Source organism: Streptomyces sp. CA-288835, from assembly GCF_050936385.1.
Taxonomy (GTDB): Bacteria; Actinomycetota; Actinomycetes; order Streptomycetales; family Streptomycetaceae; genus Streptomyces.
The window spans coordinates 1-57,400 of the sequence record NZ_JBNJMW010000001.1 but is presented as its reverse complement, the minus strand read 5'-3'; the positions used below and the strand labels follow the sequence as shown (position 1 = coordinate 57,400).

Genomic DNA, 57,400 nt, shown 5'->3' with positions numbered 1-57,400 from the left:
TCCTCGATGACGCAGCCAAACGGCGGTCAGTGGTGGAACGGGCGGCCGCCGAGCCCAAGCCGGGCATCGTCTACGCCGCGACGCGCAAGGACGCCGAGACGTACGCCGCGGAGCTGAGCCAACTCGGCCTGGCCGCGGCCGCCTACCACGCAGGCACCCGGTCAGCCGAACGCGCCGCGGTGCACGACCGTTTCCTGGCCGGAGAGCTGGACGTGGTGGTGGCCACCTCGGCGTTCGGCATGGGGATCGACAAACCCGACGTGCGGTTCGTATTGCACGCTTCGGTGCCCGGATCGCTCGATGCCTACTATCAGGAGATAGGCCGGGCGGGACGGGACGGTGCGGCGGCCCGGGCGATCCTGCATTACCGCAAAGAGGATCTCGGACTGCAGAAGTTCTTCTCCACCGGCCGTCCGGATCCTGACACGATCAAGAGGGCCGCCCGCAGTGTGTGGGAGCACACGACAGCGGTGACACCCACAGAGCTCCAGCAGAAGACCGGTCTGTCCGCCGGCAGACTGACCGCGGTGCTCAATCTGCTGGAGCAGGCCGAGGCCGTCACCGTGGAGCGCGGAAAGGTGTCCCGGGTGCCCGGTACCGATCTGGGAGACGCAGTCGACCAGGCCGTGAGGCGTGGCGCCGCGCACGAGAGACTGGAACGCTCGCGGGTCGAGATGATGCGCGGCCTGGCCGAGACCACCGGCTGCCGACGGCGTTTCCTGCTCGGTTACTTCGGCGAGCAGTTGCACACCCGGTGCGACAACTGCGACAGGTGCCTGCAGCAAGCGGGTGCCCGGGCCGACGCCCTTCCAGACCTGCCGCGCCCACGCACCGCCTCGCCCGAAGGCCGCGACCACGCGTTCGCGCCCGGTGTCCGGGTCCGCCACCCCCAGTGGGGGGACGGCGAGGTCCTCAGCGAGGAGGACCACCGAATCACCGTACTGTTCGCCTCGGTCGGCTACCGCACCCTGTCGCTTCCGGTGATCCTGGAGAAGTCCCTGCTCACACCCATCCAGGAGTGACCGACGGCTGTGGGGCTCGAATTCCGTCGGTGCACATCCCGTCGCCTGCACATCAAGCCCGACATCTGGAGCAGAAGCTTTCTGCTTGACTGTGGCGGGCGGAGAGTCCCGTGAAGACCGGCAGCCTTTCAACGCGAGCCTGCGGAGGCGGGACGTCGGGGACCGGGCTCGGCGGTGCGTTCGACAACAAGGTGGTAGGCTGCATCGCGTTGACGTTGAATGCGTGTGTGCTGCCCCACAGGAAGAGCCGGAACGCCCGGTAGGGGGTTCGGTATCTTCGAGCTGCGGGCTCATCTCGTCGTTCGGCCACTGTCGGCCACGTTCGCCGACAGTCGCACGGTACAGGGCATGCACAACCGGCATGAGTGACGACGACAGGTGGGCGGCCTACTGTCGTGACAATCTCGTCCCGGCTGCCGATGTGGCGCTATCCCTGTGGCGGGCCGCACTCGATACCGAGCTGACCCCCACGACGACGGCACGACCACGCTGCTCCTCACCGTCGTCAACACCAGCCCGCCGCCCGAACACCAGTACACCGACCCGACGGACGCCGTCGCCTACGGCCGTGACTACGTCGATACGGCGTTGTACGAGGTGCGTTCGACTGCTCGGCCACCGTGTGGTCACGCGTGGGCACCAGGGTGCCATCCACGATAAGCACGGTGCCCTTGCGGAACCGTTGGCGTGGCCGCAGGGCGAGCAGCGGCCCGAGGCGGTTGATGATGCGGTCCGCCGCGGACTTCGAGATTCCGAACAGCGGCGCGAGCTGTCGCAGCGTCAAGTTGGTTCTCCAGTACGCCGCTACCAGCAGGACGCGGTCCTCCAAAGGCAGGCTCCACGGCCGGCCTCGGCGGGCCACGTCTGCTCCCTCACGGCGCAGGGCGGTCACGAGCTTGCCGAAGCAGCGTGGGCTCAGCCCGGTGAACGGGCCTATCCAGGACGGCTGCGACGCCGTGATCACACCAGACACGCATTGATCATTTCACCGCAGTTTGGGTTCCTCATCCAGCTTCCGGGCTGCCGGCCAAACGGCGTCTCCACCAGAGGTCAGAACGCCACTGCCGTGTGGCGAAGGGATCCGGCAGCGTGCGCTCGACGTATCTGGCATCCAGGACACGTACTTGGCGTTCAAGTTCGGCGCGGGGTCTGGGAGGCAACTGCCGCACGATCTCGGCAAGCACGTCGCGTGCGTGCCGCACGTCGTAGAAAGAGCAGCCGCGGCAGGAACACGTCTCCTCCTGCGGATACAGGGGCCGACGTCCTGGTGGTTGGAGAAATGCTCGGTACTGCCGCAGCGCACGGTCGGTGACGCCGGGGTAGATGTAGTAGTCGCCCGAGAGCCGCTCTACTCGATCTATCGCGACGCTGGTTCGGGCAGAGAGGCCGTGGATCCGGTCTGGAGGCAAGCTCCACGCGAAACGTGGAGTCTGTTGAGCGCGCAGCACGCCGGGGCGCTTACGCGGCATCGGCCTTTCGGTACGTGGACATGAGGACCATCATGCCAGCCTCTACGGTCCGATGACGGTCAGGAAGGCGCATCCGGGATCGGCTCATTCCACCAGGACTCAACCCCACATGCCGTCCGGGGGCAGAGTAGCGGGACAACCCTTATCGAATCTCTAAAAGGGGATGGGTATCCGCCTGTTACCTCGGCAACCCCTGACGCTCTTCAGGGAATTGCCGTAGGGAGTCCGCACTGTGTCCCGTCGACCGCCGGCACCTGGACGGCGGCGAACGCTGGCTGAAGGACCCGGCGGCCAAGGCGGCGGCCGCCGACCGTATCGCCCAGGCCGTCGGCGACGACTCCGCCCTGACGGTCCGCCTGCTGGCCGAGACCCGAAGCGTGGGATTCCGGCGATGACGAGCGACATCTGCGACCGGTCGGCAAGGACTGCCTGGTCGCCTTCGCAGGCAACCTCTACTCGGTGCCCGCCCGCAAGGTCCGCCCACGCCAGCTGGTTGAGGTCAGAGCAACGAAGTCCCAGGTCGCACTACATTCCACCGTTCCCGATGCCGACGGCGAGACTCTGCTGGCCGCCCATTCGCGGGCAGTCGGGCGGGGCGTCCGTGTCGTCGAGGAGACGCACTGGGACGGCCTGCCGACGGGCAAGGGACGCCGCACCACCACCGGCGACGTGACGCCGCCGCCGCGTGGTGAACCATCCGCCAGCAGCCACGTCGGCCCACTGCAGGCCCTGTTGGACCGCGCCGCGGTCACCCAGATCGAGGTCGGCCGGCGTCCGTTGTCGGTCTACGACGAGCTGACCGGAACCCGGCCCTTCACCACCAACTCCCCGACGAAGGAGTCCTCTTGAGCGAGCTGACCGGCAACCGCATCCGCACCACGGCCGGCAAGCTCGGCCTGCCCCACCTCGCGGAGACCATCAACGAGTACATCCGCCGCGCCGACGAGGCCAAGATGGGCTACCTCGACTTCCTCGACCTGGTCCTGTCCGAGGAACTGGCCGTCCGCGACGACCGCCGCTTCCGCCAGGGCCTGCGGCTGTCCAAACTGACGCACCACATGACGCTGGACGAGTACGACTTCTCCTTCCAGCCCGAGCTCGACCCGCGCAAGGTCAAAGACCTCGCCAGCCTCTCCTTCGTCGACGGCAAGGCGAACGCCGCCCTGCTGGGACCGCCCGGAGTGGGAAAGACACACATCGCCGTCGCCCTCGCGGTCGCAGCCTGCCGGGCCGGTTACTCGATCTACTTCGCCAGCCTCGACGACATGGTCCGCAACCTGAAGGCCGCCGAGGCGGCCGGACGGCTGGTCAACAAACTCGGCACCTACCTGCGGCCGAGCGTCCTCGTGGTCGACGAAGTGGGCTACCAGCCCCTCGAACGCGCCGAGGCGAACCTGGTCTTCCAGGTCATCTCCAAGCGACAGTCGCACGCAGCTGCGGCATGCCGTCGATTCCCACGCGAGGGTGGACCAGGCCATCGGTGTCCTTGTCGCGATCCACCGGCTCGCGCCGGCGGCCGGATTCGAGGTGCTGCGGGAGGTGTCCCAGCACACCAACACCAAGCTGCACACGGTGGCGGAGACGGTGATCGGCTGGGCGCTTGGGCAGGAGCTGCCGCCATCGGTGGGGCAGCAGCTGGAGGCGGCCGTGCAGCGGCGGTCACCTGAGCGGGATACTCAGGGCGCAGGGGCCGGGCAAAAGGGCGGAAGCGCTGGAGCCGCGGACACCCGTGGCCGCGAAGGGGGTTAGGCGGTCAGGGCCTGCTCGACGGTGGGATGTCAGCCGATGACCTGATCCAGGCCGACGAGCTGAAGGACCCGCAGCACCGAGGCCTGGGCGCCGGCCATACGCAGCCATCCCTGAGCGCCACTCATGGCCTGGTGGGCGGCGATGAGGACGTTGATGCCGCTGGAGTCCATGAAGGTCACGCCGCTGAGGTCCACCACGGTCCGCGGCCGCGTCACGCTGCCGTAGGACAGCAGGGCCTCGGTGAGCTCGTTCGTGACGGTGTGGTCGATCTCGCCGCGCAGGGTGACCACCCGGATGTCGTCGACGGTGGTGTGGTCGATCGACAGGCCGGGCCGGGCTGTTCCGTGGGTGACTGTCACCGTTTCCTCGACTGCGCTCGCTGATGGGCTCGGGCCCCGACACTTGTGTGCTGATGGCCGATGTGCTCCGATCGCTGGCTGTGAGGCATCCGGCTTGTGAGACAGCCGCTCGCGTTTCGAGAAGAACGCCCGGACATTCCATACCTTGGCTGCCCGGCTACGAATCCCTAGTGAGGCGGAACACGCGACAGTCGGCAGCCGAGGGGGTCCTCTCATGGCGGGACAGCAGCTCCAGGAGGTGGAAAGGGGCCTCGTGGAGGAGGCCCGGCTCCGTGAAGCGCCGCCGGATCCAGCCGTGGTGTCCGTTGTCTCCGAGCGGCTCGCCGGGTTGCTGGCGGAGGTCGCGCACCTGGACGAGGTGCGTGTCGACAGCGACTTCTTCGATGATCTCGGCGCCGACTCCCTGGTGATGGCGCACTTCTGCGCGCGGGTGAGGAACCGGCCGGACCTGCCGCAGGTGTCGATGCGCGACGTCTACCAGCATCCGACCGCCGGCGGACTGGCAGCCGCGCTTGTCGACAGCGCGCCTCTACCACCGGGCGAAACCGAGGCCCCCAGCCCATCGGAACTGCCCAGGGCCATGGCCCGGGAGTCCGCTCCGCCGACCGGCCGCCCGCACCGTGTGCTCTGCGGGGCACTCCAGCTTCTGGCCTTCCTCGGCTACGCCCTTCTCCTCGCCGCTGTCTCCGCCCAGGGCTACGAATGGATCTCCGCGCAGGCGCACCTGCTCGACGCCTACCTGCGGAGCGTCGTGTTCGGCGCCGCGCTGCTCATCGTGTTGTGCGCCCTGCCCATGATCGCCAAGTGGCTGCTGATCGGCCGGTTCACGCCACGGAGGTTCCGTGTCTGGAGTCTTGCCTACTTCCGGTTCTGGCTGGTCAAGACGCTGATCCGGTCGAGCCCGCTGGTCCTGTTCGCCGGATCGCCGCTCTACCCGCTCTTCCTGCGGGCCCTGGGTGCGCGGATCGGCAGAGGAGTGACGATCCTTTCGCGCTCCGCCCCCGTCTGCACCGACTTGCTGACCGTCGGTGACGGCGCACTCGTCCGCAAGGACGTGCTGCTCAGCTGCTACCACGCGGCCGACGGCGTGATCGAGACAGGGCAGGTCACCCTGGGCCGGGACGCGGTCGTCAGCGAGGCGACGGTGCTGGACATCGGGAGCCGGATCGGCGACGGATCCCGACTCGGGCACGCCTCCTCCCTGCACACCGGCCAGGCGGTCCCCGACGGCGAGCACTGGCACGGCTCTCCGGCCCAGCCCGCGGACAGCGACTTCCCGGAGGTGGAGCCCGCCCGGTGCGGCACCGTACGTCGAGCGGTCCACGGTGCCCTGCTCATGCTCATGGCGCTGCTGGGGTATGTGCCGCTGGCGGTGGGCTGCCTGGACGTGCTGCTCTCCCGGATGCTGGAGGGATCCGCGGTGATGAAGGCAGGCGGGGCGACGGTCCTCTACGTCGACCTGCTGGTGGTCACGATCGTGGTCTTCTTCGGCGGCGTGATCGCCGCTCTCGCGGTCCTGGCCACCGTCCCACGGCTGCTCGGCAGGTTTGTCCGGCCCGGCCGGACGTACCCGCTCTTCGGCTTCCACCACACCGTGCACCGGACGATCGTCCTGATGACGAACAGGAAATCCCTGACCCGTCTGTTCGGCGACAGCAGCTGCATCGTGCACTACCTGCGCTGGATCGGCTACCGCCTCTCCCCCGTGGAGCAGACCGGCTCGAACTTCGGCACAGCGGTCAAGCACGAGAGCCCCTCTCTGAGCAGGGTCGGCACCGGGACCATGGTCGCGGACGGACTGTCCCTGATGAACGCCGAGTACTCCAGCACCTCCTTCCGCCTGTCGCCGACCGCGATCGGGGCGCACAACTTCCTCGGGAACCGGATCGCCTACCCCTCCGGCGGCCGGACCGGCGACAACTGCCTCCTCGCCACCAAGGTGGCGGTCCCCGTCAGTGGACCGATCCGGCACGATGTGGGACTTCTCGGCTCTCCCTGCTTCGAGATCCCGCGCTCGGTGGCGCGGGACAGTACCTTCGACAAACTCAAGAACGGCAGCGGTCTGCGCCGCGGCCTCGCGGCCAAGAACCGGCACAACGCCGTCACCATGGCATGTCACCTGCTCACGGGATGGCTGTTCTTCTTCTGCGTCGTCCTGCTCTTCGCGCTCGCCGCGAGCCTGTACCCGGCGTGGGGCACAGCGGTCCTCGCGCTCGCCAACGCCGTCCTGCTGCCGTTCACCCTCCTCTACTACGTCCTCCTCGAGCGGGCCGTCACGGCGGCGCACCCTCCGGAGCCGCTGTTCTGCTCGATCTACGACCGCCGTTTCTGGCGTCGTGAGCGGTACTGGAAGGTGCCGTCCGAGACGTATCTGCACATCCTCGACGGCACGCCGTTCAAGAGCGTCGTGTGGCGCATGCTAGGCGTCCGGATCGGGGCGCGGGTCTTCGACGACGGTTGCCATCTGACGGAGCGCCCCATGGTCCGCATCGGGGACGGCTGCACCCTCAACGCGGGCAGTGTCATGCAGTGCCACTCCCAGGAGGACGGCACGTTCAAGTCGGACCGCAGTGCCCTCGGTGCCGGCTGCACGCTCGGCGTCGGAGCGTTCGTGCAGTACGGCGTGACGGTCGGCGACGGCGCTGTGCTGGGGGCTGACTGCTTCCTCATGAAGGGCGAGTCGGTCCCCGAGCACACCCGCTGGGCGGGGAATCCGGCACACCCCCTCGACGAAAGCGGAGGTGCGCGGTGATGGCAGCGACAGCGACCGACGCCCGCGTGCCCGGATACGACAGCCGGGTCGAGGGCGGCTTCACGGCCGCGCCCCGATGGGCGAAGGAGCCGATGCCCGGTACGGGGGAGCACGTCAGGCGCGTCCCCGGCGAAGTGACGGCGGCCCTGCGTCGGCGGGCCTGTGAACTCGGCGTGCCGCTCACCGCGATCCTCCTCGCGGCACATACGCAGGTGCTCGCCCTGCTCTCGGGTGATCTCGATGTGCGCAGCGGCTATCTGGCCCCGGGCCGGCCCCGGCCACTGCCCTTCGAGCTGACGGCCGGGCCAGGCACCTGGCGCCGACTGGTGCTGGATGCCCGGCGGGCCGAGGCGGCGGCGCTGTCGCCCGGGACCAGCACACCGTCCCGGGACGGCCCTGAAGTGGTGTTCGCGGCCGGGCACGAGGTCACCGTCCCGGTGGACGGTGGCGTGCTGCTCGGCGTTTCGGCGGGTGAGGAGCGCGGCCGGCTCGTGCTGCGCCTGCGGCACCGGACGGACCTGCTGGACGCGGACTGCGCCGCCCGGGTCGGCGGATACCATCTCGCCGCGCTGGAAGCGATCGCCGCCGACCCCGAGGCCCCTCGTCACCGGCGCAGCCTGCTGTCCTCGGACGAACTCCGGTTCCAGCTCGACGGGCTGGCGGGGCCGCGCCGTGCGCTGCCGGATTGCCGGTTCCACGAACTGTTCGAGGAGCGAGTGCGCAGGCATCCGGACGCCGTCGCCGTGGTCTACCAGGGCCGCGGGTGGAGGTACGCGGACCTCAACACGCGTGCCAACCGGCTGGCCCGCGCCCTGCTGGCCGAGGGGCTCGGCCCCGAGGACACGGTCGCCGTGGTGACCGAGCGCGACCTCCACTGGGCGGCCGGCGTGCTCGGCGTCCTCAAGGCCGGCGCCGTGTACCTGCCCGTCGACCCGCGTCACCCGGCCGGTCGCATCAGCGCGATGCTCAGCCGCGCCGACTGCTCGTACGTCCTCACCGAACCGGACAGCACCACGCAGCTGGACCGGGCGCTGGCATCGCTCCCCGGAACCCGGCGGCTGCTCGTCCCGGACATCACCGACCGGGCCACCGACGGAACCGACCTCGGCCTGGACATAGCGGCGGGCCGGCTCGCGTACGTCTTCTTCACCTCCGGGTCCACCGGTGAGCCGAAGGGTGCGATGTGTGAGCACGCAGGCCTGCTCAACCACCTGTACGCCAAGATCGACGACCTGGGTATCGGCGAGGGCACCGTGGTGGCCCAGACGGCCTCGCAGTGCTTCGACATCTCGCTGTGGCAGTTGCTGGCGGGGCTGCTGACGGGCGGGCGGACCCTGCTGGTCGAGCAGGACGCCATCCTTGACGCGGACCGGTTCCTGGACCGGATCGCCGAGGGCCGCGTTAACGTCCTGCAGGTAGTGCCGTCCTATCTCTACGTCATCCTGTCCGCCCTGGAACGCCGCACCCGGGACCTGCCGGACCTGCGGTGCGTGTCCGTCACCGGCGAGGCGCTGCGTGGGGAGCTGGTCCAGCGGTGGTTCGCCACCGGTCCCGCCGTGCGACTGGTCAACGCCTACGGACTGACTGAGACGTCCGACGACACCAACCACGAGGTGATGGACCGGCCGCCCGCCACCGATCGGATCCCGCTCGGCCGGCCCATCGCCAACGTGTACCAGTACGTCGTCGACGAGAACCTGCGTCCCGTTCCGCTCGGAGCGCCCGGCGCCATCGTCTTCTCCGGGGTGTGCGTCGGCCGCGGCTACGTCAACGACGTCGAACGCACCCGGCTCGCCTACCTGGCCGACCCCTATCGCCCCGGTCAACGGCTCTACCGCGGGGGAGACTTCGGCCGCTGGCGGCCCGACGGGAAACTGGAGTTCCTCGGCCGCCGGGACGCGCAGGTGAAGATCCGGGGGTTCCGGGTCGAGATCGGCGAGGTCGAGAACGCGCTGCTGCGCGTGCCCGGCGTCACGGACTGCGCGGTCGTGGTGACCGGCGCGGAGGACTACGGCCGCCAGCTGGCCGCCTTCTACACGAGCGGGTGCGCGGTGACCGCCGAGGACCTGCGGGGACGGCTCGCGGACCTGCTTCCCGCGTACATGATCCCGGCGTCCTTTCACCGACTGGACCGCCTGCCGCTCACGGCCAACGGGAAGACCGACCGCAAGGCGCTCGCGGCACTCGCCGAGGACCTCGGTCCGGCCCGGGACTCCCGCGGAGCCCCGCGGACGCCGGCCGAACGGCGGCTCGCGGCGCAATGGGAGTCGGAACTCGGCCTACCGCCCGGCCGGATCCGCCGGGACGACAATTTCTTCGATCTCGGCGGCACCTCCCTGTCGGCGGTACGGCTCGCGGTCGCGCTGGACCGGGTGATCTCCCCGCGCGACCTCTCCGGCCGTCCCGTACTGGCGGAACTGGCCCACCTGATCGACACCCGGACCGGCGGAGAACCGTGACAGACACGAGGAGCATGAGAGGAGATCGACATGCTGTCGGCACTCTTCCGCAAGAACAGGGCCACCACGACACCGGCTCCCGCGCGTCTTCCGGTACTCGACGCCGAAGACAACCCGGACGCGATGGACGCGGCGGCCTGGGTGGCCGGCCGACGGGACGCGCTGCGTGAACTCGTCGCCGAGCGGGGGGCGCTCGTCGTCCGGGGCCTCGGCCTGCGCACCCCGGCCGACGTCGACTCGGTCCTCCGCCAGGTGGCCGAGCGCCCCGTGGCAGAACGCGAGGCGTTCGCCGCCCGCGACCGCCACGCGGACGGCGTCTACTCGGCGTCGGCATGGCCACCCAACCAGCCCATGTGCATGCACCACGAACTCAGCTACGCCTTCGAGTGTCCCGGCCTGCTGATGTTCGCGTGTCTGGAGCCGCCCGGCGAAGGCGGTGTCACTGCGGTGGCCGACGCGACCGAAATGCTGCACGCGCTGCCCGCCGAACTCGTCGACCGTTTCGCCCGGGAGGGCTGGCTGCTCGACAGGGCCTACAACGAGGGGATCGGTGCGACGCTCGGTCAGTCCTTCGGCACCGGCGACCGCGGCGCGGTCGAGGCCTACTGCCGTGCCCACGCGATCGACTGGTCCTGGCAGCCGGACGGTTCGCTGCGCACGCGGCAGCACCGGCACGCCGTCGTGCGGCACCCGGTCTCCGGCCGGCGCTGCTGGTTCAACCAGATCGCCTTCCTGAACGAGTGGACGATGGCACCCGAGGTCAGGGAGTTCCTGATCGACGAGTACGGACCGGATGGGCTGCCCTTCAACACCCGTTATGGCAACGGCGATCCGGTGCCCCCGGACGTCGTCGAGCAGATCAACAAGACGTACGAAGCCCATACCGTACGCCGGTCCTGGCAGCGCGGGGACCTGATGCTCGTGGACAACATCCGCACCGCGCACAGCCGGGAGGCGTACCGGGGGCCGCGGAACATCGTGGTGGCGATGGCCGACCACGTGCGTCTCGGCCTTCCCGGACCGCAGACAGGGAGTGAAGCGGCATGACCACTGTGCACACCGTCCCGCAGACCGCCCGGCCGGACGCCCCGGTGGTGCCGTCCTTCGCCGTCATCCCCGGAAGCCAGGTCAAGGAGGTGCTCCGGGGTCGTGAGAAGACCGTGGTGGAGGTCGTCGAGGCGACGTACCGCCTGCACGGCGCCGGCCGTACGGTCAACCCGCCGTCCTCCTTCCTGCGCTTCCCCGACCGGCCGAGGTCGCGGATCATCGCCCTGCCCGCCTCGCTCGGCGGCGAGGGCGGGGTGGACGGCCTGAAATGGATCTCCAGCTGCCCAGCCAACGTCGCCTCGGGCATCCCCCGGGCGTCGGCCGTACTCATCCTCAACGACCCCGTCACGGGCTACCCCTTCGCCTGTGTGGAGAGCTCGATCATCAGCGCCGCCAGAACCGCGGCGTCCGCCGCTTCGGCGGCAGACCGGCTCAGCAGGGGACGACCGCGCCCCGCCCGCGTGGGGTTCGTCGGGGCGGGTCTGATCGCCCGCTACATCCACACGTACCTGGAGGGCACCGGCTGGTCCTTCGACACCATCGGTGTGCATGATCTGTCCCCCGACAGCGCCACCGGCTTCCGCACCTACCTGGAGCAGTCCGGAGCCGTCGGACGCGTCACCGTACACCGCAGCGCCGAGGAGCTGATCCGGCTCAGTGACCTGATCGTCTTCGCCACGGTCGCCGACCGGCCGCACATCACCGAGCCGTCCTGGTTCCGGCACAACCCGGTGGTGCTGCACGTGTCGCTGCGCGACCTCGCGCCGCAGGTGCTGCTCAGCGCCACCAACGTCGTCGACGACATCGACCACTGCCTCAGGGCCGCCACCTCACCGCATCTCACCGAACGCCTCACCGGCAACCGCGACTTCCTGCTCGGCACGCTCGACGACGTGATGGCTGGCCGCGTGACGGTCCGGGCCGACCGTCCGGCGGTCTTCTCACCGTTCGGCCTGGGCGTGCTGGACCTCGCGGTCGGCAGCTACGTCTACGACGAGGTGGCCCGATCCGGCGAACTGCGGGTCATCGACCACTTCTTTCACGAACTGAGCCGGCACGGCTGAGGGCGGAACCCATCCACCGTCGGGCCTGTACGAGGAGAACATCGTGCCTGTCATATCCGTCCCCCACGCCTTCAACGAGGAGGACCTGTACGTCGACCTGGAGCCGATGACGGGCCACCGGCTCTTCCTCAAGTGCGAGGGCTTCAACTTCGCGGGTTCGATCAAGCTGAAGGCCGCGACCGAGATGGTGGAGTCCGCCGAGCGCAGCGGAACCCTCCGGCGGGACTCGATCCTGATCGAGTCCTCCTCCGGCAATCTCGGCGTGGCGTTGAGCATGATCGCCGCGAGCAAGGGCTACCGCTTCGTCTGCGTGACGGACTCCCGCTGTAACCTCGCCACCCGGCTGATGATGGAGGCCCTGGGCAGCCAGGTCCACGTCGTCTCCGACGAGCACGCCACGGGCGGTCTGCTGGGTGCGCGGCTGGCGCACCTGCGCGGTCTGTGCGCCGCGGACGACCGCTATGTGTGGCTGAGCCAGTACACCAACCCCGACAACTGGCGGGCGCACTACCTCAGGACGGCCCCGGCCATCGCACGCTGGTTCCCGCTCCTGGACGTCCTGTTCATCGGCGTCGGCACGACCGGCACGCTGATGGGCTGCGCCCGCTGGTTCCGCTCCTGGCATCGGCCGGTGCGGATCGTCGCGGTGGACAGCGTCGGCTCCGCGATCTTCGGCGACCCGCCCGGACGGCGGATGATCCCCGGCCTCGGCATGAGCCTCCGGCCGCCCCTGCTCGACGAGAGTTACGTCGACGAGGCGGTCCGCGTCGAGGAGGCCGATGCCATCCGTACGTGCCGGACCCTGGCGAGGCGGGGCTTCCTGTTCGGCGGGTCGACCGGCACGGTCGTCAGCGGGGCGACGAGCTGGCTCGCCCGGCACGGAACGCCGGGCCTCACGCCCGTCGCGATAGCCCCGGACCTCGGTGAGCGCTACCTCGACACGATCTACCAGAGCAACTGGGTGCAGGCCCTGTACGGCAGTGACGCGATCGAGGACCCCCGCACTGTGCGGGCGCCCTCCGACCGACCGTAGGCGGCCGTGCATGTGCCTCTTTCCCGCGCGACCGGTCCTGCGTCCCGAGCGGCTGACACCCACCGCCTGGGCCCGGCCTCCGGAGCCGCCTCGCTCCGGCCGGCCCCGGCTGTGGCTGGCACGGGTGGAGGACCTCCTCGGCGCCGTCACCCCGCTCGCCGGCACACTGCTGGACAGCCGGGAAAGGGCGCGGGCCGCGGCACTTCACCGGGTGGCGGACAGGGACGGCTACCGGGTCGCCCACGTGTGCCTGCGCATGCTCCTCGGCGCCTACCTCGGGGTCGAGCCGTCGGACGTGACGCTGGTACGGCAATCCTGCCCCGTGTGCCGGGCCCCGCACGGCCGTCCCGACGTGCCCGGCGTGCCTCTGTGCTTCTCCGTCTCCCGTACCGACGGTTTCTGCCTGCTCGCCTTCGCGGACACAGCGGTCGGCGCGGACATCGAACGGCTGCCCGCCTCCGACGTCGTCTCCGCCCTCACGGCGACGCTGCATCCCCGGGAGGCCGCCGAGCTCGCCGTGTGCCCGCCGGACCGGCGCCCCGCCGCCTTCGCCCGCGTGTGGACACGCAAGGAGGCGTATCTGAAAGGGCTCGGTACCGGACTCGGACGTGACCTCCGCTTCGACCACCTCGGCGCCTCCGCGCACGGGCCCCGCCGGGTGCCGGGCTGGAGCATCGACGACGTGGCGGTGGGGAGGGGATGCGCGGCCGCCGTCGCGGTGGCCGAGCAGTGATCGTCACGCGGGGACGGAGATGACGCCGAGGGGGTGTGTGGTGGGCTGGCGGGAGCCACCGGCCGGTTCCACCGTGACGCCCACGCCAGTGGCCCCGCCGAGGGGCCCGTCCAGGACACGTGCCCCACGTCCGCCCGCGGCGGATAGCAGTCCGGCCGGCCGGAACTGCCCCGATTCGGCGTACCAGAGTTGGTAGACCCGGTCGTCGGGGAGCGGCGGCAGCCCGGAGCTGATGAAGGCGGACCGGCCCTGCGCCCGGGAGGCGACCACGCTCGCGGTCCCGCCGCGCGCGAACTCATTGGTGCTGATCGTGGCGTCGGGGGCGGTCAGGACATCGGCGAGTTGCCGGTACCCGGCACGGACCTGGGCGGACTGCTCACGCGCGGTTTCGGCCTCGGAGCTCTGCCACCAGGCGACACCTCCGAGAGCCACGGCTGCCGCCACGGACGCGGCCAGCGCCAGCTGCACACCCCGCTGCCGACGGCGTCGGCGCCGAGACGCGAATGCGTCGGATGGGACCTGACGTACGGTGGTGATCTGGTCGAGCACCCGGCGGCGCAGGTCCGCGGAGGGCGCGCTCGTCTCGGCCGCCCCCAACCCGACGGCCACCTTGGACAACCGTTCGACCTCCAGACGGCATGGGGTACAAGAGGCCAGGTGGTTCTCGAAAGCAGCTTCCTCAGCGGCCGGCAGCGCGTGCAGCACATAGGCGCCGACATCGAGATGCGGGTCGTCGGGGAGGTTCACGAACCGGCCTCCATACAGTCGTACAGGCGCTTCAGCCCCTGACGCATCCGTGACTTGATTGTTCCCGGCGGCGTCGAGAGGGCCTCGGCGACCTCCGCGTACGTCAGCCCCTCGTAGTAGGCCAGCACCAGGGGCAGCCTCAGCTCGCGGGCCAGCTGAGTCAGGCAGCGGAAGACCATGCGCTGTTCCTCCCGCACCTCGACCTCTTCGGCGACGGTGTCGAAGGACCGTTCCTGTTCCCGGACCGCGGCACGCAGCTCGCGGGCGCGGCCCGCGGCGACGGACCGCACCCGGTCCACCGCGCGGCGGTGCGCGAGGGTCAGCACCCAGTTCCGGGCGGCCCCGCGCGCCGGCTGGAACTGCTTTGCGGTCCGCCACACCTCCACCATCACGTCCTGGGTCACCTCCTCCGCCTGTGCCTTGTCCCGCACCACACGGCACGCCAGTCCCATCACCGTGTGCACCAGGGCCTCGTACAGTCCGGCGAAGGCCTCTTCGTCGCCATCAGCGGCGCGGACGAGTAACTGGTCTAGCCCGGGGTCGTCCGTGGACTCTCCTCGCCGCCCTTGCGTGTCACCTTCCCTCTGAGATCCGGTTCCTCGGTCCATCGCGCCTCCTCGGCTCAGCTCGACACTGGCCCCCTTCCGTGAAGAACGCATCCGGTCCAAAGCCGTCCGTCTGACAGATTCACCTGCCTGCCGCAGCGTCCCCGCCGCATCCTTTGTTCGGAGCTGTCACGGTCACAGATCAAGATCAGTCGCCTCCTGACGCTCGGAGGGGGCTTGTTGGTGTACGGGGCGGTGGCTGGTCTGGTGTGTTGCAGGTTCGCTGAGAGGTGGGGTGGGCGGCTTCGGTGGGGAGGCCGGGGTGTGTGAGCTGGGGTTGTGTCTTGTGTGCTGAGGGGGGTTGGGTTTGTTGTGGGTAGCTCTAGCGTGAAAAGGCTCGGCTTGTGTTTGTGCTGGTCAGGGCTGTTGTGTTGGTGGGGCGGGGGTCAGCTGGTCCTTGTGGGGCGGTGGTGGGTTTCGGCGAGGTGGTCGAGACGGATGGCTTCGAGTGATCGTTTGGTGATGCGTTCGGTGCCGTCGCAGATGGCTGTGATGGCGGCTTGGCGGATGAGGCGTGTGAGGGATCCGATGCGGCCGGCGGTGCGCTGGTGGAGGTAGGGGGCGTGCTGGGGGAGGGTGCCGGGTTTGTGCTGTTGGAGGTCGAGGTTGTTTTCGATGTCGGTGATGACGTCGCGGAAGGGTTCACGTGATCCGTGGCGGGCGGGGAGGGGGCCGCAGGTGATGAGGGTGGCGCGTCCGGCGAGTTGGGCGCCCCGTGTCCCGCTGAACAGGGGGTGTCGGTGACGTTGATGCCGGCGTAGACGAAGGTCGCGGGCAGGCGTTCGGCGAGGTCTTTCAAGAGGTCGGCTGCTTGGGCGCCGCTGGTGGTGCGGGGGTTGAGGCGGTGGATTTCGTCGATGAGGACGAGTTGGATGCCGGCGGCGGTGTAGGTGTGGCAGACGGCGTCGGTGATCTGGGTCTGGGTCATGCGGGTGGTGGTGGGGATGCCGAGGTAGCGGGCGAATTCGGTGATGAGGGTTTTCGCGGTGGCGCCGGGTGGGACGAGGACGTACGCCACGGGCACGGCGGGGTGCGCTGTTCCGGGCGGGGTGGGGTTTTTTCGGGTGTGGGCGAGGTGGCAGGCGCGGCCGACGTGGAGGAGGGCGGTCGTTTTGCCGGCTGCGGCGGGTCCGGTGACGATCAGCGAGGGGCGTGCGGTGGCCTGTTGGTGGCGGCCGAGGATCATCAGGGTGCGGACCTGGGTGGCGAGTTGGCTGATGGCGGGGGTGCGGATGGTGACGAACGCGGAGTGGTAGGCGAGGCGTTCATCGCGGCTGCGGGGCGGGGCGTCGGGCTGGGGAGGGGCGGGCGGGTCGGTGGTGGCGAAGCGGTGCCAGCCCTGCCAGGTGGTCAGGGGCCAGGAGGGTTCGACGGTATCGCCGTGTTCGCCATCGGCGGTGGCTGTGCTGTGTGCGCTCTGCGGGCGCGGGCTCACCACTTGTCGGCTTCCTCGTGTGCGTCGTAGAGCCCGAGGCCGGTGGCCGCGGCGGGGTGGGTGTCGTCGTCGGGGAGGTCGTCGATGTTGTCGTCCTCGTCTTCGGCATCGTGCTGCGCCGGCCTGTCGGCGCTTGGGCCGCTGTCGCGGTCCGGGTGGCGGGCTGTGGGGATTGGGACTGTGGCGGTGCGGGCCAGGAGGGCTTGTTCGGTTTTGGTGGCGTGGCCGCTGTGGACGCGGCGCATGAGTTGGTCGAGGGCGTCGGCGAGGTCGGCTTCGTACTGCTCTGTATCGCTGTGGTTGCTGTGCAGGGCGAGTGTTCTGATGTGCTGCCAGGTGTGGTCGTTGAACGGCTGGTGGACGTGGTCGCGGTGGATCCACGGGATCTCGGTCAGCTGGCCGTCGGACAGCCGGATGTAGATCTGGCGGACGTCGTGGGGGTTGTAGTGGATCTCCCATTTGCCGCCTCGGCCGGTGTGGGGGGAGGGCTGGGCGCGGTAGGGGGCGAGGAGGTCCGCGTCGTAGGTGCGGTGGTGGATGCGGATGCCTGAGGCGGTGATGGCCTGCCAGCGCACGGGCAGCAGTTCGAGGTAGTCGCTGCGGTTGAGGGGGACGGGTACGTGTCCGGCGACGGCGACGAGCGCGGCCCACATCTGGTTCGGGGTGAGGGCTTTGCGGGGCATCATCGGGTGGCGCAGGCCTTCGTGGGGGCGGTGGTGGTAGTGGACCAGCCATTCGTCGAGGAGGTCCTGTAGGTGCGGGACGCTGTAGCAGGCTTCTTGTTCGGTGTCGGGGCCGCGGCGGGTGACGTCGGATCCGGTAGCCGGGCAGGTGCTGGCAGAACAGGTGGTTGATGGTGCCGAAGGCGCGCTCGACGATGCCTTTGGCGGTGGGTGCGTGGGGCGGGGCGGGCTGGACGCTGATGCCGAGGGTTTCGCAGGCGGCGGTGAACGCGCGGGAGACGAAGACCTTGCCCCGGTCGACGACGATCGTCTCGGGCAGGACGACCGGTCGCGCCGCCGCGCCGGCCAGGCGCTCGTCCAGTGTGGTCAGCCGCTGGTGGGGGAGTGCGGGGGCGTGGTCCATGCGCAGGATGTTGGGCCAGGTGGGGCGGGCGGGGTGCGGGACGGCCATCTCCGCGAGCAGCAGGGCCGCGTCGACGGCTTTGGTCGCGCTGGGGCACAGGACGGCGGCGAGGATGGCGCGGGTGGCGACGTCGATGGCGATGGTGAGTTCGGGGCGGGCGAGGGTGCCGTCGTCGAAGAGGGCGAGGACGTCCAGGCGGGTGGTGTCGACCTGGACCTGCTCGCCGGGCCGCAGGGCCGTGGTGGGGGTGAAGGCCCGTCCGCCGAAGCTGGCGGGGGTCTGGCGTACGGGGCCGGTGGGCAGTTCGCCGGGGCGGGCGAGGCTGGTGACGAGCCGGTACAGCGTGGCCTGGGACGGCGGGGGCACCGTACCGGGCCCGTGCCGGTCCTCCAGAATCTGGTTGATCAGCGGGAACAGGCCGTTGATGGTGCCCTTGGAGCGGCCGCGCCGGCGGCGCAGCGCCTCGCGGACGGCGGCGACGACCCGTTCGTCGGCCCGCCCGGTGGGACTGGGGGCGCGTGCTGCGGTGGTCGAGAAGCCCCCACAAACCTTGCTTGCGGTAGGCAAGCCGCATGCGCTGCACCGTGGTGCGCGAGACGCGGCCGAAGCCGAGCGCGGTCAGCTCCTCGGCCTTCGCCTGCTCGCGCTGGGCCAGCGTGTGCTGTTCGGGGTCGTACTGCGGCCGTACGGCTCCTTCGCTGCCGGGTCCGCCGGCAAGACCGCATTCAACCTCTCTCACGTGCCGCTGCCAGGCCAGTGCCTTCTTGCGCGCCGCGGCGGGGGCGGTCTCGAACAGCCCCCACTGCGGGGCCGCTTGGGGCACGTTGGCCCCGACGACGGTGAAGCCGGGGTCGGCGAACAGGTGCCCGGTGAGTACGGCCTCACCGCCGCCGTCCGGGCCGAGGAGGTGGATGTCCTGCCCGGACAGGGCGACTACCTGCCACTTCACGCCGCGGAACCGGACGTGAGCTCCGACTTTCACGGCCGGCCGGGCATTGCGCCGCGTGGTCACCCGGCACCTCCCGTCTTTCCGGGGCCGCTCCAGCCTCGCGGGCCGACGAGGGTGTGTTCGTGCAGTGGTGTTTCCAGCGGTGTCGTCAGCTGTCTGTGCCACAGGGCGTTAAAGACGGCGGGCAGGACTGCGATCGGGTCGCCGGCGGCTTCGGCGCCTTCCAGCAGCGGCCGCGGCCGCGCGAACGCCTCGAGGACTGCCGCCGTCAGGCCCAGGCGGCCGGCGTTGCGGGGATGGCGGTAGCCGGCCAGCCATTTCAGGTTGGCGGCCAGAATGTCGTCGAGCGGTGGGAGGCGGCGGTAGGTCCAGCCGATGTGCGCGCACGCTTCCGTCACGGCCTCGGCGGCCTTCATCGCGCGTTCGCCGCTGGCGTCGGGGTGGCTGGGGCAGTCGGCGAGGAGGGCGGTGCCGTCGGTGTAGCGGGCGAAGAGTTGCGGCACCCAGGAACGCACCTGTCCGCGGGAGTTGTGCCACAGCAGCCGTACCGGCCGCCCCGCCAGGGCGGTCACGTCCGGATCGCGGTCGAGGAGCATCAGCTGGATACGCATCGCGTTGGAGTCGGCGGCCACGTGCCGTCCGGTCGTGGCCGACCACCACAGGCCCGGTCCCCACCGCCGCCCCGGGATCACCGGGAACGCGGACACCGGCGCTAGGTCCTCGAACGCCACCGTAAGGGCGGCGTCCGCCCACCGCTGCTGGACCACCTGCCCGACGGGGTCGAGAAAGACCGCCTCGAACCCGGTAGGACGAGCGGCCGCCACCCGCCCTGCCCGGCTTCCTGGCCCGGCCGTATTTGCGTTGATCACCTGCTTCAGCCAAGCCGTATCCGCCTGCAGCCACCTGGTTTTGGGGATTCCTGCCACGAACGGGTACCGCGTGCGCTAACGGTAGACGGGCCCCCTTCTGGTAGCTGCTCCGCGCTTGCCGGACGGTCCTTCAGCCGCTGTCTTCCTGGCCGGTCGTCAGCATGTTCATCAAGGCGTCGGGAGACATGTCCGCCCACTGGGCCACCTCTTCCAGAGGCATCCCGGCGTTCGCCGCCGCCAGGGCGGTCCGCTTCCAGGCGTTCTCGATCAGGCCGGCGCTGTGGCGGAGGCTGCGCAGAAGCTCTCGTGCGACGTCGGCGGTCGGCCCGGTCTGCACCCCGCGCAGCTGGAGCAGCTGTTCCTCGGCGCTCTCGATCGCCCGGGTGATCAGCGTGCGCTGTTCGGCGGGTACCGTCGCGCGCCACATCCCCCCCGAGCCGGGCGCCTTCTTCTCCTTGCCCAGCACGCGCAGTTGTCCGGCCATGGTCGCGCTCTGGTGCTCCTGGCGCAGCCACCACGGGTCGTTGTCGTATCCGGGAGGTCCGCCGGCGCCGCGGCGCAGGCGGATGACGCTGCCCATCCAGGAGGTCAGCGGGCCGCCGTAGTCGGTCGCAGCCAGCGGCCCCAGCCACGGCCGGCTGACCCGCTCACCGAGCCGACGGCAGAACATCCCGTCGGCGGGCAGCGCCCGCGGTCGCCCGGCACCGCTGTGCAACCACGCCAGCTCGGCCATGGCCGGGTCCAGCAGCGCGTCGGCAACGGCCACCACCTCGGGGAAGACGACCGCGTCCCGCCCCGCGATCCGCCACCGCTCCAGATCACCCCCGGCGTCACCACCCGCGACCTGGTGCAGACGCCGCGGCCAGGTTGTCTCCCGCTCCCAATGCAGAGCCTGCTCCCACCACCGGGCCACCACCGCATGCGCCAGGGCGAACACCCTTGCCGGCTCGGCCCCGGCCCGCACCGCACGCCGCGCCACACCGGCCCACCGCCGCTGCGCCTGGACCACCTCCGGCAGATCCCGCAGGTCGAGGTGCTCAAGGGGCTGGTCGGCGTCCGCGTCCAGCAGCCACCGCCCGTGCCGGACACACACCCGCTCCCACCGCGGTGTGTACCGCACGACCCGCACGGCCGTCCCCGTACGCCGGGCCGTGCACAGGCGGCAGCCGAATGCCGCCGCCCCGGTGATCGCGCCGCCGATCCGCCACGCTGCTGTCGGCACTTGGTCTTCTTCGGCGGGCAGCTTGGCGTCCTCCTGTTCCCAGGACGGCAACGCCCGCGCCAGCACTTCTTCGGTGACGCCGCACAGGCCTGCCAGGAGCTGCCGTCCGGCTGCGTTCAGCAGCACCTCGGCGTCGGCCCGCGCGCCCCCGCCGTCGTGCCCAGGCTGGTAGTTGCGCCAGTGCCAGCACGACCGCAACACCTTCGCTTCCATCCCGTAGCGGCTCGCGATGCGGCAGATCAGCGACGAGGTCGTCTCTCCGGGCAGGGGAGCGGTCCGCAGCAGGCCGGGGTGATGGGTGACTCCACCACGGTCTCGTGTTCGCCGTCCCGGGCGGGCGCTTTCGCAACGGATGCCCAGCGGAATCCAATGTGAGGTTCGGGGAAGGTGTCACCGAGACGTTCGGCTTCGTGTGTCACTTGCCGGGAGTTGTATGTGAGCAAGTCACGGGCGGTTTAGCTGGTCGATCATGGTGGCATCCGTTCGCGCTTCGCCGTGACATGAATCCGTGTTGGCCGGTGTCGCCTTTGTCGAATCTCCTTCTGCTGGCTCTGACGGATGCTCACTTGAGCATGCAAGCGTGGCCGCTGGGTGCTGGTGAGGGCTTCTGTGTGGCAAAGTCGCAGTGACGGGCTTGCTTTGGTGGAGCACATCGGATCCGGTGTTCAGTACCTGCAATAGTCGTCAGCGGCTGCCTCGTGATCACTCGGGATCACGCGGTCGGTAGGGAAAGCCCAATCTCGCGGGCGGCGTTCTGAAGCATTTTCTCGTACTTCTTGGCGTAGCCGAATGGGTGCTGGTAGTGCGTGAGGCATTCGAGCCGACCTGCTCTGAGGACTGGCTGGGCCCATCGCGGCATCATATGCAGTGCGCACTGCCCGTGAGAGTCGTAGCCGACGCCTCCATGTGTCTTGAGCAAGTCGCCGGCTACGGATACGTCGCAGGTTCGGGTGTTGGAGAGTGTGCGCAGACCAAGGCCGGTGACAGTTGCGGCTGTCAAGATCGCGGCGATTGCCGGGTCGGCGATCTGCAGCAGGCCGGCGATAACCTCTGGGCTGGGCTGTATCCGCAGGCCGTTCGGGCGTGACGGAGAATACTGGATGGTGTCGGCGCCTGGACAGAACGGCTCATCCATGCGGCCGCTTGGCGCTGCGTGTCCTGGTAAGGCGTCGGAGAACACAGGCTCTGGCAAAGGCCGGCTTACTGCTTTCACCTTCAGCGATGTTCCACTCTCTGTTGGGCGCTGAGGTTGTGGCGTATTCAGCAAGGCCACCCGCGCGGCGGACCGGGCCTTGATCACCCGGTGTGGCACGCGGGCCAGATGTGGGGTGCCGGTCCAAGGCTGGTGCCACAGTACGGTGAGACGCAAGTTCGCGGATCGGCGCAGCGCGAGCAGGGCTTCCCAGACTCGGTTCCACCGACTGTTGTGGGCGCGACAGAAGATGACATGCCTGATCCCCAACGCGGTGATCCAAATAAAGGCCTGCCCCCGCAGCGTGTCAGCGGCCTCGTTGCTCGATCTCCAATACGGATTCTTGCCCAGTTGGGTAAGCATCTCTTGAAAGAGCATGCGTGAGGGATACCGCGAGGGCGCAAGGTGAACGGTTATCCGCCCCGCTTCGGGTGCATGAGCCAGCAGCGCCGCACGCATGAGCGCAGGGTCGTCCACGGGGTCGACGATGACCTGGACCGGTGGAGGACCTGGGAGCGCAGGTGTCCCATGTGGCATCGACGGCTGTAGACAGGGCCACGGGCTACGGGCAGCCAGGGGCGTTCCCGCGTTCCTGTTGGTGAGTTGGGTGCATGTACGGTCAGTGCGGCACTCCATGCAAAGCAGTACAGGCCACGGGGGAAGGACTCCGGAAGGGCGCCCTTGGCCAGGCCCGGCCTGCACCGGCCTGGCCGTATCACCGGCATCAAATAGCGCATGTTCTCGCTGAGTGAAGGTGAAACGGCCCAGAGCCCACTCGTTTTAGTGACAGCCTCCTCCGGTTCGGTCACGCCGCATTTAGCCTCAGTCCACGCTGTGCGGCACCCGACCGTGCCGCCTGTGTTATCTCTGCCGGGGGAGGCTGTACTTGAGCGCTGCGCCGCTGTTCGCCTGCTGGTCTTACAGGTTCCGCCGACGGTGATCACCGTGGACGATGAGTCGGAGACGGGTCTGGGGCGGCCCCGCGACGAGCTGAGGCCTGCCGCGGTTCGTCAGATGCTCAGGCTGCGGGAGTCGGGGGAGCTGACCACCGCGCACATGAGGCTCATTGCCGAGTCGGTGGACGTGAGTCTGCGGCAGGCGTGGCGCTGGCTGGCCGAGGCGGAAGAGACCGGCTCACTGGAGAAGCCCGAACGCAGGCGCTTCAAGATCACCGAAGAGATCATCGATGTCCTCGCCGACTACCGGGGCAACGTCAAGCGTGCCCACGAGCATCTGGTGTGCGAGGCCAAGCGGGCGGGGGAGAGGCCGATCGGCCTGACCACGCTGCACGACGCCATCGCCCGTGACCTTGACCCCGGTTTCATGGCCGGGCTGCGGGAAGGCATCCCAGCTGCCCGCGGTTTCGATCCCGCCTTCCAGCGCCCGGCGGTCGCCCGCAACCAGGTGTGGGAAGGGGATCATAAGCAGGCCCCGACCGTCGTGATGATGCCCGACAAGAAGCTGTCGAACGTGTGGGTGACGTGGTTCGAGGACCGGGGCACCAGCAACGTGATGGGCTGGGCGGTCACCGCCGGATCTGCGCACCGCGGATCGGTCCTGGCGGCCGTGCGGGCCTCTGTGCTGCGCTACGGGCCCGCCGGCGGGCTGCCGCACCTGGTGCGGGTCGACGGTGGCTCCGACTTCATGTCCAAGACTGTCCGGCGGACCTTCGGTCTGCTCGGTGTGCCGATGCACAAGGTGCGCAGCGCCCGCCACAAGGGCGGGATCGAGCGGCTGAACGGCACCAGCATGACCCGGTTCTTCGCTGACCTGCCCCGCTACACCAAGGCGCCCCTGCTTGACCACCGTCGCCGCGTCGGCGACCAGGACCCGCCCCTGGCCTTCCAGGCGTTCGTCGACAAGCTGCGCCAGTGGGTTGAGGAGCACAACACCCAGCACGTCCTTGAACGAACTGGGATGACACCGCTTGAAGCGTGGCTGAGCGACCCCACCGAGATCCGGCCCGAGCCCAGCCCGGAAGAACTGCGCGGCTTCATGCTGGAGAGCGACAACAAGATCCACAAGATCACCAGTCACGGAGTGGAGTTCCGCAACCGCTACTACATGCCGGAGAAGGGGGTGGGACGCATCGGTCTGGAGCTGCGCGTGCGGTGGATGCCCCACCACGACCACGAGATCGACCTCTACACCTTCCGTGGCAACCGCTATCTCGGCCGGGCCTTCCTCAGCAACGAGGCCAGCGAGGAGATGCGCAAGGCAGTCCTCAGCGACCGTGACGAGCACAGCGAGGTGCTGCGCCAGGCCTTGAAACGCTCCGCCGAACGCAGGCGGGAACGCCACCTGCCCTCCACTCAGCCCGAACTCCCCGTCCGTGCCATCCGCATGACGGAGCAGGAGGCACGCGCCGAACTGGAGGGCACCACCCCATCCACACCGCCGCGACGGCGCGTACAGCCCTACCAGCCCCTGACCCCGCTCCCGCCCACCTGGCGGCGCCCCGGCCAGAGCCCTGTTCCTTCAACGGAGGACGACGCCTCATGACCACTGCTCCGAAACGCAAGCACATGCCCAAACGCCGCGCTGCGCCGGACGCGGGCCAGCCCGCCACGGCACCGCGCCGCCGGCCTGACCTGCGTCCGCAGTTCTTCCTCGGCCTTCAGGACTCCACCCTGGTCGCCACCGACACCTTGTTACAGATCAAGGACACCGTCATCGACACCGTCGAGTCGAAGGCCATGTCCGTGATCTACGGCGACGCAGGGCTCGGCAAGAGCTTCAGCACCCGCGCCACGATCCAGGAAATGAACCCGGACCTGATCCTCCCCCTGGACTTCGCCCGCTCCCGCCCCGGCCCGAAGGACCTGCGCGAGGAGCTGTTCCACCAGATGAACCTCAGCTGCAAGATGCCCGGTACCCCCACCGCGTTCGACAAACTGCTGCGCGAGACTCTGCCGCGGCGCCCGTACGTGATCGTGTGCGACGAGGCCCAGCAGTACCGGCGGGAGAACTTCGAGTTCCTGCGCAAGCTGTGGGACAACTGCGATCCCAAGCCCGCCATCATGTTCGTCGGTGGCCGGGAGGCCTACGAGACCCTGCAGAGCGACCCGGCGCTCGCTTCGCGGATCTACATCCGCCTCGAGATCCTCGCCATGACCGAGGACGAGGTCCTCAAAGCCGTACCCGACTCCCACCCCGTGTGGCGGGACGTCGACGAGGCACTGCTGAAGCGGATCGACACCCAGTACACCCTCGGCTCCTTCCGCGAGTGGGTCAAAGTCACCAAGCACGTCCTGAAAGGCATGGAGCACTTCGGCGCCGAGCAGGTCGACGACCGCATCGTCGACTGGGCCCTGGCCCGATGCTGACCGAGACTGCTGCGCAAGGGTGTGCGGCCACGCAGCCGTTTCCCCTCGCCGACGAGCCCGCGCCCCGCGAACTGCACTTCCTCAGCCTGGCCGGGGCCCGCACCGTCGCGACTCCCGGCCTCACGGCAGTCCAACGCGCACTCGCCGATGCCCACCGTCAGCAGCGTTTCCTGTGCGTGCTGGGCGACGCCGGCGTAGGCAAGACCTTCGCCGTTCACGCCACCGCCCTTACCCGCTTTCCCGAGGCGCACCTCCTGCTGCGCCTGGGCGCCAGGCCAGGACCGGCTGATCTGCGCGCTCACTTGCACTACGCCCTCGGGCTGAGAGGCGAACCACCCGGCGACCCGGCGGCCTCCGATTCCCTCATCCGCCGCGCGCTCGACGCCGGGCCGCACATCGTGGTCGTCGACGAAGCCGACCGGATGCCCGACACCTGCTTCGAATACCTCCGCTTCCTGCACGACGACCTTCCCGGTGGACTCTGCGTGGTGCTGATCGCCGGACAGGGCGGTGAACGGGCCCTGCGCGCCCAGCAGATGCTGCACACCCGCACCGCGGCATGGCTGACCCTCCTGACGATCGCCGGCGACCAACTCGCCCGCATCATTCCCGCCCTGCACCCGCTGTGGCACACCGTTGCACCGGATCATCTGCGGATGCTGGACGGCCGCTTCGCCCACGGCACCTTGCGCCGCTGGGCCCTGCTGACCCACCACGTCCAGCGCGCCCTGGCCGCCGCCGGCGCCACCCACCCCGACCCCGGCCTGCTGCGGCAGGTCATCCGCCGCATCGACACCTCACGCCAGCCATGACCGTGACCTCACCCGCCCACCTCGTCACAGGGCCGGCGCCGCCGCCCGTCACGCTGCTGCTGGACACCCACGACGACCGCACCATCCACGCCGCCGCCTACCAGCGTGCCCACCCCCACCGCGGCCGCATCACCACCGACCCCACCCCCCACACCAGCAGCCTCGCTTACCTCGCCCTGGACCTGCTGCGGGCCATGGGCCGCGACAGCTTCTCCCACCCCGATGCAGAGCGAATGTCCACCGATCCCGCCTGGCGCGCGGTGACCTGCTGGACGCTGAACACCGGCCTTGCGGAAGCCATCGTGCTGCGCGCCCACCGCCTCACCCACGAGCGCCTCAAACGCCTGGCCACGTGGCGCACCGAGACCGGTATCCACCTGATCCTCATCGCCCACACACCCACCCCGGCCGACGAACAGCGCCTCAACGAACGCCTCACCGCCGCCAACCTGACCGACCTCACCGCCGTGCGCGGCACCGACACCATCCTGAACACCATCGGCCCGGCCGCCACCGGCCGACGCCACGGCCCGCCCCCGCCCGACCACGCCTATCCGCTGCCCAGCCTGCCCCGCAGCGGCGTTGCCGCCTTCCGCGCCGACTGCTGGCGCCGCCAGAACGACCTCGACTTCGCCCACGCCGACGGCCAATACCGAGCCGGCTATGCCGCCGCCCGTACCTGGCTGGCCGGCCACACCCCACCACCGCCACCCTCCGACACGCCTCAGGCCGAGAACGCCGGTCCGGACGGGGCCACCCCCTGGCGGAACATGGAAGGCCTGCGCCTGTTCCTGGCGCGGCTGACCGTCCTCAGCCCCAGTCCCCAGCACACCCTGGCCCGCATCCGCGGAGCCCAGGCCGGATTCCTCAGCCAAGCCCTCCTGCTCAACGTGCCCGACGACCTAGCCAAGCACGGCGGCCCCGGCATCACCACCGTGCCGATCACACCGCGTGTGGCGCACATCCTCACCACCCAGCTGCCCAACCCGCTGCGCGCCGCTGCCGTCGCCGCCCTGCTGTTCACCGGCACCAGCCAGTCACTGCTGTCCATGACCCAGCTCGCCAGCGTCGGCGAGCACGCCACCGTCCTGGCCATCGACCGCGACTCCCGGATCAATGTCGGCGTGCCACCCGGCCCACGGCACATGTACGCCATCCCGCACCGCGCCCGCCCGCTCCTGGCCGCGGCCCTGGAATTCCGCCGCCGCACCCCACGCACCGCCGACCACCTCGGACTGTTCGCCAACTGCTTCGGCACCTCCGAACGCTTCGACCACCTCATCCGCGACGTCAGCCTCCACATCCCCACCGTCCTTCACCCCCACCCCACAGAGGACTGGCACACCGCTGCCCGCTGCTGGCACCTCAACACCCCCGTCCCGGCCATGGCGCCCACCATGCCCCCAGCACCCAGAGCACACCCGTGACCCACCCGCTCCCGCACCCACCCGACCTTCCGGATTCGGCAGCCTTCGACCTGCCCTACCTACGGGCGCGGGCATCCCAATGCCGGATCGCCGACGACGAACTGACCGCGCTGACCGGCATCCCCACTGCCGACTGGGAAGCCCGTCTCACCCCGCAGAGCCTCAGCAGCGCGGCGATGATCGCCCTGGCCCGCATCCTGAACACCTCACCCGAATCCCTGCTCTGTCAGCCCGGCACCGCCCGCGCGGGCCCTCGCCGCAACCCGCAACTCACCCCCCAGGCCGCCGTTCTGCACGCCGCCCTCATCGAAACCGGCCCCGTCCACCCCGACGACCTCGCCTCCGCCCTGGAATGGAATCCCACACGCCTGACACGAGCCACCGCAGCTCTCAAGGCCCATCTCGACCAGCCCAACAGCCCGCAACGCTTGATCTCTACCGAAACGACCATCCATCTGGCCGCCACGCCCGGGCTGCTGACCTCCCGCCAGCTCGACAACCTGCACCACGCCGGGCACTGCGCCGCAGCACTCAGCCCCACCGAGGCCACCGCCGCAGCCCGCCTGCTCAATCACACCGTGCTCGGCCTGCCCGTCAACGCCTCGGCCGCTCAGATCCCGCGCCTGACCAACCGGCGCCTGCTGGCCCCCATCGGCCCGCCAGCCCCCCACCCCGACCTGCTGTTCGCCCTGGGCCTGACCGCCTCCCCGATGATTGGATACCCGCCCGAATCCGCCACGGTGCTCACCGGCGCCCAGGCCGCTCTCGCCACCCCATGACGCCCGTCCCGCGGCTCCGGCTCCGCCGTCGGCAGGCCGCTCCGATCACCAGGGATCCCTGACATGGCTTCTCTACCCGGCCGACCGGAAAGAGGCCGGCACTCCTGGCAGCCGGCCCGACCAAGCCCGCCTGGTGCCGACCCCCGCACCGAGCACGGCCAAGGCCGCGATCGATGACGCCATCAAGGCCGGCGGTATGACGTGACATTATGGAAACGCCGACGCCGGCAGGACACCCGCCGCTCCCCTGGCGCTCCGCAGCACCGCACGCGAGCAAGTGATCTGGTCACGGCCCGGTTTCCGCTCGTACGCACCCTGCGCGAAGACCTCTTCCGCGCCCTGAGGACGGACGGGCCCGTCCCCCGCTCGTCCGCAAGCAGCCGAGGTGCGACGGAAGTCCAGTCGAGCGCGGTATCACGTCACACGACTTACTCCGGGGGCGCCATGAGCGACCTCGTGCCCCATGCCGGTGAACAGCGCACATGCTCATCCCGGACAGCCGTGACACGGCGGCGCCGGCGGATGCCGTGAATCCCATCAACGCTCTGGGAGAGACGAGCGTCGACCTTCTGGTGTGCGGGCCCGGCCTGCACGAACCGCCGTCATGGGATCTGCTGCGTACTCCGTGGCGTCCGCCCGTCAGGGTGGTCGTCGACAGCCGCGATGACGTCGGATTCACGCGCGCTGCCCTGCAGCTTCACAACCCGGCGGCAGGTCACCTGGTGGTACATCCCGCCGACGCCCACCGCGAGCGACAGGTGTGGGACGACCTGAGCCAGGCCTTGGGGGAGGGGCCACCGCTTCCCGAGGGGTCCTCACTGGTTCATGGGAAGCGTGAGCACCAGGCTGCCTACGCCGTGGCCCGGACGCGGGCCGCCCGCACGGTGACGTTGCTGCGCACCCATCTCATGCACATGGGCATGTGGGCCGACCTGGTCCATCTGCACCGCACCACCCGGGTAGCACTCATCCTGATCCACCACGCCGATCTCCCGGAGGACCTCAGGCATCTGCTGCAGCACTGCGACCACCAAGTGACCGACACGATCGAGGGCATGAGGATGCTTCACTGCGTCCCGCAGCTCGGTGCATGCCCCTGAACACCGCCCATACCCAATGAAACAACAATACGTTGTTTCATTGAGTAATGAGGTAAGCTGGGCACATGGCACGTGATGCTCGTGATGAGGCCCGGCGGCGTTTGTCCGCCCTCGCGCCGGACCCCACCGCTCAGTGGGCTCCGGCGCGCAGCCTGGAACGTGATGCCGCCCTGCTGGGGCGGCTACTGATGGCTGCCGCCAACCACCAGCAAACCGGCGGCCGTGCGGCGGACGTGACCTCGGATGATCTCGGTGCGGCGCTCAGCCTGTTCGAAGACATGCGGCATCAGCTGGACCGGTTGGAGTCCCAAGTGGTCATCGAGGCCAGGCGCCGTGACATGGACTGGCGCCAGATCGCGCAGCATCAGGGGCTGAACTCGCAGCAGGCTGCCTCCCAGCGCTATCAGCGGCTGATGACCCGCCTCGAAGAGATCCGCCAGGGCGTCAGGTAAGAAGGGGGGAAGCTCAGATGACGGACCAGCCGCAGGAACTGTTCGCCGCTGTCGACTCGCTGCTTGCCGCCGTCGATGACGGTACCGTGCTGCCTTTGCCGGCCGAGCGGGTAAGACTGCGTGAGGCGGCCGGGCTGACCCGGGCCGCCATCGCTCAGGCCCTCGGTACGCGCGTGCCGAGCATCGAGGCGTGGGAGGACGGCCGGGCCGAGCCGAAGGGGGAGCGCCGCGAGGCATACCGCCGTCTGCTCGAGGGGCTCGCTCAGCGCCATCCCGCCCCCTCCCCGCCCTCCAGCCGGCCCGCGGCTCAACCGAAACCGCCTTCTGAGTCCTCGACTCAGAACACGCCGGCGCCGACGGCACGTCCTGCTCGATCGAGCGGGCCAACGCGTGCTGCCGACGCACGGTTTCCCAACGGGCCGCTGGCGGTGCTGGACGGGGACGGCACCGCCTACTGCCTGGGCGGGGTGCTGCTGGAGTGCCCCGCGGCCACGATCCCGCAGCTGGCTGACTGGGTGCTGCGTCAGTCCGGGCTGGGTGCGGAGAGGCTGCGCCGGCACGGCAAGGACTTTGACCCGCTGATCGTCCTCACCGCTCAGGCAACTGCCCGCTTCGGCCTGCCCGCCCAGCTGGAGGACCGCCGGAGCCTGCGCCTGCCCGACGATCATCCAGTGGTGCGTCAACTCGACGGTGCGAAGTGGAAGCTGACGCGCCGTGGGTTCGGCCCCTGGCCGCGTATCTACCGGCCGGCCCAGGACGGGCGCCGCCAGTGCGTGCAGCTCGCCATCCTGCCCTGGGGCGCCCTCGACACCCGTTCCTGGGGGACAGCCGGCCAGCTGGAGCCGGCCGAACTCGCCCGCCTGCTCGGCACCTACGCCACCCGCGTGCTCACCCCCTGCGGCTCTACCGCCGTCACCGGCCTGGAACTGATGACCGCGCTGCGCCCGCCCACCCGCGCGGTGAAGGACCCCGCCACCGGGAACTGGGTCTCCGGCCCGGTGCCCGGCTCGCTGACCGAGGCGGTGGAGTGCGCCCCGCCCGAGGCCCCCGACGGACACCCGGCCGTCGCCGCCCTGTATCCCCGCTTCCACCAGCGCACCCCCGACCAGGTGCTGGACGAAGAGGCCTACCAGTGGTCCCGGCCGCTGACGGACGCGGAATGCATGAAGCCCTACGTGGTCGGCATCGACGTCAACATGGCCTTCGCCGCGGCCGCCAACCGGCTCACCGTCGGCCTGTCCGCCCCCGTCCACGTCCATCGGCCAGTCTTCGACGCGAAGCTGCCCGGCTCCTGGCTGGTCGACCTCTCCCACATCCGCCTCGACGAGCGCCTGCCCAGCCCGTTCACCCCGCACGGCGAACGCCCCACCGGCCCGGCCTGGTACGCCACCCCGACCGTCGCCTACGCCGTCGAACTCGGCTACTCCGTCATCCCCCTTGAGGCCTACCTGCGCTACGAGCACGGCCCCTACCTGGATGCCTGGTACACCCGGCTGCGCGACGCCTACATCGCCACGATGGCCGACCTCGGCATCACCCCCGGCATGCCGGAGGAGCAGTTCCTGGCCGCGATGGCCGGCCACCAGCACACCGACCCCGTCCTCGCCGCCGTGCTCAGCGCCATCAAGGCCACCGTCAAAGGCGGTCTCGGCAAACTGCGCGAGCGGGCCCGCAGCGGCGGCTGGCGGCCGGGCGAGCCCTGGCCCGCGCTCGCCCGCCCGACCTGGCGCCCCGACATCCGCGCCGCGGTCATCGCAAGCGCCCGCGTCAACATGCACCGCAAGATGCTCAAGCTCGCCACCCACGCGGACCTGTACCCGGTCGCGATCCTCTCCGACTGCGCCGTGTACCCCTCCGACGGCCCCAGCCCCCTCGACTTCCTGCCCTACCAGGACGGCAAACCCCTGCCCGGCGGATTCCGGCTCGGCGTCTCGCCCGGGATGGTCAAACACGAGGGCACCCAGAGCGTGCTGTGGGCCGAGGGCCTGCTCGAGGAGCACGGCCCGGACGTGAACATCGCCCGGCACATCAAAACCGGCATCGTCGCCGACCAGGACGAAGGGGAGTAGACCCGATGGGCCTCATCGCCGACAGCCTCGCCAAGGCCGACGCCGCGCACTTCACCCGCCCCATGCCGAAGTCGGCCCAGAAGCAGATGCAGTTCCTGGTCAAACAGACCAAAGGCACCAAGGGTGCAGCCGACCTGCTGGGCGTCACCCAGCGCACCGTCGAGCGGTACCTCACCGGACAGCTCAAGCAGCCCCGCCGCCACCTCGCGGAACGGCTCGCCGACGAGGTCCGCAAACGGTGGCAGCCCCGGGTTCGCGACCGGGCCAGAAAGCAGGCCGCCACGACCGGGGGCATCATCATCGACACCCGGGCACGCTTCGGATTCACCGCCGCCCCGGGCACCACCGACGACCCGCGGCTGCGGCCCATCACCCAAGGCCTGCCCCCGGCCTACGCCGCACGGCTCTTCGACGCCCACGCCGCCGGAGCCACCGAGCAACAGCTGCGGGACATCGTGGCCGAAGGACTCCAGGAGATCTACTTCAAAGACCGCGGACGGCGCGCACACGGCCTGCTGGTGGACTTCACCGACATCGACTACCTCGACGTCGACTACTGACCGGGGCGGTACTCTTCCACGCGCTCCGGCATCTGCGCCTGAGTGCTCAAGCAACTGGGCGTGATAGCCGGCCGGTACGCCCCGCTGGCCGGTTCAGGCGAGTTCCTCCCCGTACCGGGCGAGCAGCGCGCGGAGTGCGTTGGCCCTGGCGTCGTCGCGCCCCTGGAGACGGTTTTTCTGGTTGCGCTTCCACCGGGCGAGCGTCCTCTCCTGCTCGCTGCCGAGGGGCAGGCTCGGCCGCAGCTGGCCGTGTGCTGTGCCGAAGTCCGTGAGCTGCCGGAACATCGCCTCCCACTGATCGCCCCGCTGGCCCCATGTCCATCCCGCCAGCGCCTCCAGATCGACCTTCTGCGAGTCCAAGAGCCTGCCACGGTTGGTGCGCCAGGAATTCAGCCAGATCCCGATGAGGTGGCCGTTCCACTCTTCGCGTTGCTTGATGGATGCGACGGACCGACCGGTGGTGGTGACGAACTGCTGCATCAGCTGAACCTTCGCCGTATGGCTGTCACCGAAGGGGGCCCAGGACCAGCCGGGTATCTCCTCCAGGGCCTTGAGCTGGTCGTCCGGCAGGTCGCGGCCGTGCGCGACCAGGTCTTCGCGTCGGCTGCGGAGGTTATTCGCCCACACGGTGGCCTCGCGGCCCGGCATCGCCTTCTCGCGCTCGTCCGGATCCGTGGCCTCGGCACGCCGAAGGTAGGCACGGTACCGGGACCAGAAGCCGGCTTCGTGCGCGGTGCCGCTGGACCAGGTGGGGATGGCGGCCAGCCGCTCGACCCGATCCGGCCGCAGGCGTCCCTGGCGCTGCAAGCCCCTCTGCTTGCGGCTCCATCTGCCCAGACTCCGGCCGTCGACAGCCACATCATCGGTGGGGTAGCAGTTGCCGGCATCGGCGGCATAGGCCACCAGGGCCTCGAACATGGAGTCCCAGGCATCGTTGTGCGCCGTGTACTCGATCTTCAGCGCCTGCTCGCCGATCCGTTCGCGGATCCATTCACGCGCCGTCGCGGCACCTTGCGGAGCGGCAAGGGCCCGGTAGCGCTCGGCTGCACCAGCATCGACCAGGCCGAGCTGCGCCAGGTGGTCCAGGACGTCGGCCGCGGCCTCCTCGGGCTCGGCGACGAAGCCGACCACGACGTCATAGGCGCTGTCGAGGAGGCTGAGGGGGTCCTCACGGATACGCACCACGGTCCAGCCGGCGGAGCGCAGCCGCTGGGACTTCATGCTGTCCTTGCGCCGTGAGTCGGCGGTCCCGTGGAAGTAGGAGCCGTCGAACTCCAGGACGAGACGCAGGCTGTCGGCCTCGATGACCATGTCGACATGCTCGACGCGGGTGGTACGTATGGCGCCACGGCTGGGGTCGATGGGAAGGACAGTGCTGAGTTCCGCCTTCAGGCGCAGCTCCTGCGCGGACGTTTTGACCAGGCGGCAGTCCGGGCAGCCAGTGCCATAGCGCTTGCGGAAGCCTCCCGTGCGGTTCCCACGACGGCTTCCCACCCGTCGTGATCGTCAGGGAAGTCCGGGCAGCGCCACCAGACCTTCCGGCTGGCTCCTACCGTGAGTTCATCCGCCGTGATTCCCGACTTCTCGGCGTCCAGCGTTGCGGCCAAGTCCGGCTTCACCGTCGACAACCGGTTCTTGTCCGTGATCTGCACACTGGCCAACGCCCTTTGCCCCTCCGCACGAGCGGTCTCTTTGCGGGCCGCACCGCGGCCACCATATGTACTGCCCCTGACGAGGGGCGGTGCGATCTTCCTGTCCTCTGCCCGGAGCCGGCCTCAACACCGCGGTGCCTGGTGGCGGCGGGGCCGTACCGCAGGGCGGGCTCGTGCACGAGGCTGGGGCAGGTGCCAAAGCACCTCGTCGGTCTCCCGGTTGTGGTGCCAGGCTCCCAGTGTGCGGGTGGTCACCAGCCGGTCGAGAAGCTCTCCGGTCTGCTGCGGGTTGTGCCCGCACAGGCGGGCGAGGACGTCCATATCGGCGCTGTGTTCGGCATCGACGGACGTGTGTGCGGCCAGCACCAGAGCGGTCAGCCGCAGGGCGGGCGGCGCGGCCGGCAAGGCCAACGGGGCGGGACGCAGCGCCCAGTGGGCGGCGCGGCAGCGGGCACGGCGACCGGGCGCCAGGTCCAGGACCGCGGCATCGAGCAGCCGCACCTGCACGGGCACCGACCTGACGGCCGGCGGCTCCAGCCAGCCGGCGTGGGCCAGCTCCTGCCACAGCTCCCGGTGCCCGCCCATGCGCATGCCGCGCAGCAGACCCGTCGGCAGCCGGACATGCCCGCGGCTGTTGGTGCGAAGGGCGCACTGCAGGCCCAGCAGCCGGGCGGCGGGGGAGGTGAACCGGGGCAGCGCGGCGCCGAGGTAGGTGAGCATCTCCCGCACCCGCAGCCGCTGGTCGGACTCCACCCGGAGCCCGACCAGCGGCTGCGGCGGCGCGCAGGCAGAGGGAAGCGGCCGGGGAGAGTTGACCAGCGTGTCCGGCACCACGGCGGTATGGCTGGTCGCCGCCGCGCAGGCCGCGCAGGTGTCGGCCAGTCGCCAGGTGCGGCCGCTGCGGTCGCGGGTGAGGGCCAGTAGCACCGGACCGCCGCACCCCCGGCGACGCGGATGCCACAAACAGCCCTGCACCCGGCACTGGCAGCTACGCAGATACGCCGGCAGTGCGTCGGCGCGGGCATGGCAGGCCAGATGTGCCAGGGCGGCGGACCGCGCGGAGGAGGCCGTAAGGGGAGAGGTGTGGGCGGTGCAGGAGGGGCAGACGAGCGTGGGGCCGCCCGCCCGCGGACGCAGCTCCACTGTCCAGATGCGCCGCACTGCGGCATGCGCGCCACCGAGCCTCATGGGCTGGTCGTCCTCCTGTCCGTTCGCGCCGTGGCGGGGGCTCACCGTGACAGGCCCCCGAGACGGACGCACCGTAGTGCAGTTTCCCGCACTGCGAAGCTCGCTTCACCCGCTCCGCCCGGCGAAAGTGCAGAAACCCGCACTGACGGGGCAGGGGTCTGCACCGTCGGATGGTGGGGTGACGATCTTGCCGCCCGCCCCCGACCTCACTGCGCTGCGCGTTGTGCTCGCGCGCCTGCGGGCCGAGCGCGGCTGGACCTTCGACGAACTCGCCGACCACAGCGGTCTGGCCCGGCGCACCCTCATCGACCTCGAACACGGCCGCACCACCGGCAGTGTTACCACCTGGCACGCCCTCGCCCACACCTTCGATGTGCCCATCGAGCACTTCCTGGGCGCCCTGTGCGAGCACCACACTCCGCCCGGCACAGCCCGTTCCTGAACCCTCACTTCGCCCCGGCGTGCACCACGTCATGAATCACCCGATCAGGCATCAGGCATAGAACAACCATCCGCAATGACGCTCATGTGTGCGGGATTGTTGGGCTGGCCGTGGGAAATCCCTCCGACACGTTGCTCGCGCCTGCGTGTCGCCTGGCACGGTCCCTGCCATGTGCCCCACTCCCGCCCCTGCCGGCCGACACTGGGACGGCAGCCCCCGCGTCACCCACCGCCCCCGCCCCCTGCGGGTGACCGCCACCAGCCCCAGCCGCCTGCTGCGCGCAGGCCAACACGGCCGCTGCCGCCACTGCGGCAACCGCATCGACCTCTACCCGCGCACCGACCAGCGGCCCATCGCCCTGCACCCCACCGAACTGACCGCCGCCCACGTCCCCGAATCCTGCCGCTGGCACCTGAGCGGCGGCATCGCCCACCCGCACGGCGACGGCAGCGCCTGGTGCCGCATCCCGCACGCCGTGCTCTGCCCGCGCCGCACCCCCACCTGCCGACCCAGCCCCTGCCTCGAGGCGCTCCGCCGCCAACTCGCCGTCCGTACCCGCCGCCTGACCGACACCGGCGCCTTCACCCCTGCCCTGCCCTCAAGCGGCGGCGCACCGGCCGCCGACGCCGACGGACCTGACCACCCCGTCGTGCAGATGCTGCTGTGCCGCTACCTTGCCGAGCGCCCCGTCGAGGGCCTGCGCTGCGTGGCCCAGACCCGCCACCGTCACCACTGCGCCAACCCGGTCCTTGCCACCACCAGCCCGGCCGGGACCTGGAGACTGCTGCCCACCGGCCCCCAGCGAGGTCAACTCGCCCTGCCCGACACCCTGATGGCCGTCTACGACCTGGGCCACCTCCCCTACAGCGAGCAACTGCGCTGGCGCGCGCAGCACTGCCCCGCACATGCCGCCGCCCCCGGCGTCGCCGACCTCGCCCTGGCCGGATGGCAGCCCTTCGACGCCCTCCTGCACGCGGCGCACATCCACACCCGCCTGCCCCAACCCCCGGCCCGCCGACACGGCAGGGGATGACGATGCCGCATCACGCCCTGGAAATCGTGCTCACCCGCCCCCTGTGCCCGGCAGCCCTGCTCCGCGCCGCCCGCGTGCTGCCGCTCGCCGCCAACCACGACGCCACCCGTCTGATGGCCCTCGTATCTGCCAAGACCCCCCACCGGGCCGCCCGCCGGCTGCGCCACCGGCTCGGCGCACGGCTGCCGATCGACGTGATCACCACGCACTACCCGGACGCAGACCACAAGGTGCTGCTCAATGTCGTCTTCCCGCCCGCCGCGCACGCTGTCCTCACAGCCGATGCCCGCCGCGCGCAGCAGACCCCGGAGCGGTACGTGGAACTGGCCCTGCACCGGGCCCTGGCCGAGCACGCCGACCAGGAGATCGACCGCCTCGACCACGCGGTGGGCCAGATGCGGGCCCATACCACCCCCGCCTACCTGCTGTCCGCCGTCGGGCACGCGCTCACCCGGCTCCCCGAGAGGCCCACGCCATGAAACCGACCGACGAACAGACGGCAGCAGCCGACGCCTTCCACGCCGGCGACCACCTCGCCCTGCAGGCAGGCGCCGGCACCGGGAAGACCACCACCCTCGCCCTCCTCGCCCGCACCACCACCCGCCGCGGCCGCTACCTCGCCTTCAACCGGGCCATCGCCCAGGACGCACGAACCCGCTTCCCGAACACCGTCCAGTGCAAGACCGCGCACGCCCTTGCCTACGCGGCCATCGGCCACCGCTACACCCGCCGCCTGAACGCACCCCGCCGCCCGGCCTGGCAGACCGGCCAGGCCCTCGGCGTCACCAAGGCCATCCGCATCGCAGAGCGCGACATCTCCCAAAGAGCCCTCTGCCACACCCTGCTGCGCACCGTGGCCCGCTTCTGTCACACCGCCGATGAGGCCATCACCCGCCACCACGTGCCCCGCCTGCGCGGCCTGGAGAACAACGATCTCCACACCCAACTCGCCGCCCACATCGTGCCCTTCGCCCGCAAAGCCTGGAGCGACCTGCACAACCCCGACGACGGCGCGGTCCGCTTCGACCACGACCACTACCTGAAAATGTGGGCCCTCACCCAGCCCAGGATCGACGCCGACTTCCTGCTGCTGGACGAGGCCCAGGACACCAACCCCGTCGTCGAACACATCTTCCTCAGCCACCGCGACCACGCCCAGCTCGTCATGGTCGGCGACTCCGCCCAGGCCATCTACCACTGGCGCGGCGCCAAGGACATCATGACCGGCTTCGACGGCACCCAGCTCACCCTCTCCCAGTCCTTCCGCTTCGGCCCCCACCTCGCCGAGGAAGCCAACCGCTGGCTGCACCTGGCCGACGCCCCCCTCCGCCTGACCGGCACCGAGACCGTACCCACCGAACTCGGCCCCCTCACCCGGCCCGACGCGGTGCTGTGCCGCACCAACGTCGGCGCCATGTCCCACGTCATGGGCCTGATGACCGCCGGATGCCGGGTGGCGCTGGCCGGGGGAGGAGACAGCCTGCGCGCCCTGGCACTCGCCGCCCGCGACCTGAAAGAAGGCCGCCGCACCACCCACCCCGAACTTCTCCTGTTCCCCTCCTGGGGCGAACTGCAGGACTACGCCGCCCACGACCCGGCCGGCCGCGACCTGCAGCCCCTGGTCGACCTCGTCGACACGCACGGCACCGACGCCATCCTCACCGCCGTCGCTCAACTCGCCCCCGAGCAGCACGCCCAGGTGACCGTCTCGACCGCCCACAAGGCTAAAGGCCGCGAATGGCCCGGCGTGAAGATCGCGGACGACTTCACCCCGCCCCAGGACCCCGACCAGCACGACGACGCGGGCCAGGCCGTACCCGCACCCATCGACGACGGAGAGGCCCGCCTCGCCTACGTCGCCGTCACCCGCACCCGCACCCGCCTCGACCTCGGAGGCCTGTCCTGGATCCACGAACACCCACATGGGACGCCCTGACGTGTCCCCGGCGCTGTTCACCTGCTGGGGTGGGTCGCCCAGCACGCGGTGGCATCCTGGGCGGTCAGAGCTACCACGGGTGTGGCACCCGATTCCGGCAGGACCGGGGCCAACGCCGGCGGTTGTACCGGGCCCCCGCGACGTCGTGGGCCCGTGGACAAGCAGCCTCACCCGGCCAGGTCGCGTCCGATGATCTCCTTCATGATCTCGGTGGTGCCGCCGTAGATCGTCTGGATCCTTGTGTCGACGAAGGCACGGGCGACCGGGTATTCGGTCATATAGCCGTAGCCGCCGTGCAGTTGCAGGCATCGGTCGATGACGCGCTTTTGCAGTTCGCTGACGAACCACTTGCCCTTGGCGGCGTCCACGGCGGTCAGCTCCCCCGCGTTGTAGGCGCGCACCGAGCGGTCGACATAGGCCTCCGCGATGTCGAGCTCGGTGGCCATCTCGGCGAGTTCGAAGCGGATGTGCTGCAAGTCGCCGATGGGCTTGCCGAATGCCCGTCGGTCGAAGCAGTAGTCGCGGGTGAGGTCGAATATCGCCCGGCTGGTGGCGATGGCTGTGGCGGTCACGCCGAGCCGCTCCCTGGGCAGGTGGCTCATGAGCTGCGGCAGCCCCTCTCCGGGGGAGCCGAGCAGGTTGGCGGCAGGCACGCGCACCTCTTCGAAGTACAGCTCGGCGGTGTCCTGGCCGGGCAGGCCGATCTTGTCCAGCTTCCGGCCGCGGGTGAAGCCCGGCATGTCCCGCTCAACCACCATGAGGCTGAAACCGCGCGACCCGGCGTCGGGGTCCGTGCGCGCGGCGACGATCACCAGGTCGGCCATGATTCCGCTGGAGATGAAGGTCTTCTGGCCGTTCAGGATCCAGTCGTCGCCATCGGGACGGGCCGAGGTGCGGATGCCCCGCAGGTCGCTGCCGGTGCCCGGTTCGGTCATCGCGAGCGCGCCGATGGTTTCACCGCGGGCGAAGCCGGGCAGCCAGCGCCGCTTCTGTTCGTCCGTGGTCAGGTCCAGCAGATAGTGCAGTACCAGGTCGTCCTGCAGGGCGACGGTGAGGCCGAAGGACAGCGTGTGGACGCGGGCGATCTCCTCGCAGACGACCATGCGGTAGCGGTAGTCCGACTCGCCGGCGCCGCCGTATTCCTCGCCGATCTGCAGGCCGTAGATTCCCGATGGGCCGATGGCCCAGCTGGCCGGGCACGACATCGGATACATCGCCCTGACCGGTGCCCTGCACGCGATCGGCAGCTCCGGCGGACCGCCGCAGATTCCGCTCAATCTGCTCGGCGACTTCGGCGGCGGCGGAACCTACCTCGTCATAGGCGTCCTCGCGGCGCTGCGTGAAGCCGACCGCACCGGCAGGGGACAGGTCGTCGACGCCGCCATTGTGGACGGCACCGCCCATCTGCTGGCCGGGACCCACATGATGCTGGCGACCGGGACGTGGCAGGACGAGCGGGGCGTCAACCTCGTGGACGGCGGAGCGCCGTTCTATGCGGTGTACGAGACCTCCGACGGCCGCCACATGGCGGTCGGCGCACTGGAGCCGAAGTTCTATGCCGAACTGCTCGTCGTCCTCGGCCTCGACGAGGACCCGGCAGCTCAGCACGACCGCACCCGGTGGCCGCTGCTGCGCGAGCGCATCGCCGGGGCGTTCACCGGCCGCACTCAGAGCGAGTGGGCACAGGCGTTCTCGGCGTCGGACGCCTGCGTGGCACCGGTGATGAGCCTGCGCGAAGCCGCCGGCCACCCGCACCTCAAGGCCCGCGGCACGGTCGTGGAGCACGACGGCGTCCTGCAGCCCGCTCCCGCACCACGCTTCTCCCGCTCGCCCACCACCCTCGGATCACCCCCGCCGGTGCCCGGCCTGCACACCGCCGACGTGCTCAAGGCGTGGGGCGTCGGCGATGCCGAAGCGCTGCTGACGTCGGGGGCCGCCGTACAGACAGCCGCGGTCTAGGCGCCGCGGACCGCTCGGGAGGGCGTGGCGGCCGTACGCCGCGTCCGGCCCTTCGTTGTCGGCTGCGCGGCGCCCTGTTCCTGCACGGCCGCAACCCCCAGCCCATGACGTACGAGTGACTGCGCGGTGCGGACGACGACGTCCAGCGAGCCCTGGCGGGGGTTCCACCATTCGGCGGCCCAATTCAGGGCGCCCAGGACGAGCATGCGGGAGACCCGGGGTTCGAGGTCGGCGCGCAGTTCGCCCGCCTTCTGGGCGTCCTGGATGAGGGTGCGCCACACGTCCCCGTACTGGGCCTCCTCGGCGAGCTGCCGAGTGCGGATGTCCTCGGGGAGTTGGCCCGCGTTCCTGATCGCGGCGGTGGCGAAGTCCGAGATCGCCAGCTGATAGCGCAGGTGTTCCTCGACGGCCGTGTCGATGCGGTCCATGGGGCCGGCGTCTGCCGGAAGCGCGTCGAGTGCCTTCACGAGGTGCTCCCGCATCCGGGCCACGCCGACCCACATGACCTCTTCGATCAGCACTTCTCTGGACGAGAAGTAGTAGTAGATGGCCGGAGCCTGGATCTGGGCCTGCTCGGCCACATCGCTCAGTCGGGTCCCCGCGTACCCTTTGCGGCTGAGGACGTGGGCCGCAGCGTCCAGGATGCGCTCTCGCGTGCGTGCCGCCTTGGAGTCATTGGGCTCAGCAGGCGGCTTGCTCGCGGTTTTTTTAGGCATGAATCAATTATAGGTGTGACCTGTCGTGGCGCTGACGTGCGGTGTGTGTCATTGTCCGTCCGGGACTGGCTGTACGGGGCTGCCCATGTCGTCCACGAGGTGACGTACCGCTTTGACCGTTCCGGCCGGGTCCGTTCCGACCGGGTCCAGGTTCAGGGTGGTCACCCCGGCCTCACGGTAGGCGTGGATCCGCTCCGCGACATAGCCGGGCGGCCCGATCATCGTGGTCCGGACCAGCCATTCCCGGGGGACTGCGGCCTCGGCTTCCCGCTTCTTCCCGTCGAGGTAGAGGTCCTGGATGGTCTTCGCCTCGGCTTCGAAGCCGTACCGGCAGGCCAGGTCGTTGTAGAAGTTCTTGCCGCGGGCACCCATGCCGCCGATGTACCGGGCGACCATCGGCCGCTCCTGGTCCAGCAGGTCGTCGACCGGCAGGTTCTCGCCGACGGCGACCGGACCGCCGGCGACGACGTCCAGCGGGGCCAGGTTCGGGGAGCGCCGGGCGCTGCCCGCGGCGAGCGCCGGCCCGAAGACCTTCGCTGCGCCCTCAGGCATGAAGAAGAACGACTGCCAGCCGTCGGCCACTTCGGCCGTCGCCTGCAGCGAGCGCTCCATCAGCGACGCCCAATAGATGGGGATGCGGTTGCGGTACGGGTGGTTGATCAGGCGCAGCGGCTTGCCGAGCCCTGTTCCGCGGTCGGCGGGCAGCGGGAGTTGGAAGACCTTGCCGTCGTGGGTCAGGGCTTCCTGCCGCCGCCACACGCTGCGGCAGATCTCGATGGTCTCTGTGATCCGTCGCATCGGCTGCTCGAACGGCACGCCGTGGAAACCCTCGATGACCTGCGGTCCGGAAGCACCGAGCCCGAGGGTGAACCGGCCGCGGGACAGGCTGTCCGCGCCGGCGGCGCTCATGGCCAGCAGGGTGGGGGTGCGGCTGAAGACATTGACGATGCCGGTGCCGATCTGGATCCGGTCGGTGATCGCGGCGAGGTAGCCGACGAGCGACATCGCGTCGAAGCCGTAGGCTTCTGGTACCCACACCATGTCCAGGCCCGCGGACTCCAGTTCGCGCACCAGCCCGGCCGTCTCCACCGGGTCACCGGTGTACCTGGACAGCAGCATCGACAGTTTCACATCGTCCTCCAGTCGGGATCCCCGGCCGGTCCGGCGCTTCGCGTACCGGCTCTTGACGCCAAGGGTGTTCTCCAGCGTGTTGTTGAACGAACGCCTCGTCGTTCTTGCGCGAGGCAGGGGCGTACACAGCCCCTACACCAGGCCTCCCCGGCTGATCAGCTGGGCGGCGATGACATTGCGCTGGATCTCGTTGGTGCCCTCGCCGACGATCATCAAGGGCGCGTCCCGGAAGTAACGTTCGACGTCGTACTCCGTGGAGTATCCGTAACCGCCGTGGATCCGTACGGCGTTGAGTGCGATCTCCATCGCGGTCTCGGAGGCGAAGAGTTTCGCCATCCCGGCCTCCATGTCGCAGCGGCGCCCGGAGTCGAACCGTTCTGCGGCATGCAGCACCAACTGGCGGGCCGCGGTGAGCTTGGTGGCCATGTCGGCGAGATAGTTGCCGATCGACTGGTGCTTCCAGATCGGCTTGCCGAAACTCTCGCGCTCCTGGGCGTAAGCCAGCGCGTCGTCGAAGGCCGCCTGCCCGACTCCGAGCGCCCGGGAGGCCACCTGAATCCGGCCGATCTCCAGGCCCTTCATCATCTGGGCGAAGCCGTCTCCCTCCACTGCGCCCAGTACCGCGTCGGCGGGCGCGTGGTAGCCGTCGAAGGAGAGCTCGCAGCTCTCCACTCCCTTGTAGCCGAGCTTGGGCAGGTCCCGGGAGACGGTGAGCCCCGGGCCGTGCTCGACCAGCAGGATGCTGATGCCCTTGTGCCGGGGTGACGCGCCGGGGTCGGTCTTGCACAGCAGCGCGATGAGCTGCGAGCGGCGGGCGTTGCTGATCCAGGTCTTGGTGCCGCTGATGACATAGCCGCCGTCCGGCCGGCGGCGGGCGGTGGTGCCCATCGCCTGGAGGTCGGAGCCGCCGCCCGGCTCGGTCAGGGCCATCGTGGCCCGGATTTCGCCGGTCGCCATCCTCGGCAGGTAGCGGTCCTTCTGCTCGTCGGTGCCGAAGGCCAGAAGCAGCTTGGCGACCACCGTGTGCCCGCCCATGGCCCCGGCCAGGCTCATCCAGCCCCGGGCCAGCTGCTCGGTCACTCCGACATAGCAGGAGGTGGACACGGGTGCCTCGCCGTAGGGCTCGGGGATGGCGAGGCCGTAGACGCCGAGTGCCTTCATCTGGTCGATCAGCTTCTCGGGGTACTCGTTGGCGTGCTCGAGCTCCCGCACCACCGGCCGCACATCCCGGTCGACGAACTCCCTGACGATGTCGACGACGGCCTGTTCCTCGTCGGAAAGGATGGACATGCGGGCTCTCCTCGCTCGGCTACCGGTCTGGCGTCCAACCGGATTATAGTCGAAATTAAATTAAATGGGAGAGGGGCTCGGATGGCTGAGGACAATCCGGCGGGAGCGCTCAGGTCGTGTCTGTCGGTGCCGGGGTCGGACGGCCGCAAGATCGCGAAGGCGGCCGGATCCGGGGCGGACGAGATCGTGCTCGACCTTGAGGACGCGGTGCCTCCGGCCGGCAAGGACGGCGCGCGGGACCTCGTGGCCTCCTGGTTGGGTCGGAGGGCGGAGATCGGCCCGCGGATCGCGGTACGGGTCAACGCGCCGCGGACTCCGTGGTGCCACGCTGACGTGATCGCCTGCGTGCGTCAGGGTGGCACGGCGTCGATCGTGCTGCCCAAGGTGGAATCGGCCGGGGACCTGGCCTTCGTGGACCGGCTGCTGGACGGGGCGGAGGCTGCCGCCGGATGCGTCGAGCCGGTCACCGTACAGGCGCTGATCGAGACGGCGGCCGGCCTGGCCAACCTGCGCGAGATCGTGGCGGCCACCTCCCGTCTGACCACCCTGATCATCGGCTACGCCGACCTGGCGGCCTCGCTCGGCCGCGCGGCCGACATCCCGGCCGAGACCTGGCTGTGGGCGCAGGACACCGTCTTGACAGCCGCCCGCAGTGCCGGCCTGGCGGCCGTGGACGGGCCGTACCTCGAGGTGGCGGCCGACGAGCGGTTCACCGAGAGCGTGCGCCGCGCCGCTGGGCTTCGACGGCAAGTGGGTCATCCACCCGCGCCAGATCCAGGCAGTGACGAGGCGTTCACGCCCTCGGCGGACGAGGTGACGCGGGCACGGGCGGTTCTGGCCGCCCTGCGGGAGGGCCACGAGCGAGCCCAGGGCGCGGTCACCCTCGACGGCCGGATGGTCGACGAGGCCGTGGCGTCGGCGGCACGACGTGTGCTGGCGAAGGCGGGAGGATCGCGGGTATGAGCGCGGCACACACGGCCGAGGGGCCGTACTTCGACGAGCTGACGGTCGGTCAGGTCTTCGGCGGCGCACCGTCGATGACGCTCACCGCCGGCCACGCGGCGGCCCATCAGGCGATCGTGGGGGACCGGCTCGCTCTACCGTTGGACGCGGAGCTGAGCCTGGCGGTGACCGGGCAGGCTCCCCTCGCGCATCCGGCCCTGGTCTGGGATGTGGCGATCGGCCAGTCCACGGTGGCGACCCACCATGTGAAGGCAAATCTCTTCTACCGCGGGCTGGTGCTGCGGCGCGCACCCCTCATCGGCGACACCCTGAGTACCTCCACGCACGTGGTGGCGCTGCGCCAGAACAGCAGCCGCGAAGGCCGCCGGCCGACCGGCCTGGCGGCCCTTCGCATCATCACCACGGACCAGCACGGCCGCCCGGTACTGGACTTCTGGCGGTGCGCCATGCTGCCCCTCCGCGACCCGGACGCGCGCACCGGCCACGCCGCCGACCTGGACGCCGTCGGCGACCCGCCCGACAGTGACGCGCTCGCCGCGGTCGCGGCGGGGTGGCGGCTCGACCGGTTCGCGGAGCGCGTCGCCGGACCCCGGTTCGGCGAGATCACCGAGGGCAGCGTCTGGGAAGTCGGTGGCGGAGACGTCGTGTCGAGCGCCCCTGAGCTCGCCCGGCTCACGCTCAACGTGGCCAAGGCGCATCATGACCGGCGCGCGGCGGGCGGGCAAAGGCTGGTCTACGGCGGCCACACGATCGGCGTGGCCCTCGCGCAGGCCGCCCGGGCTCTGCCGTCCATCGTCACCGTGGCCGGCTGGCACGGCTGCGACCACCTGGGCCCCGTGCACGAGAGCGACACCCTGCACAGCACCGTCACCGTCGAGCGCAAGCACGCGCTGGACGGCCACGGCGGGCTGGTGCACCTGCGGTCGAAGGTCCACGCCACCCTCGCCGACGAGCCGCCGCGCGACGTCCTGGACTGGCGGTACGTCGTCGTACTGGCCTGACCGAGAGGTCAGCCCGCCCCGGACGGTTGCTCAACCGGCCGGGGCGAACCGCCGAGTTCCCTCAACGTCCCGCCATGTGACCGCGCCCTGCCCGGCCAGTACGTCCAGGTGGGCGTCGATCTCCAGTACGGCTGTCATCTGGTGGACGAGCGGCAGGTCGTCGAGCCGGCGCAGACGACGGGTCCATGGCAGCGCGCGCGCCACCGCGTAGGCCGTGTCGGCCCCGGACGCCACCTGGCGTACCACCTCGTCCAGGCGTTCCTCATGATGCGCGATCAGTTCGTCCACCCGGGTGTGGACACTTCTTGTCACCGGCCCGTGGGCGGGCAGCAGCAGGGCGTCCGGCATCCCTCGCACCAGGCGCAGAGAGGCGAGATAGGACCGCAGGGGATGCCTCTCCGGCGACCGCTCGAACCCCAGGGACGGCGTGATGTGCGGCAGCACATGGTCCCCGGAGAACAGCAGACCGCCCAAGGGATCTCTGAGCACCACATGACCGCGGGTGTGGCCGGGTGTGGCCAGCACGTCCAGGCGGCGGTCAGCCAGGACGATCCGCTCGCCGTCCTTCAGCCACGCGTCCGGAGGGCCGAACGGCATGTCCAGCTCGTGCGGCTCGGCCGTCATCGCCTCCACTCGGGCCGCCAGTTCGGGGGCGCCGCACGCGCGCAGCAGGACGGCCTGCCGGGGGTAGCTCCCGTCCGCCAGGTCGAAGTCCTCGATCGAATGACGTTCCTCCCAGCCGATCCGCACGCGGGTGCCGAGCGACTCGCGGAGCGCCAGTGCCTGGGTGTAGTGGTCCCAGTGGGCGTGGGTCACGATGATCTGGTCAATGTCCCCGAGCCGGTGTCCGAGACTCTGCAGTGCCTCGACCAGTGCCTTCTCGGTCTCGGGCCTGGCCCAGCCCGAGTCGATCAGTATCAGCCCGCCGGGATCCTCGATCACGTAGACGTTGACCGCCGCCAATCCGTCCACGGGCAGTGCCAGGGGGATGCGGTACACATGGTCCACGACGGCGTGGGCGCCGGGTTCGGTCCAGTCGTCGGGCTGTTCCAACAGGGGTAGCACCAAGACCTTGCTCCTGCACCGCAGTCGACAGAGTAGATTTTAGCTTACATTAAATTAAATGTGCCCCTCCTGGCCTTCGACAGCAGCGCAGCAGCGCGAGCGAGCCTCGACGTGCACGGAGAGCCGGCCGCCGTGGAGCGCGGCGCGCCTCCTCGTGCCAGTGGTCGAGGAACCTGTGGCTGAAGGCGCCCCAGCTTGGAAAGTGGTGGCCCGGCGCAGCGGCGCAGCGGCGCCCAAGGCTTGAGATGCTGGTCAGCGCGACCCTCACCCTCCCCCACCGGGCAGATCGAGCCCGAAGGCCCTGAGTGACGTTCTGCCGCATCGTTATGACCGCTGCATCCCGATTCTTCGACAGCTGTTCCACCTGTCCGGCGGCAGTGAGGTTGCTCGGGTGCGCTGGTTGCTGATCCTGCGCCGAGACCAATGTGCTGCTCTTGGCCATCGCCATCGCCATCGCCATCGCCATCGGTGGCGGTGTGTTTGCGCGGCATGCTGTTCGCATTCGTAGAACTGCTGCGCGGCCGCGAAGCTACGAACACGGCCATGTCTGTCAGGCCGGGCCGGACAATTCGCAGGCCGCGTGTCGAACCCGACCGCCATCAGCTCTCGACGGAGGCGCTCGCCCGAACATCGGTCGGTACGGTCATCGCATGAGGACCTTCACCTGATTGAGCCTGTACCTCCCCAGGGATCACGCCATGAAATACAGCGCGAGGAGAGTTCCGCACACCAGGGCGCAGTAGCCCTCGAATGTGGCGCGCAGCCAGATCGGAGCGGCTCGGAGCTCCATGAAATCCAAGCCGATCAGGCGCACCTTGGCGAAAGCGATGACGAGGACGAGGGCGGTTGCGGTAGGGGAGGAACCGATGCCGTGGCCGGCGCCGAAGTACCATGAAAGCAGTGTCGCGGCGACCAGGACGAGCCAGACAACGGTAAGCCGGGTGAGGCGCGGTCTGCTCATCGGGATTCCCTCACTTCACGAGGTACAGCAGGGAGAACAGGACGATCCACAGCAGATCGACCACGTGCCAGAAACAGGAGCCGCCTTCAATGAACGTGAACCGGCCGGACGAGATCTGGCGTCCCCGCGACTTCACGGCAATGACGGTGAGTACGCCCAGCCCGAGCACGACATGGAAGAAGTGCACTCCGGTGAGGACGAAGTAGTACATGAAGAAGTCGTTGGTATTGGGCCCGATTCCGGACGTAAACTTGTCTCTGTACTCAAGGAACTTGATTGCCGCAAAGGTGAGGCCGCAACTGATGGCGCCTGCGAACAACCACGGTGCGACGGCCGCGGCACCGGCGCGCACGGCTCGGACGCCGAGGGCGACCAGCAGGGAACTGGCCAGTAGAACGAGCGTGTTCAGGACGCCGTAGGACTGACTCAATTCCTGCTGGGAGGTGGCGAACATCTGTGGGTGTTTGCCCAGCTGGACGAGGTAGGACCCGAAGAACACGGCGAAGACCACCATGTCGCCCAGGAGCAAGAGCCACAGTCCTTCCTCGCCGGGGACATGACGTGGGTCGCGGGGCTGGGTCGCCGAACAGGTCGTAGTGCGGGGCATCCGGCTGTCACGTGCCCGCCGGGCTGAGCGGCGCCGAAGCAGCCGATTGTTTGCTCTCTTGCTCGCGTTCCTGCTGTTTGATGGCCTGGAGCAGCGGCACGGTCATCACGAAGAACCAGGTCCCCAATACGGTGAGGGGCAGCCAGAAGGCGAAGATGCCGTTCCACGCGAAAGGTCCGGTGTGGAAGACGATGACGAGGATGCCGGGCGTGAGCAGTACCGCGCACCACAGGCTGAAGTAGCCCACCCACCGGGGGAAGACGGGCTCGGCGCTCTTGTCGCTGAATACGGCGAGCGCGATGGCGATGACCTGGACTACCGGCGGGGCCACAAAGCCGACCAAGGGAAGCCAGCCGAGGTCGTTGAGGGCCTGGGTGATCTCGGGCGAGCGGTCCGCCGGCCGGTACGCCGCCGCGGACAGGGCGAACATCGGGAACACGAGGAGCAGGCACAGGACTCCACCAGCGGTGAGCTGTGTGGCTGCGAGAGGCGACCGCCGGCCCTCGATGCGCCGCATCTGCACGCTGATGACAGCCGCCCACGGGAAGGCGAGCCCGGAGCCGATCATGGAGATGATGAGGCCGATCTGTATCCGCGTCTGGTGCTCGGTGTAGAAGCGCGCCACCTCGGATGCGCCCAGGTTCGGTGATGGTGGCGGAACCAGACCCGCGACGAACAAGAAGCCGATCATAAAGATCAGTATCAGTCCGGGTCCGCACCATACGCACAGCCGCTGCATTCTCAGGCTCATAACGCGCCCCTCGAAGTGTTGAATTTAACGTAAAATAAATAGCGTGGCTGGTCTTGGTACGCAACTTCGGTCAGCACCTTCGCTCCGTGCTCGACGGTGCCGGAGCTGCCTTGACCGGCAGTCTACACGCCATTACGGTAATACATACAGTAAAAACTGTGGTAAGCCGTGGGTGGCCGATGATGAAAGCCCGGTCGCAACCGGCGGGGTACGGAGGAGGAAGCGTGGACTCGGCACCCCGGAGGCGGCGTGTGCCCTACCGGCAGGGTGAAGGGGAGCGCCTCCGGCAGGACATCCTGGACACGGCGACCCGCATCCTGGAGGAGTCCGGTCGCGAGGACGCCCTGTCTCTGCGTGGCATCGCCCGCGAGCTGGGCATCGCCGCGCCCAGTATCTACCTGCACTTCAACGACAAGACCGACCTGGTGCGGACGGTGCTCGATGCCCGGTACGCCGCGCTGGCGTCGACCATGCGCGAGGCCGGAAGCGCGGCCGCCGAGGCCGGTGCCGACGCATGGGGTGTCCTGCGCGCCATCGTGGGCACCTACCGCGGGTTCGCCGTCGACAATCCCCGCCGCTATCGGCTCATGTTCAGCCTGGAGCAGCAGACTTCGGCGGAGGACCGGCGCGCCACCGGGCATCCGCTCGACCGGGTGCTGATCGCGTGGACCGATGCCGTTGACCAGTACCTCGCCGCAGCCTGTCCCGAGCAACGCGAGGAGGCCGACACGCTGGGGGTCCTGCTGTGGACCGGCCTGCACGGTCAGTTCGCCCTCTGGCACACCCTGCCGCATTCCTTTGTCGATGACGACACCATCCTGCGCGAGCTTGAGGAGGCGTTGATGAGGAGACTGCTGCCGCCGTCCGACTGACCGCCGGACGTTGGATGCGGCCATCCAGCGGCGCACGGTGCGCTGACCTGTTGACGCCGACTTTTCGACGGCCAAGGCCCTGGAGGCCAAGGGCGCCTAAGACCGTGTCCTACGTGGTGAGGCGGACGAGGCGCTTGTAGCAGCAGAGGGCGGCGGCAAGTCCGAGAAATGCCAGGTAGTTGCGGGGCTGGCGCTCGTAGCGTGGACTGAGTCTGCGGTAGCCGGACAGCCATGACATCGTGCGCTCGATCACCCACCTCCGACGCCCCAAGCGTTCGCTGGATTCGATGCCTTTCCGGGCGATGCGTACTCCGATTCGCTTCCATCGGAGCCATCTGCGCAGGTCGGCGCGGTCGTAGGCTTTGTCTGCGTGTAGGCGCTGGGGCTTGAAGTACCGGCCGCGGTGGGGGTCGTGTCTCGTTTGGTGACCCTCGATCATGGGCTTCAGCCCTTCGCTGTCGTGGGTGTTGGCGGCCGAGATGCCGACGATGAGGGGCAGTCCGTTCGCGTCCGACAGGACGTGCATCTTGGAACCCGGCTTACCCCGGTCCACGGGGCTCGGGCCTGTGTGTTCGCCCCCTTTTTAGCCCTGACGTGGGCGGTGTCGAGGACGACGCGGGTGACGTCGATGAGGCCGGCGTCGTCGAGGCGATACAGCACGGCTTCGTGTAGGCGACCCCAGACACCGGCCCTCGACCAGATCAGGAACCGGCGGTGAGCGGTCGACTTCGATATCCCGAAGCAGGGCGGCAGTTGGCGCCAGGCGCAGCCGCTGACCAGGACGTAGATGATGGCCGCGAACAGTGTCTCATCAGGCGTGTCCTGTGTTCCGCCGCCCTGCGGCCGCACCCTCGACGGCGGGATCAACGGCTTCGCGATCTCCCACAGCCCGTCCGGAACAATCCAACTCCACGTACCCCGCCCCATGTACAGCTCAACGTCCGCCTCACCACGTAGGACACGGTCTTAGTTCCGGACTTCGCCGGCAGGAGGGCGGGTCGCTGCTGACGTTCGAGGTTCCGACCCAGCGGCTTCGCTCCGGCCGGTACTGCCACGGCCGTGTCGCGGGCGCCGTCACCAGGTCGAAGTGCGGGCGAGTCTTCTACGCCTCGGTCGATGCGGTCGGTCAGGTCGAAGCGTATGTGGCGTCCGAGCGGGCCTGGGCAGTAAGGCGCGCTCAGGCCGCGGGCCGCTACGAGCGGCTGCCTGAGATTCGGCTGCTCACGAAAGTGACCCGTGGCCCGAAGCCGAAGGTCGAGTGGGTAGACCGGGACGGCGTCGCTGGGGGCCGAGAGCTTGGTCTGTTGGGCTGGCGGGAGCGTCAGTGGCTCTTCCTGGATGGGCCGGAAGGGCCCGAGCCGGCCTGGTTGTGGCTGACCGAGCAAGGGCTGCCGATGCTCCCGGGCCGGTGGAACGGCGTGTTCAGGAGCGCGAATCTGCGTTGCGACGAGGTGCTGCTCGCGCCGGTGGAGCGGGTGGTCAAGCGGGAGCTGCGGCTGGCAGAGGTCCGCGGGAAGAGTCCCTACGCGACCCCTCACGCCGCGCGGCACTCATTCGCGCTCTACATGCTCATCGTGCTGAACCAGCTCATGGAGACACGCTACGGGCTCACCGCGGCCGACCGGCGGGACTTCGCGCTGCTGTTCGGTGACCCCTGGTGGTTGGTGAAGACCCTCCTCGGGCACGCGGACGTGGAGGTGACCAAGCGCCACTACCTCGCGCCCGTCGCGCACCTCCAGCTGGAGTCCATCCTCGCCACTGCTGAGATCACCGACGGCCAGGGCGCGGTGGGAGGCGAGGGCATCGACGACGTGTTCACCCGGCTGGCTCGGGAGACGGCCGGCATCCAGGACGTCGACACGCTGCTCGGGGTGAGTGGATGAGCGGGCGGGGACGGAGGGCCGTGTTGCCGCCGGCCGGCTATCGCACCGGACCGCCGCGTCCCCGGGACGGACTGGTAGTGACGGTAGGCAACAAGGCCGGCGAGAAGAAGGAGTTCGACTTCGCGAAGCTGCCCGCCCCAGAGCGTATGCGGCACTCGCTGGCCGCGCTCTTTGCTGCCCAGTCCCGTCGGTGGACGAGCCACTCCTCCGCCGACCACTACTGGAACCAACTGCTGGTCTTCGTGCGCTTCCTTTCCCGCCTGGACAACCCGCCTGAGGATCTCGACGGCCTGACCGCCGCCGCCCTGAAACGCTGGCGCGAGCGGAACATCAAGACCAACACGGGCAGGCTCACGCTGGCCACGATTCGGGTCCTGCTGCGCGCGGACCCGAGGCTGCGCACCGGTCAAGTGGCGGAAGAGCTCGCCCGCCGGGTGCCACAGGGAACGCCGAGCAAGCAGTCGTACGAGGATGCGGAACGCGAGCAAGTGCTGCTCACCGCGCAGCGCCAGTTCCGCGCCGCTTGGATGCGCATCCGGGACAACACCATCGTGCTGGAGCGCTGGCGGCTCGGGCAACTGCCCGAAGGCAGCCGTGAAGCGCAGCTCGGCCAGGTCCTCGACGTGATCGCGTGCACCGGAGACGTGCCCCGCGCACGGCGGAGCGATGGGCTGACCAACCTGAGGCACCGTGGTCTCCTCGGCGGGGGCGGCGTCGAACGAACCTGGGGACGGCTGTTCTTGACCCGGCACGAGCTGACTGCCCTGGCCGTACTGCTGACCGACCGCTTTGCCTGGAATCTGTCCGTCTACGACCGCATGCCCGCGCCCAGCCGGGCGCCGTCGGTTGGCGAGAGGACGACGGTGACATACCTGGTGCAGGTGGAGAAGCGGCGACCCGGGGCGGGCCGGTGGTTCAGCACGGAGAACATCACCGACTCGGGAGCCGCCTCCCCGGGACGTCTGATCACACAGGCCCTGGACGCCACCGCACACGGCCGCGCGCTCGCCGCGAAGCTGGCCCCCGGCACCGACCTGCTGATGACCGCACGCCTGCAACAAGTCGGGCGCGAGCGCCGCGATCTGGATCGCCCACCGCGCATCGGCCCGCTGGTCTTCGGTGTCTCCCGTGTCGACGCCACCAGCTGGGCTCGAAGCCACGGGCTGAGCGGATCGCCGTTCCAACGCACCAGGCGCACGACGGTCACCCGCGAGGGCAGACCCATGCAGCACACCCAGGGCACCCACGAGAGCGTCTACGTGCTGCCCGACCAGCGTGTCCAGCGAGCATCCCAAGCAGTCTTCGAAGCCGGCGCCCACGAAGCACTCCAGCAAGCGCAGGCAACCGTCTTCGGCGGACACCTCGCACGTGAGCCGAACCCCGCGCATCACGAGACCGCGACGGCCGATTGCGAGGACGACACCACCAGCCCCTGGCCCGCCCCGGACGGGGGCTGCGCAGCGGACTTCCTACTCTGCCTGGCCTGCGGCAACGCCCATGTCCACCCCGGTCACCACCCCCGCCTAGCCCATCTGCATCAGCAACTGATGAGCCTGCGCTCGGTGCTGCCCGATCACACCTGGGCGGCGCGCTGGCACGACCACCTGCTACGCCTGAACGACATGCGCGACAGAGTGGGCCCAGCCACCTGGAATGCTGCGCTGGCCCAGGTCAGCGACCGGGACCGCACGGTCGTCGCGCTCCTACTGAAGGGAGAGCTGGCCTCGTGACCTCCGCCCTCGTCGATGAAGTCGACCCGTACGTGCTGCCCATGCCGACGCCGGATTCCCCCGTCGTGCTGGACCGGTGGATCAGCGCCGGCAACCGGCACCCCAACGGCCGCTACGCTGATGCGGTCTGGCCCTTGGCGCCACTCATCGACAATCCGGGCGCCACACTCTCCAAAATCCATTGGAGCAGGTGCCCGATCGGGCTGCGCGGCCAGTTGAAGCTGCCAGCCTGGATCATGATCAACGGCGAGCTGCGACCCACCGTTGTCCAGACCCGCGGACACCGCGCACGGACCCGCGGCTCCGCCGACGACATCCTGGAGACCTGCCGCGAGTGGATCCGCCTTGCGCACTGGGCGCACGAGCGCGGCATGTCCGACCTCGGCGCTTTTACCGACGAGTGGTGGAGCGCATACACCACGGAGCGCTGGCAGAGCGGCATCACACGCGATTACTCCGAGAAGGTCCTCGCCCGACTGACCGACCTATGGGCCTACGACCAACTCGCTGCCCACCCCTCGGGGATCCCCCGACCTCCCTGGGACACCGAGGGCGTCGACGACTACCTGCCCTCCGCCACCGTTGAAGGCGGCCGTGAGAACACCACCGAACCCTTGGACCCGCAGGTCATCGGCCCACTGCTGGTCTGGGCCGGCCGCATGGTCGACGACCTCGCCGAGGACATCCTGGCCGCCTGGACCGAACGGCGCCGGCTGCTCAGCATCGCTTCCGCCAGCACCTCCACCCCCGCGGGACGCGCCCGAATTGAGGAGACCCTGCTGCCCCTCATCACCTCCGGAGCCCCGATACCCAGCACAGGATGCGACGGTGGCCACACCCTGGCCCGCGCTTTCATCGCCGCAACCACCGGTGCCAGCCTCGGCCAGGTCGATCGCTTCAAGAAGCAGCACGGGTTGACCAACCTGGCCGCGTACCGGCCCGGCCCATGCCCACTGGACGTTCCGGTTACCGGCCAGGTCGCCGGACGCCCCTGGCGCCAGAGCCTCGACTTCAATGAGGCCGCCGACCTGATGAAGCACCTCGGCACGGCCGCCATGATCATCATCCTCTATCTGACCGGCATGCGGCCGCAGGAAGCGCAAGGCTTGCGCTCCGGGTGTTGCCCTGACCCGGCGCCCCGACCCGACGGCGCCCCTGGACGCCACCTCATCCGCAGCCATCACTACAAGGAGGTCACCAACGACGACGGCCACCACATCTCCGCCGGCGTCGAGCGGGAGGTCCCCTGGGTCGCCATCGCCCCTGTCGTCCGCTCGATTCGCATCCTTGAGCGCATCGTCCCCGAAGGGGAGCTCCTTTTCAGCGCCGCCCATCACGACTTCCAGGGGGTCAAAGCCCACCAGGGGGCGCTGAAGAACGGGACTCTGAACCGCCGCATCGACAGCTTCGTCGCCTGGGCCAACCGCGAAGCCGTCGCCCAGGGCCTTCCGGAACAGGCCATCCCCCAGGACCCGCACGGTGAGCTCGGCATGGCCCGGTTCAGACGTACGCTGGCCTGGCACATCGCCCGCCGCCCGGGCGGGCTGATCGCCCTCGCCATCCAGTACGGCCACATGCGCACCGTCCTGGATGCACGCACATCCACCGGCTACGGAGCCCTCGGCCGCCGGGGCATCCACGGGGTGCTCGATGTCGAGACAGCCCTTGCCGCGGCCGACACCGCCGCGCGTCTTCGTGACCGCATGGCCGCCGGTGAGAAGATCTCGGGACCGGCGGCCCGTCGCGCTGTCACCGGCGCGACCCAAGCCCCGCACTTCGAGGGCCGCATCGTCCCCTCCACGTTCGCGAGGAAGGCGGCCGCCTATCTCGCTCGGGACGGCATTGTCCTGTTCGACAACTCCGACGCCCTCCTGATCTGCGCATTCAAGCGCGAGACGGCATTGTGCGAACCGGCAGCGAACGCGACCTCGCCGAATGTGGTCGACTGCCGGGCGGGCTGCGGAAACATGGCCCGCACCGACACTCATGCCAGTCAACTGCGTGATCGTGCCGACGAGATCGACCAGCTCGCCGCGCATGCACCCATGCACATCGGCAACCGGCTGCGGGCCCACGCCGCCCGACTCCGCCAGGCCGCCGTTACCCACGCCGCCACTGCCGAGACCGCCGAGGTCCTGAGATGACCGAGCAACCCACCGACGAGCGCACGCGCATCCGCGAGGCGATGGACCGCCTCCTGGCCGGGCAGGCCACCGCTTCCAACGGGAGTCTCACCATCGCGGCCCTCGCCGTCGAGGCAGACGTCCACCGCATGGCGCTGATGAAGCGGCACGCGGATCTGAAGAACGAATTCTACGAACGGGTACGCACCGAAGCGCAGCAAGTCCCCGAGGCGGAGCGCCGACTGCGCGAGTCCGTGGTCAAGCTCAAAGAGACCGTCTCGAACCAGCGAAGGGAGATCAAGGAACTGCGGGAGCTAGTCACCCGTCTCACCCTCGCCGCCGCGGTCCTGACCGACCAGCAAAGCCAGTCGGCGCCCCGCTCGCAGGTCCCAGACAACGTCGTTGCCTTCCGTCCGTCGGAGCAATGAAGATCTGCCATCCTGATTTCCGCTGGTCAGCAGGGCTGGTGTGAGGTCTCCGCGGGGTTCTCGTGCTGGTCGGGCGAGAGATCGTTAGCACGTGATCGTCCGTCACGGGCGGCCTCTGGGATTCCCGGGGCCGGGGCAGCGGGCCGCTGCATAGCCTCCTGGTGGGAGGTGTGTATGACGGATGTGCTGACATGGACGGTCCAGCAACGGCTTGAGCTGGAAGGACGGGCTGAGCTGCTCCGCAAGGAACTGTCCGGGATCGAGTCGCAGTTGGCCCGGCTGGAAGCAGCCGAGGTGGTGTTCGGGCAGTGGGCCGAGGCAACCGATGGTGGACGTCGGTCGTCGGGCATCGTGGAGCCGGAGCCGGAGCCGGAGCCGGAGCCGGAGCGTGTCGTGGCGGGGCCGGGTGCGGGCGGGATGCGTCTGGTGCCGGACCGGTCCGAGGGGATGGGGGTGGAGTCCCTGACCCCGGAGTATCGGCGGATCATGGAGATCGTGGCCGGGGCGGAGGGTCCGGTGATGGCCAAGGACGTCGCTGGGATGCTGGGTCGGGAGCTCACGCCGGGCAAGGTCGAGCCGGTCCGTGGCCAGCTGCGCAAACCCGCTGGCGCAAGGTCAGTTCCGGGACCCAGGCGGTCATCGTGCTCGCCGTGCTCCGTCACGACCAGCGTCTTGCCGACATGGCCGGCGGCAACGCGGTCTCCGCCTCCACCGTGCGCCGCTGGGTGATGGAAGTGATCCGCCTGCTGTTCGCCCGCGCCCCGCGCCTGGACCGCGCGCTGAAGAAGATCGCCCGTGCCGGCGGGGTCGTGGTCCTGCTGGGCGGCACCCTCATCCGCACCCGGCGCCGCACCGGGAAGGACAACCGGAAGAACTACAGCGGCAAACACAAGTCCCATGGCCTGCTGTTTCTCGCGCTGACCGACGAGCAAGGCAACGTGATCTGGATCCCGGCGGCGAAGCCGGGCCGGTCCAGCGAGATCACCACCGCCCGCCACAACAAGATCACCGGACACCTGCGCGAGGCCGGTCTCGGAGCCCTGGCCGATCTCGGACTCGTCGGCCTGGACGACGACCCCGACGACCACCCGGTGATCATCACCGGCCGCAAGGCCACCCGCAACCACCAGCTCACCGACGCGGAGAGAGAAGCGAACCGCCTGCTCAACCGCGAACGCGCCGCCGTCGAGCACGGCTTCGCCAACCTGAAATCGGTCATCGTTGCAATCCTCGAGACGGAGTTCGCTTGACAACAAACATGAGGGGCTGGCCCTTGGGCTCGTGCCCACCTTCGTGAGCCGCCGTGCGGATGGGCCGCTGCGATCAGGCGAGGGTGACTTCGACGGGTAGTT

General features: G+C 69.6%; 51 protein-coding genes and 2 pseudogenes (1 of these 53 cut by a window edge). 32 read left to right on the top strand and 21 right to left on the bottom strand.

Annotated elements, in window-relative coordinates:
- Positions 1-1,022, top strand: the 3' portion of a protein-coding gene (locus ACQEVY_RS00265) for a RecQ family ATP-dependent DNA helicase (protein WP_432943521.1). It extends 655 nt beyond the left edge of the window; the window shows 1,022 of its 1,677 coding nt (coding positions 656-1,677); its start codon lies off the left edge, out of view; its stop codon occupies positions 1,020-1,022.
- 604 nt (positions 1,023-1,626) lie between these two features.
- Here the strand turns inward: ACQEVY_RS00265 and ACQEVY_RS00260 are convergent.
- Positions 1,627-1,995: pseudogene (locus ACQEVY_RS00260) on the bottom strand (helix-turn-helix domain-containing protein); the annotation flags it as partial.
- A 901-nt stretch (positions 1,996-2,896) separates the two neighbouring features.
- Here ACQEVY_RS00260 and ACQEVY_RS00255 point away from each other — a divergent pair.
- The 3 genes and pseudogenes from ACQEVY_RS00255 to ACQEVY_RS00245 all read left to right on the top strand — a co-directional run bounded on the left by ACQEVY_RS00255 (position 2,897) and on the right by ACQEVY_RS00245 (position 4,240).
- On the top strand, positions 2,897-3,340 hold the full coding sequence (locus ACQEVY_RS00255; protein ID WP_432954990.1) for a Mu transposase domain-containing protein: 444 nt from the start codon (positions 2,897-2,899) through the stop codon (positions 3,338-3,340).
- Positions 3,337-3,912 (top strand): annotated as a pseudogene (locus ACQEVY_RS00250) (ATP-binding protein); the annotation flags it as partial. The gene ACQEVY_RS00255 and the pseudogene ACQEVY_RS00250, both read left to right, overlap by 4 nt.
- Positions 3,913-3,955: 43 nt before the next feature.
- Complete coding sequence (locus ACQEVY_RS00245) at positions 3,956-4,240, top strand: ANTAR domain-containing protein (protein WP_432943519.1); 285 nt, start codon at positions 3,956-3,958, stop codon at positions 4,238-4,240.
- A gap of 29 nt (positions 4,241-4,269) precedes the next feature.
- Here ACQEVY_RS00245 and ACQEVY_RS00240 read toward each other — a convergent pair whose 3' ends face one another.
- Positions 4,270-4,599 carry an STAS domain-containing protein gene (locus ACQEVY_RS00240; RefSeq protein ID WP_432943517.1) on the bottom strand — a complete coding sequence of 110 codons (330 nt, stop codon included), beginning with the start codon at positions 4,597-4,599 and terminating at the stop codon, positions 4,270-4,272.
- A gap of 214 nt (positions 4,600-4,813) precedes the next feature.
- Here ACQEVY_RS00240 and ACQEVY_RS00235 point away from each other — a divergent pair, with 214 nt between their 5' ends.
- The 6 genes from ACQEVY_RS00235 to ACQEVY_RS00210 are packed head-to-tail and all read left to right on the top strand — an operon-like array spanning position 4,814 to position 13,687.
- Positions 4,814-7,351, top strand: a complete 2,538-nt coding sequence (locus ACQEVY_RS00235) for a Pls/PosA family non-ribosomal peptide synthetase (protein WP_432943515.1) — start codon at positions 4,814-4,816, stop codon at positions 7,349-7,351.
- On the top strand, positions 7,351-9,810 hold the full coding sequence (locus ACQEVY_RS00230; protein WP_432943513.1) for a non-ribosomal peptide synthetase: 2,460 nt from the start codon (positions 7,351-7,353) through the stop codon (positions 9,808-9,810). The genes ACQEVY_RS00235 and ACQEVY_RS00230 overlap by 1 nt, the downstream gene beginning before the upstream one ends.
- Positions 9,811-9,840: 30 nt before the next feature.
- Complete coding sequence (locus tag ACQEVY_RS00225; RefSeq protein WP_432943511.1) at positions 9,841-10,857, top strand: TauD/TfdA family dioxygenase; 1,017 nt, start codon at positions 9,841-9,843, stop codon at positions 10,855-10,857.
- Positions 10,854-11,921 carry a 2,3-diaminopropionate biosynthesis protein SbnB gene (gene sbnB, locus ACQEVY_RS00220; RefSeq protein ID WP_432943509.1) on the top strand — a complete coding sequence of 356 codons (1,068 nt, stop codon included), beginning with the start codon at positions 10,854-10,856 and terminating at the stop codon, positions 11,919-11,921. The genes ACQEVY_RS00225 and sbnB overlap by 4 nt, the downstream gene beginning before the upstream one ends.
- A 43-nt stretch (positions 11,922-11,964) precedes the next feature.
- Complete coding sequence (sbnA, locus tag ACQEVY_RS00215) at positions 11,965-12,954, top strand: 2,3-diaminopropionate biosynthesis protein SbnA (RefSeq protein ID WP_432943507.1); 990 nt, start codon at positions 11,965-11,967, stop codon at positions 12,952-12,954.
- Positions 12,955-12,964: 10 nt separating this feature from the next.
- Entirely contained in the window at positions 12,965-13,687 is a 723-nt protein-coding gene (locus ACQEVY_RS00210; protein WP_432943505.1) for a 4'-phosphopantetheinyl transferase family protein, read from the top strand.
- Between the two features lie 3 nt (positions 13,688-13,690).
- Here the strand turns inward: ACQEVY_RS00210 and ACQEVY_RS00205 are convergent, their stop codons facing one another.
- The 7 genes from ACQEVY_RS00205 to ACQEVY_RS00175 form a co-directional block, all read right to left on the bottom strand.
- Entirely contained in the window at positions 13,691-14,434 is a 744-nt protein-coding gene (locus ACQEVY_RS00205; protein ID WP_432943503.1) for an anti-sigma factor, read from the bottom strand.
- Positions 14,431-15,042, bottom strand: coding sequence for an ECF RNA polymerase sigma factor SigK (gene sigK / locus ACQEVY_RS00200; RefSeq protein WP_432943501.1), 612 nt, complete (start codon positions 15,040-15,042; stop codon positions 14,431-14,433). The genes ACQEVY_RS00205 and sigK overlap by 4 nt, the downstream gene beginning before the upstream one ends.
- Before the next feature lie 319 nt (positions 15,043-15,361).
- Positions 15,362-16,477 (bottom strand): TniB family NTP-binding protein, encoded by a 1,116-nt coding sequence (locus ACQEVY_RS00195; protein WP_432943499.1) that lies wholly within the window; start codon positions 16,475-16,477, stop codon positions 15,362-15,364.
- Positions 16,471-17,160: a Mu transposase C-terminal domain-containing protein gene (locus ACQEVY_RS00190; RefSeq protein WP_432943497.1), complete on the bottom strand. Its 690-nt coding sequence runs from the start codon at positions 17,158-17,160 to the stop codon at positions 16,471-16,473. Before ACQEVY_RS00190 ends, ACQEVY_RS00195 begins: the two co-directional genes overlap by 7 nt.
- A 1,408-nt stretch (positions 17,161-18,568) precedes the next feature.
- Positions 18,569-19,333: a TnsA-like heteromeric transposase endonuclease subunit gene (locus ACQEVY_RS00185; RefSeq protein ID WP_432954989.1), complete on the bottom strand. Its 765-nt coding sequence runs from the start codon at positions 19,331-19,333 to the stop codon at positions 18,569-18,571.
- 175 nt (positions 19,334-19,508) lie between these two features.
- A complete protein-coding gene (locus tag ACQEVY_RS00180) occupies positions 19,509-20,813 on the bottom strand; it encodes a DNA-binding protein (RefSeq protein WP_432943495.1) in 1,305 nt (434 codons plus the stop codon).
- Positions 20,814-21,312: 499 nt separating this feature from the next.
- Entirely contained in the window at positions 21,313-22,269 is a 957-nt protein-coding gene (locus ACQEVY_RS00175; RefSeq protein ID WP_432943493.1) for a hypothetical protein, read from the bottom strand.
- Positions 22,270-22,737: 468 nt separating this feature from the next.
- On the opposite strand from ACQEVY_RS00175, the gene ACQEVY_RS00170 reads away from it, so the two are divergent.
- The 9 genes from ACQEVY_RS00170 (at position 22,738) to tpg (ending at position 32,317) form a co-directional block, all read left to right on the top strand.
- On the top strand, positions 22,738-24,294 hold the full coding sequence (locus ACQEVY_RS00170; RefSeq protein ID WP_432943492.1) for a Mu transposase C-terminal domain-containing protein: 1,557 nt from the start codon (positions 22,738-22,740) through the stop codon (positions 24,292-24,294).
- The gene (locus ACQEVY_RS00165; protein ID WP_432943490.1) at positions 24,291-25,118 is read left to right on the top strand and encodes an AAA family ATPase; all 828 of its coding nucleotides are present in this window, start codon (positions 24,291-24,293) and stop codon (positions 25,116-25,118) included. Before ACQEVY_RS00170 ends, ACQEVY_RS00165 begins: the two co-directional genes overlap by 4 nt.
- On the top strand, positions 25,112-25,930 hold the full coding sequence (locus ACQEVY_RS00160; RefSeq protein ID WP_432943488.1) for an AAA family ATPase: 819 nt from the start codon (positions 25,112-25,114) through the stop codon (positions 25,928-25,930). Before ACQEVY_RS00165 ends, ACQEVY_RS00160 begins: the two co-directional genes overlap by 7 nt.
- Positions 25,927-27,357 carry a hypothetical protein gene (locus tag ACQEVY_RS00155; RefSeq protein ID WP_432943486.1) on the top strand — a complete coding sequence of 477 codons (1,431 nt, stop codon included), beginning with the start codon at positions 25,927-25,929 and terminating at the stop codon, positions 27,355-27,357. The genes ACQEVY_RS00160 and ACQEVY_RS00155 overlap by 4 nt, the downstream gene beginning before the upstream one ends.
- Positions 27,354-28,136, top strand: a complete 783-nt coding sequence (locus ACQEVY_RS00150; RefSeq protein ID WP_432943484.1) for a hypothetical protein — start codon at positions 27,354-27,356, stop codon at positions 28,134-28,136. Before ACQEVY_RS00155 ends, ACQEVY_RS00150 begins: the two co-directional genes overlap by 4 nt.
- A gap of 482 nt (positions 28,137-28,618) precedes the next feature.
- The gene (locus tag ACQEVY_RS00145; protein ID WP_432943482.1) at positions 28,619-29,236 is read left to right on the top strand and encodes a hypothetical protein; all 618 of its coding nucleotides are present in this window, start codon (positions 28,619-28,621) and stop codon (positions 29,234-29,236) included.
- Between the two features lie 65 nt (positions 29,237-29,301).
- Positions 29,302-29,688: a hypothetical protein gene (locus ACQEVY_RS00140; protein ID WP_432943480.1), complete on the top strand. Its 387-nt coding sequence runs from the start codon at positions 29,302-29,304 to the stop codon at positions 29,686-29,688.
- A 17-nt stretch (positions 29,689-29,705) separates the two neighbouring features.
- The gene (gene tap / locus ACQEVY_RS00135; protein ID WP_432943478.1) at positions 29,706-31,757 is read left to right on the top strand and encodes a telomere-associated protein Tap; all 2,052 of its coding nucleotides are present in this window, start codon (positions 29,706-29,708) and stop codon (positions 31,755-31,757) included.
- 5 nt (positions 31,758-31,762) lie between these two features.
- Positions 31,763-32,317 carry a telomere-protecting terminal protein Tpg gene (gene tpg / locus ACQEVY_RS00130; protein ID WP_432943476.1) on the top strand — a complete coding sequence of 185 codons (555 nt, stop codon included), beginning with the start codon at positions 31,763-31,765 and terminating at the stop codon, positions 32,315-32,317.
- Positions 32,318-32,410: 93 nt separating this feature from the next.
- Here the strand turns inward: tpg and ACQEVY_RS00125 are convergent, their stop codons facing one another.
- The 3 genes from ACQEVY_RS00125 to ACQEVY_RS00115 form a co-directional block, all read right to left on the bottom strand.
- Positions 32,411-33,811, bottom strand: a complete 1,401-nt coding sequence (locus tag ACQEVY_RS00125; RefSeq protein WP_432943474.1) for a Helicase associated domain protein — start codon at positions 33,809-33,811, stop codon at positions 32,411-32,413.
- The gene (locus ACQEVY_RS00120; protein WP_432954987.1) at positions 33,706-33,936 is read right to left on the bottom strand and encodes a zinc-ribbon domain-containing protein; all 231 of its coding nucleotides are present in this window, start codon (positions 33,934-33,936) and stop codon (positions 33,706-33,708) included. The genes ACQEVY_RS00125 and ACQEVY_RS00120 overlap by 106 nt, the downstream gene beginning before the upstream one ends.
- Before the next feature lie 156 nt (positions 33,937-34,092).
- Positions 34,093-35,157 (bottom strand): hypothetical protein, encoded by a 1,065-nt coding sequence (locus tag ACQEVY_RS00115; protein ID WP_432943472.1) that lies wholly within the window; start codon positions 35,155-35,157, stop codon positions 34,093-34,095.
- A gap of 178 nt (positions 35,158-35,335) precedes the next feature.
- Here ACQEVY_RS00115 and ACQEVY_RS00110 point away from each other — a divergent pair, with 178 nt between their 5' ends.
- The 4 genes from ACQEVY_RS00110 (at position 35,336) to ACQEVY_RS00095 (ending at position 38,568) form a co-directional block, all read left to right on the top strand.
- The gene (locus ACQEVY_RS00110; protein ID WP_053744018.1) at positions 35,336-35,599 is read left to right on the top strand and encodes a helix-turn-helix transcriptional regulator; all 264 of its coding nucleotides are present in this window, start codon (positions 35,336-35,338) and stop codon (positions 35,597-35,599) included.
- A 169-nt stretch (positions 35,600-35,768) separates the two neighbouring features.
- Complete coding sequence (locus tag ACQEVY_RS00105; protein WP_053744019.1) at positions 35,769-36,632, top strand: DUF6083 domain-containing protein; 864 nt, start codon at positions 35,769-35,771, stop codon at positions 36,630-36,632.
- Positions 36,629-37,111 carry a hypothetical protein gene (locus tag ACQEVY_RS00100; RefSeq protein ID WP_432943469.1) on the top strand — a complete coding sequence of 161 codons (483 nt, stop codon included), beginning with the start codon at positions 36,629-36,631 and terminating at the stop codon, positions 37,109-37,111. The genes ACQEVY_RS00105 and ACQEVY_RS00100 overlap by 4 nt, the downstream gene beginning before the upstream one ends.
- Positions 37,108-38,568, top strand: coding sequence for a UvrD-helicase domain-containing protein (locus ACQEVY_RS00095; protein ID WP_053744021.1), 1,461 nt, complete (start codon positions 37,108-37,110; stop codon positions 38,566-38,568). The genes ACQEVY_RS00100 and ACQEVY_RS00095 overlap by 4 nt, the downstream gene beginning before the upstream one ends.
- A gap of 167 nt (positions 38,569-38,735) precedes the next feature.
- Here ACQEVY_RS00095 and ACQEVY_RS00090 read toward each other — a convergent pair whose 3' ends face one another.
- On the bottom strand, positions 38,736-39,773 hold the full coding sequence (locus ACQEVY_RS00090) for an acyl-CoA dehydrogenase family protein (protein ID WP_229878017.1): 1,038 nt from the start codon (positions 39,771-39,773) through the stop codon (positions 38,736-38,738).
- On the opposite strand from ACQEVY_RS00090, the gene ACQEVY_RS00085 reads away from it, so the two are divergent.
- Positions 39,748-40,527 carry a CoA transferase gene (locus tag ACQEVY_RS00085; RefSeq protein ID WP_432943466.1) on the top strand — a complete coding sequence of 260 codons (780 nt, stop codon included), beginning with the start codon at positions 39,748-39,750 and terminating at the stop codon, positions 40,525-40,527. The genes ACQEVY_RS00090 and ACQEVY_RS00085 overlap by 26 nt on opposite strands.
- Here the strand turns inward: ACQEVY_RS00085 and ACQEVY_RS00080 are convergent.
- The 3 genes from ACQEVY_RS00080 to ACQEVY_RS00070 all read right to left on the bottom strand — a co-directional run bounded on the left by ACQEVY_RS00080 (position 40,524) and on the right by ACQEVY_RS00070 (position 43,664).
- A complete protein-coding gene (locus tag ACQEVY_RS00080; RefSeq protein WP_328841837.1) occupies positions 40,524-41,243 on the bottom strand; it encodes a TetR/AcrR family transcriptional regulator in 720 nt (239 codons plus the stop codon). The two genes, ACQEVY_RS00085 and ACQEVY_RS00080, sit on opposite strands and share 4 nt — an antisense overlap.
- A 48-nt stretch (positions 41,244-41,291) precedes the next feature.
- Positions 41,292-42,374 carry an LLM class F420-dependent oxidoreductase gene (locus ACQEVY_RS00075; protein ID WP_432943464.1) on the bottom strand — a complete coding sequence of 361 codons (1,083 nt, stop codon included), beginning with the start codon at positions 42,372-42,374 and terminating at the stop codon, positions 41,292-41,294.
- Positions 42,375-42,506: 132 nt separating this feature from the next.
- The gene (locus ACQEVY_RS00070; RefSeq protein WP_053744024.1) at positions 42,507-43,664 is read right to left on the bottom strand and encodes an acyl-CoA dehydrogenase family protein; all 1,158 of its coding nucleotides are present in this window, start codon (positions 43,662-43,664) and stop codon (positions 42,507-42,509) included.
- 81 nt (positions 43,665-43,745) lie between these two features.
- Between ACQEVY_RS00070 and ACQEVY_RS00065 the strand changes: the two genes are divergently transcribed.
- Together ACQEVY_RS00065 and ACQEVY_RS00060 are read left to right on the top strand one after the other, a co-directional pair.
- On the top strand, positions 43,746-44,627 hold the full coding sequence (locus ACQEVY_RS00065) for an HpcH/HpaI aldolase/citrate lyase family protein (protein ID WP_432943461.1): 882 nt from the start codon (positions 43,746-43,748) through the stop codon (positions 44,625-44,627).
- A complete protein-coding gene (locus ACQEVY_RS00060; RefSeq protein WP_432943459.1) occupies positions 44,624-45,628 on the top strand; it encodes a MaoC family dehydratase in 1,005 nt (334 codons plus the stop codon). The genes ACQEVY_RS00065 and ACQEVY_RS00060 overlap by 4 nt, the downstream gene beginning before the upstream one ends.
- 30 nt (positions 45,629-45,658) lie before the next feature.
- Here ACQEVY_RS00060 and ACQEVY_RS00055 read toward each other — a convergent pair whose 3' ends face one another.
- From ACQEVY_RS00055 to ACQEVY_RS00040, 4 genes are all read right to left on the bottom strand, one after another.
- Entirely contained in the window at positions 45,659-46,693 is a 1,035-nt protein-coding gene (locus ACQEVY_RS00055; RefSeq protein WP_432954985.1) for an MBL fold metallo-hydrolase, read from the bottom strand.
- A gap of 691 nt (positions 46,694-47,384) precedes the next feature.
- A complete protein-coding gene (locus ACQEVY_RS00050; protein ID WP_053744028.1) occupies positions 47,385-47,654 on the bottom strand; it encodes a cytochrome C oxidase subunit IV family protein in 270 nt (89 codons plus the stop codon).
- 10 nt (positions 47,655-47,664) lie between these two features.
- On the bottom strand, positions 47,665-48,168 hold the full coding sequence (locus tag ACQEVY_RS00045) for a cytochrome c oxidase subunit 3 (protein ID WP_432943457.1): 504 nt from the start codon (positions 48,166-48,168) through the stop codon (positions 47,665-47,667).
- A gap of 100 nt (positions 48,169-48,268) precedes the next feature.
- Complete coding sequence (locus tag ACQEVY_RS00040; RefSeq protein WP_432943455.1) at positions 48,269-48,952, bottom strand: hypothetical protein; 684 nt, start codon at positions 48,950-48,952, stop codon at positions 48,269-48,271.
- A gap of 284 nt (positions 48,953-49,236) precedes the next feature.
- Here ACQEVY_RS00040 and ACQEVY_RS00035 point away from each other — a divergent pair, with 284 nt between their 5' ends.
- Positions 49,237-49,884 carry a TetR/AcrR family transcriptional regulator gene (locus ACQEVY_RS00035; protein ID WP_432943453.1) on the top strand — a complete coding sequence of 216 codons (648 nt, stop codon included), beginning with the start codon at positions 49,237-49,239 and terminating at the stop codon, positions 49,882-49,884.
- A 109-nt stretch (positions 49,885-49,993) separates the two neighbouring features.
- Here the strand turns inward: ACQEVY_RS00035 and ACQEVY_RS00030 are convergent.
- Positions 49,994-50,811 (bottom strand): IS5 family transposase gene (locus ACQEVY_RS00030; protein WP_386350741.1). Its coding sequence is split into 2 segments (ribosomal slippage): positions 49,994-50,469 and positions 50,469-50,811, totalling 819 coding nucleotides; the frame shifts between segments, so codons are not numbered across the junction.
- A 215-nt stretch (positions 50,812-51,026) separates the two neighbouring features.
- Between ACQEVY_RS00030 and ACQEVY_RS00025 the strand changes: the two genes are divergently transcribed.
- The 5 genes from ACQEVY_RS00025 (at position 51,027) to ACQEVY_RS00005 (ending at position 57,298) form a co-directional block, all read left to right on the top strand.
- Positions 51,027-51,767, top strand: coding sequence for a hypothetical protein (locus tag ACQEVY_RS00025; protein ID WP_432943450.1), 741 nt, complete (start codon positions 51,027-51,029; stop codon positions 51,765-51,767).
- A 77-nt stretch (positions 51,768-51,844) separates the two neighbouring features.
- Complete coding sequence (locus ACQEVY_RS00020) at positions 51,845-53,497, top strand: hypothetical protein (RefSeq protein WP_432943448.1); 1,653 nt, start codon at positions 51,845-51,847, stop codon at positions 53,495-53,497.
- Positions 53,494-55,641, top strand: coding sequence for an integrase (locus tag ACQEVY_RS00015; protein WP_432943446.1), 2,148 nt, complete (start codon positions 53,494-53,496; stop codon positions 55,639-55,641). Before ACQEVY_RS00020 ends, ACQEVY_RS00015 begins: the two co-directional genes overlap by 4 nt.
- Positions 55,638-56,048, top strand: coding sequence for a hypothetical protein (locus ACQEVY_RS00010; RefSeq protein WP_069757853.1), 411 nt, complete (start codon positions 55,638-55,640; stop codon positions 56,046-56,048). Before ACQEVY_RS00015 ends, ACQEVY_RS00010 begins: the two co-directional genes overlap by 4 nt.
- 650 nt (positions 56,049-56,698) lie before the next feature.
- Positions 56,699-57,298 (top strand): transposase family protein, encoded by a 600-nt coding sequence (locus tag ACQEVY_RS00005; protein WP_210582035.1) that lies wholly within the window; start codon positions 56,699-56,701, stop codon positions 57,296-57,298.
- Positions 57,299-57,400: the final 102 nt, after the last annotated feature.

Coding starts and splice junctions, on each gene's coding strand:
- ACQEVY_RS00235 (WP_432943515.1), top strand. CDS start 4,814: ATGGCGGGACAGCAGCTCCAGGAGGTGGAAAGGGGCCTCGTGGAGGAG.
- ACQEVY_RS00230 (WP_432943513.1), top strand. CDS start 7,351: ATGGCAGCGACAGCGACCGACGCCCGCGTGCCCGGATACGACAGCCGG.
- ACQEVY_RS00225 (WP_432943511.1), top strand. CDS start 9,841: ATGCTGTCGGCACTCTTCCGCAAGAACAGGGCCACCACGACACCGGCT.
- sbnB (WP_432943509.1), top strand. CDS start 10,854: ATGACCACTGTGCACACCGTCCCGCAGACCGCCCGGCCGGACGCCCCG.
- ACQEVY_RS00210 (WP_432943505.1), top strand. CDS start 12,965: ATGTGCCTCTTTCCCGCGCGACCGGTCCTGCGTCCCGAGCGGCTGACA.
- sigK (WP_432943501.1), bottom strand. CDS start 15,042: ATGGACCGAGGAACCGGATCTCAGAGGGAAGGTGACACGCAAGGGCGG.
- ACQEVY_RS00190 (WP_432943497.1), bottom strand. CDS start 17,160: ATGATGCCCCGCAAAGCCCTCACCCCGAACCAGATGTGGGCCGCGCTC.
- ACQEVY_RS00180 (WP_432943495.1), bottom strand. CDS start 20,813: ATGGAAGCGAAGGTGTTGCGGTCGTGCTGGCACTGGCGCAACTACCAG.
- ACQEVY_RS00165 (WP_432943490.1), top strand. CDS start 24,291: ATGACCACTGCTCCGAAACGCAAGCACATGCCCAAACGCCGCGCTGCG.
- ACQEVY_RS00160 (WP_432943488.1), top strand. CDS start 25,112: ATGCTGACCGAGACTGCTGCGCAAGGGTGTGCGGCCACGCAGCCGTTT.
- ACQEVY_RS00155 (WP_432943486.1), top strand. CDS start 25,927: ATGACCGTGACCTCACCCGCCCACCTCGTCACAGGGCCGGCGCCGCCG.
- ACQEVY_RS00145 (WP_432943482.1), top strand. CDS start 28,619: ATGCTCATCCCGGACAGCCGTGACACGGCGGCGCCGGCGGATGCCGTG.
- ACQEVY_RS00140 (WP_432943480.1), top strand. CDS start 29,302: ATGGCACGTGATGCTCGTGATGAGGCCCGGCGGCGTTTGTCCGCCCTC.
- tap (WP_432943478.1), top strand. CDS start 29,706: ATGACGGACCAGCCGCAGGAACTGTTCGCCGCTGTCGACTCGCTGCTT.
- tpg (WP_432943476.1), top strand. CDS start 31,763: ATGGGCCTCATCGCCGACAGCCTCGCCAAGGCCGACGCCGCGCACTTC.
- ACQEVY_RS00115 (WP_432943472.1), bottom strand. CDS start 35,157: ATGAGGCTCGGTGGCGCGCATGCCGCAGTGCGGCGCATCTGGACAGTG.
- ACQEVY_RS00105 (WP_053744019.1), top strand. CDS start 35,769: ATGTGCCCCACTCCCGCCCCTGCCGGCCGACACTGGGACGGCAGCCCC.
- ACQEVY_RS00100 (WP_432943469.1), top strand. CDS start 36,629: ATGACGATGCCGCATCACGCCCTGGAAATCGTGCTCACCCGCCCCCTG.
- ACQEVY_RS00095 (WP_053744021.1), top strand. CDS start 37,108: ATGAAACCGACCGACGAACAGACGGCAGCAGCCGACGCCTTCCACGCC.
- ACQEVY_RS00085 (WP_432943466.1), top strand. CDS start 39,748: ATGGCCCAGCTGGCCGGGCACGACATCGGATACATCGCCCTGACCGGT.
- ACQEVY_RS00090 (WP_229878017.1), bottom strand. CDS start 39,773: ATGTCGTGCCCGGCCAGCTGGGCCATCGGCCCATCGGGAATCTACGGC.
- ACQEVY_RS00080 (WP_328841837.1), bottom strand. CDS start 41,243: ATGCCTAAAAAAACCGCGAGCAAGCCGCCTGCTGAGCCCAATGACTCC.
- ACQEVY_RS00070 (WP_053744024.1), bottom strand. CDS start 43,664: ATGTCCATCCTTTCCGACGAGGAACAGGCCGTCGTCGACATCGTCAGG.
- ACQEVY_RS00065 (WP_432943461.1), top strand. CDS start 43,746: ATGGCTGAGGACAATCCGGCGGGAGCGCTCAGGTCGTGTCTGTCGGTG.
- ACQEVY_RS00060 (WP_432943459.1), top strand. CDS start 44,624: ATGAGCGCGGCACACACGGCCGAGGGGCCGTACTTCGACGAGCTGACG.
- ACQEVY_RS00050 (WP_053744028.1), bottom strand. CDS start 47,654: ATGAGCAGACCGCGCCTCACCCGGCTTACCGTTGTCTGGCTCGTCCTG.
- ACQEVY_RS00045 (WP_432943457.1), bottom strand. CDS start 48,168: ATGGTGGTCTTCGCCGTGTTCTTCGGGTCCTACCTCGTCCAGCTGGGC.
- ACQEVY_RS00040 (WP_432943455.1), bottom strand. CDS start 48,952: ATGATCGGCTTCTTGTTCGTCGCGGGTCTGGTTCCGCCACCATCACCG.
- ACQEVY_RS00010 (WP_069757853.1), top strand. CDS start 55,638: ATGACCGAGCAACCCACCGACGAGCGCACGCGCATCCGCGAGGCGATG.